Raw genomic sequence first — 55,265 nt, forward strand, 5'->3', positions numbered from 1 at the left:
ATATAAAAATTATTGATGAGCACGTTGCCTCAGAAGACGTTCCGGATGGAAGAATACTGCTTGGGTATGAATCATATAGCAGTATTTATGCAGTATATTGTGATGTCCTGGAAAAAGCTGACGAAGCTGGCGTAATAAAGCTTCGTATAAGCAAAACATTTTCTGTAATAAACAGAAGATTTTCAACAAGGTATCCGGCATTTTTTAAGGTAGATATTGCTGCCGGAGAGCCTTTGGAAACTTTTGACGGAGTAATTAGAAATATGAGCCTTAGAGGTTTTATGGTCAATACTCATGTGGATTTAAGTGTTAACCATATGGTGGAGATGGGCATAAAACTTGACAGTCGTAACGTTTCTGTTAAAGCAAGGGTAGCGAGGAAGAGTGGTCAAGGCGGCAGTTTTAATTATGGTTTGTATATCGTTGATTTAGGATATGATGAAAAGATTTTGATGAGATCAATGGTGACAGAGCTTAAGGAAAAGAATAGAAAAATCTCTGAAAAGTTGATCAGGGGATATATTGGTGAAGGTTTGTAAAGTTTAACCAATAAAGTTTCTCAAATAATAACAAACGCCACTATGGAATAGTAAACCATAGGGCGTTTTGCTGTGTTGGTAAAGTATGACTTATCTTGTGAATAATAATAATGTATGATATTATTTTTTATATTAATTCAATAACAACGCAATCAGGAGGGACAGATTTTGGAGGAAAGATTCCTAACAAACCCAAGAATAGCATACATCGAGAAAAATGGAGTTGAATACATTCAGTTTAACAATTTAAATAAATATTCAGATGTGCTTATTCATGGCTTTACAACCAGGCGGGGCGGGGTTAGTGAAGGTGAATACAAATCCCTTAACATGGCGTTTAATAAAAACGATAAGAGGGAAAATGTCGAAGAAAACTATAGAAGAATAGCCGGAGTATTAGGTATAGATACAGAGAATATGGTTCTTTCAAATCAGGTCCATGATAATAAAATTAGAGTTGTTACAGAAAATGACAGAGGCAAAGGGATTTATAAAAAAAGTGATATAATTGGTTTTGACGGTTTAATGACCAATGTTGCTGATGTAGCGCTTGTAACATTTTATGCAGATTGTGTTCCGGTATTTTTGTTTGATCCGGTAAAAAAGGTAATATCTCTTGTTCACTCGGGTTGGCGCAGTACAGTGAAGGAAATATCCAAAGAAGCTGTTATAAAAATGAAAGAGGTTTATGGCTGTGATCCATATGATATTGAAGTGGCTATTGGCCCGTCAATAGGACAGTGCTGTTTTGAGGTTGGAGAAGAGGTATATCTCGAATTTATTAATACTTTTGCATGGTGTGGTGAATTTTGTAAAAAGATAAATGAAAAATGGTTCATTGATCTTCCGCCGATAATTGTGAGGTCTTTAGAATCAGAGGGAATACAAAGGAGTAAAATAACACTTAGCAGCATATGTACAAAGTGTAACAATGATGTCTTCTTCTCACATAGAGGCGATAATGGAAAGACAGGCACACTTTCAGCGATTATGCAGCTTAAACGGTAAATAAAATATACATCCTTAAAGGGAGCGAAAAGAGTTGGAAAAGAAATCATTATTAATAATAATAACTATTATTATGAGTATTTGCATTACTTCCTGTTCAGCTTTAAGCAGTGGAAAAGAAAATGCTGAAGAGGAAAATAAATACAATTTTATAGACAGCCAGGATGATGTGATTGATACAGGGCCTGTAAAAGGTGGGGTATTGAAGCTTTATTCTACAACCCCTGATACCTTGAATCCGATATTGACTAACAATTTATACGTTAGGGATTATTCAAGCTTTATATATGAAAGCCTTGTTGTCCTTGATAAGAGCCAAAAGGCTACACCTGTACTGGCTGAAAGGTGGGAAACTTCGAACGACGGATTAACCTGGACATTTCATCTGAGGGAAAATATATCTTGGCACGATAATATGCCATTTTCAGCTGGAGATGTTGAATTTACAATGAATGCGATAATCAGCAGCCCAAACAGTTCGTACAAGAAAAATGTAGACAATATAACTACATTTGCTGCTGTTGATTCAAAAACTTTTAGAATTGTGTTGAAAAATCCCAACTCTTTTACAGCAGAATTAATGACTTTCCCCATAATTCCAAAGCATTGTTTTGTTGGGCAGGACCTTGCAACTTCTGCAAAGAATAACAGCCCAGTTGGTACAGGTCCATATAAATTTGCGGAATATAAGCAAGGGGGTTACATTAAGCTTATAAACAATGAAAAATGGTGGAAGCTTGAAAAGAAAGATGAAAGCGCATTGAGTATACCGTACATTGAAGAGATAGATATCCGTGTGCACGATAAGACCAAAAGTAGCACAAGTGCTTTTCAGGGAGGAGACGTTGACCTTTTGACTATAGACAGGAGCTGGTGGTCAAAATACAACGGAAGATCGGATGTAACTCTTAAAAGATATATAAGCAACGAGTTTGAGTATATTGCATTTAACCTGTCAAATAAAATTTTAAAATTGAAGGAAGTGCGACAGGCTATTGCATATTCCGTTGATAAAACGAAAATTATTAATGATTTATTGCCTGGTGAGGCTGTTGCTTCCGATTTGCCGGTTATGCCGGATACTTGGCTCAATGACACAAAGGTTGTTTACTATAGCGCTGATAAGGAAAAGGCAAAGAAATTGTTGGCGGATAGCGGCTGGAAGGATAATAACGGTGTACTCTACAAGAAAATTAACGGGGTGAACACTTCGCTTAAATTAGAGATGCTTGTTAACGAGGATAATAAATTGAGACTTAAGGTCGCAGAAGAGATAAAAAATCAGTTAAAGGAAATAGGTATAGAGCTTACAATTAAGGAATTGTCCTGGGAAGACGAGTTCAAAAAGATTGATAAAAAGAAATTTGATATGGTGTTTATTGGCTGTACAATACCATCTACTACGGATTTGTCTTTTATGTATTCATCTGAAGGAGCAGCGCTGAATATTTCCGGCTATAAGAATGAACAAGTTGATAATTATTTAAAAATGATACTTAAAGAGTCCAACGAGTACAGTAAAAAAGCTTATTTCTTCAACATGAAGGAATTAATCAACCAGGATGTACCATGTCTGGGGTTATACTTTTATAATGATGCCATGATATATAGCAAGAGAATACATGGGGAGTTTTCGCCGTATTTATGGAATCGATATTTCGATGTGACGAGATGGTATATTCCAGTAAACAAATAGATATGAAAATTTCAAAGAACATAAGCACTGAAATTTTCTAAAATAGATTATATGAAAACTAAAAGTATTTATATATACTTTACAATCATTTGGAAAGTATATATAATCGTAAATATTGTGGAGAGAATTAATGGAAAGGTAATGATAATTATGATTTGGGCAGCTATAATTATTGCAATAATCGGCTTTGATCAATTTACCAAGTATATGGTTATTAACAGTATAGGTTTTGGTGAAAGGATACCTATAATCGATGGATTTTTCTATTTAGCCCATTGGCAAAATACAGGCGCTGCATGGGGGATTATGCAAAATGGAAAAGTTTTTTTAATTCCTGTTACAGTAATTGTGTCAATTGCACTGGTATATTTCATGTCTAAGTCAAAAAATAAGATGTTTAAGGCATCAATTTCAATGATATTAGGCGGAGCATTGGGGAATTTAATAGACAGGGCTTTTAGAAAAGGCGGAGTTGTAGATTTTTTGGATTTCCATTTTGGAACATACAATTTTCCAACTTTTAATGTTGCAGATTCATTTATAGTTATAGGCACAATACTTTTATCTATTTATATTTTATTTGTTATGAAGGATGAAAAGGTTTTATCTAAGGAATAAGATTTGTGAGGAATAAATTAGGAAGATGGGTATAGATATGGAAGAAATAAAGCTGGTATCTGAAGAAAGTGGAGTGAGAATAGATGCCTGGATTTCAAGCAGGCTTAAGGAGTATTCTCGTTCATACATACAAAAACTTTTAAATGATGGGCATGTTTTGGTAAATGGTTCTTTAGTTAAATCCAATTACAAGATCAAATCAAGTGATGAAATAACAGTTCAAATTCCAGAACCTGAAGTACTTGATATAGTACCTGAGAATATTGAAATTCCTGTTCTTTATGAGGATGAACATGTGTTGGTGGTTAATAAGCCTAAGGGTATGGTAGTTCACCCGGCTGCAGGCAACTACTCAGGTACTTTGGTGAATGCATTGATGGATTACTGCGGAGACAGTTTATCAAGTATAAACGGCGTAATAAGGCCAGGTATAGTTCACAGGATTGATAAGGATACTTCAGGGGTGTTGGTGGTTGCAAAGAGCAATGAAGCACACGAAAAACTGTCTTTAAAACTTAAAGACCATGATATAAACCGGGTTTATGTTGCACTGGTACATGGCATTATAAGGGAAGAGTCAGGAAAGATAGACGCTCCTATAGGAAGACATCCGGTTGATAGAAAGAAGATGGCCGTAAATACAAATAACGGTAGAAGAGCAGTAACGTATTTTAAGGTACTTGAAAGATTCAAGGATGCTACCTTGGTTGAGGTAAAGTTAGAAACAGGCAGAACACATCAGATAAGGGTTCATATGTCCTATATAGGCTATCCTATTATTGGGGACACAGTTTACGGAAAGAAAAAGGATAAGTATGATATAGGCGGACAAGCGCTCCATGCCAAAACTTTAGGTTTTGTTCATCCTGTGAAAAATGAATACATGGAGTTTGAAGCGGAGCTCCCTGAATACTTTAAAAAATTATTGGAAGAGTTAAGATGGGATAAATAGCAAGTTAAAATCAAATACCTACTTATAAAATACCTATAAAAATACCTATTTGGCAAGATTTATCTTTCCAAGATAGATTTTATGTGCTATAATATGGGCTGTAAATTTAACAATGGGGGGAAAAACGATGAAACATGTTAAGACTATAAATGGTTCAACATTAAAAGACAGTCTTAAAAAAGGCGGTTGCGGCGAATGCCAGACTTCATGCCAGTCAGCTTGCAAAACTTCATGTACTGTTGCTAATCAGAGTTGCGAAAAGAAATAATACAATAGTTAGGCTGTTAATTAATAGTAATAACAAAGAGTGAAAGGAAGGTTAAGCCTTTCACTTTTTAGTTATTGTAGTGTTAAGGAGATTGATTTATGATCCACAAGTTTTCGTTATTTGGAACAAATATTGTTGTTGATGTGAATAGCGGTTCAGTTCATATCTTTGACGATGTTGCCTATGAGGTCCTGGATTATTATGAAAATAACTCATCTGAGAGAATCATTGAGCTGCTTTCATCAAAATATAAAAGTGAAGATATCGGTGAAGCGATTAAGGATATAGATAGTCTTAAGGCAGAAGGAATGCTCTATTCTGAAGATATCTATAAAGATACTGTTTCCTTATGGGATAAAAAGCCGGTTGTAAAAGCACTTTGCCTTCATATAAGCCACGATTGTAATCTCAGATGTAAATACTGCTTTGCCTCAACCGGTGATTTTGGTGGACAAAGGTCTATGATGTCTTCGGAAGTGGGAAAGAAGGCTATTGATTTTATAATAAAGGAATCGGGCAGCAGAAAGAACCTTGAGGTTGACCTTTTTGGCGGAGAACCCTTAATGAACTTTGAAGTTGTTAAGGAGATTGTAGCCTATGCAAAATCCAAGGAGAAAGAGGCAGGCAAGAATTTCAGGTTTACATTAACTACAAATGCAATACTTTTGAATGAAGACATCAAAAATTATGTAAATGAAAATATGCAAAATGTAGTTTTAAGCATTGACGGTCGTAAGGAAGTAAATGATAAAATGAGGTACAGGGTAGACGGTACAGGATGTTACAGTGATATAATGCCTAAAATAAAGGACATGGCGGATTCAAGGGGACAGGATAGGTACTATGTAAGAGGGACATTCACAAGAGAAAACCTTGATTTTTCCAAAGACGTACTTCATTTGGCTGACGAGGGCTTTAAGCAAATATCAGTTGAGCCTGTAGTTGCAGGAAAGGATTCAGGCTATGATTTGAGGGAAGAAGATCTTCCTAAGCTCTCTGATGAATATGAGAAGTTAGCTTTAGAGTTCGTTAAGCGCAAGAAAGAAGGAAACGGATTTAACTTCTTTCACTTCATGATAGATCTGTCTCAGGGGCCATGTATTGCTAAAAGGCTCAGAGGGTGCGGTTCAGGACATGAATATGTTGCAATAACGCCTGAAGGTGATATATACCCATGCCATCAGTTTGTCGGCAACAGTGAATTTAAAATGGGCAATGTTACAGAAGGCAAACTCAATACTGAGATTCAGGAACATTTTAAGGGATGTAATGTTTATACCAAGGAAGAGTGCAGCAAATGCTGGGCAAAATTTTACTGCAGCGGAGGCTGTGCAGCAAATGCACATCAGTTCAATAACGACATAAATATTCCTTATAAGGTTGGATGTGAGCTTGAAAGGAAGAGAGTAGAGTGTGCTCTTTGGATAAAATCTCAAGGGATGTAGGAAACAGTATAACCTTTTGACAATACTATTTATGGGAAGGATGGTTATATGGGCATTATCACTTTGGAGGATTTGAAAAACAACGAGGAAGTTAAGACTCTATTTGAAATAGCGGACAAGCAGCTTGCCGAATTAGGCTATACAGAACATTCTTTCAGGCATGTAGGACTGGTGTCGAAGGTCGCAGGTGACATAATGGAGACATTGGGGTTTGGAGAGCGTGAAATAGAGCTTACACGAATGGCCGGATATCTCCATGACATAGGTAATTCGGTAAATAGAGTTGACCATGCCCACTCAGGTGCAATTTTAGCTTATCAGATACTTACGAAGATTGGAATGGGAAGTAAGGAAGCAGCAGAAATTATGCTTGCAATAGGTCATCATGATGAAGGCAGCGGAGGTGCAGTAAGTGCAATTTCAGCAGCATTGATACTTGCAGATAAATCTGATGTTCACCGTACGAGGGTAAGAAATACTGATATAGCTACATTTGATATTCATGACAGGGTGAATTACGCTGTTGACAGCTCAAAGATTTATGTGGACAAGGATAAGAAGATTGCAGTCCTCGAACTCCATATAGATACCGATATCTGCCCTGTAATGGACTACTTTGAGATATTTCTGATAAGAATGACAATGAATAGAAGAGCTGCAGAGTTTTTGGGTCTTAAGTTTCAACTTATTATAAATGGTACTCATTTACTATAAGAACCTAAAAATAACATACTAGAGTAGTTGATTTTTATTGACGTGCAAATTTTATAGATATATAATATTTTCATGTGGACAAGATGAAAAGGGGGAATTATACAGATGAAAGGCAACTACGGAATAAAGTCCATTGTGCTAATTATCATTATAGGTTTATTGACCTATATTGCAATTGCAGGGCTCACAATTCCAGGGACAGGAGTTAATATTGAGAATGTAGAAGAAAGCATCAGGTATGGTATAGATATCAGAGGAGGCGTCCGGGCAGTATTAACAGCTCCGGAAGGTGTAAATCCTACTGATGATCAGATGGAATCTGCAAGGCAGATAATCGAAAACAGGTTGAATTATAAGAAAATCTACGATAAAACACTTTTATTGGAAAAGGCGAATAAGAGAATTATACTTGAAATTCCTTATCAGGCAGGACAATCGATAGATCAGGATCCAAGAAAAGCAATAAATGAAATAGGTATGACAGCGTTGCTTACATTCAGGGAAGTAGACAAGACACAGATTAATAAAGAAACTGGCGATTACCTTCCTTTAGATGGTGATAAGATCATACTTAAGGGAGCGGATATAAAAAAAGCGACACCTGAGGCTAATGCCAATACTGGTGAGGTATATGTAGCCCTGACTTTAAGCGATGAAGGTGCAAAGAAGTTTGAAGCGGCTACAGCAAGACTCGTTGGTCAGCCATTAGCTATATTTATGGATGAACAAATGATCCAAGCTCCGACTGTTGACGAGAAGATATCTGGAAACAGTGCAATAATTAGAATGGGTAAAGCAGGTGGTAAGGATTCAGATGCACTTACAAAGGAAGCAACTGATCTTGCCAATACAATAAATGCCGGTGCACTTCCGTTCAAGCTTGTATCAGAAGATTTAAATTCTATAAGTCCTACACTTGGTAAGAGTGCGCTTAATGTAATTTTGCTTGCAGGTTTGGTTTCAATGATTCTGGTTGGTCTGTTCATGCTTATACGCTATAGACTCCCTGGAATTGTAGCAGTTTTAGCTCTTTTATTCTCGATTGTAGCACAGATAATGATTATATCATATTCGCATATGTCACTGACATTACCAGGTATTGCAGGTATTATCCTGACGATAGGTATGAGTCTTGACGGAAATGTTATAATATATGAAAGAATCAAAGAGGAAATAAGAGCTGGTAAGACCATACAGGCTGCTATTGAAGTAGGATTTAAGAGAGCATTTACAGCTATATTTGATGGTAATATTACTATATTGATTGCGGCCGTTGTACTTTATACTTTGGGTTCTGGAGCAATACAATCATTCGCCTTTACTTTGGCTCTTGGAGTATTGTTAAACTTTGTAACCTGCGTATCCATGTCAAGGACTATGCTTCAAGCTGTGGCAGGTTTCAAATTTGCTAAGAGTAAATGGTTATATGGAGTGAAGGGAGGCAAATCAAATGTTTGATTTTATTGCCAATAAAAAATATTTCTTTTGTTTTTCAGGATTAATCTTCCTAGTAGGTATAATAGCTTTAATAATTCATGGTGGTTTTAATCTTGATATTCAGTTTCAGGGCGGTACAATACTTGAAATTCAAATGGCTGACTCAAATTTTGATATAGCAAAAGCTGCTGATGTTGCAAAAACTGCTACAGGCAAGGTTGTATCAGCTCAGCACTCCTATACATTAGATGCAAGCAACAAAAATACAAGAATTGACCTTCTTGTTCTGAGTGTTTCATCTAAGGATAAGCTTTCTGATGGAGAGCGTGATGAGCTTGTTAATGCCATTAGCAAGGAGTTTAAAGTTAAGGAAGGCGCTCGGATAGAAGAAAGATCCGTTGGAGCTTCAATGAGTAAAGAACTTGCTGGCAAAAGTATGTGGGCTGTTATACTTGCATGTATTTTGATGCTGATTTATGTATGGATTAGATTCAATGCAATGAATGGTCTTCTTGCCGGATTTGCTTCTATAGTTGCTTTAGTTCATGACGTTGGAGTTATGCTTACTCTATATGCCGTATTGGATATTCCGTGTAACGAATCATTTATAGCAGCAATTTTGACTATACTCGGTTATTCTTTGAATGATACTATTGTTATTTTCGATAGAATAAGAGAAAACAGTTCTCTCCTCAGGAAGGAAAGTCTTGCTTCTCTTACAAACAAGAGTATCTGGCAGACAATGAGCCGTACTTTATGTACTGCCGCAACTACTGGTATGTGTGTTATAATAATATTTATTTTTGCTTGGTACAATAAGATAGATTCTATAATGGAATTTATATTACCTCTTTTAGTTGGTATGATAAGCGGTGTATACTCAACTATATTTATTGCAAGTCCTGTATGGGTAATGTGTAAGGAATGGCAAGCAAAGAGAAAACTTGCTGCAAAACCTGCAAAAGCTTAAAAGAATTGTTAATGAGAAACTCGGGGGCATTTAGTCCTCGAGTTTTTTTGATGTTAAGAAAGTGTATTTCTTTCTTGCATCAAAAAGTCTACCGAAGGGCCGTTTGCGGCAGAGGAATACCCCTGGCTATAATATTTATAATTATACTGGTTGATTTTTTCTTTTTTTTGTGGTACTATTTTTTCATAATCTGGCAGTATCATTTATGAACTGCACAGAAGTGGAAACTACTAATTTAATTGCTATTAACACTGCTTTGATCCTAATTGGACAGGGACAGGATTGATTAATTTAAGGGCTTTCAATATTTATATTGATTGATTAAAGTCAGTTCTTGTCGAACTGGCTTTTATTGTTATATTGGGATCTGAAGTATTGTAAAATAATAGAGGATATGCAAGTTTAGACAGATTATGATGGGGGAGTGATGATGTGATGAAGGATAAGTTTACTGTTTCAAACTTTCAGGATTGCAAAAGAAATGGGAAAAAGATTACGATGCTTACAGCATATGATTACCCGACAGCAAAAATAATGGACGAATCTGGTATTGATGCAATTCTTGTTGGGGACTCGCTCGGTATGGTTGTTTTGGGATATGAAGATACTACAAGAGTTACTATGGATGACATGGTTCACCATACAAAGGCTGTTGTTAGAGGAACTAAAAAAGCTATGGTTGTTACAGACTTGCCTTTTTTATCTTATCATAAGGGCATTTATGAAAGTGTAAGCAATGCAGGAAGGCTTGTTTGTGAAGGTGGATGTAAAGCAGTTAAGCTTGAGGGCGGCGAAGATGTTATAGAAGATGTGAAAGCAATAACTCGCGCAGGAATACCCGTTATGGGACACCTCGGCTATACTCCACAGTCAGTAAATATTTTTGGTGGGCATAAGGCGCAGGGCAAAACTATAGAAACTGCGAAGAAGATATATAAGGATGCTCTAATGCTTCAAGATGCCGGAGCATTTGCCGTTGTACTTGAATGCGTTCCGCATAAGGTAGCAAAATACATTTCTAGTAAGCTGGATATACCGGCAATAGGGATAGGGTCGGGTGCAATGTGTGATGGACAGGTGCTTGTAGTACATGATATTATTGGAATGTTCAGGGAGTTTACTCCTAAGCATACAAAGAAATATGTTGATATGGGTAATGCCCTGGAAAACTCCGTTAGAAGCTATGTAAGTGATGTTGTGGAAGGTAGTTTCCCAACAGAAAAGAATTCATTTACTGTTGAAGATGAAGTAATTGACGCTTTAGACAAGCTTGGATTATAGTTGATAAATGTTTGGAACTATACAATATTAAAGTATGGGGACATTAGAGAGGGAGTAATAATATATGAGAGTAATTGAGACAATCAACGACTTGAAAGCAGTTAATAGGTCAAATAAAAGTTTGGGAAAAACAGTTGGTTTTGTTCCAACTATGGGGTATTTGCATGAAGGTCATTTGTCGCTTGTAAGGAGGTCAGTACATGATAATGACTTTACTGTGATGAGTATTTTCGTTAATCCGACTCAGTTTGGACCAAATGAGGATTTTGAGAAGTATCCAAGGGATATGGAAAGGGATTTACGGTTGGCAGAGTCAGCAGGTGTCGATGTTGTATTTGCACCAAGCGTAGAAGAAATGTATCCGGCTAAATACAAGACATATGTTGATGTAGAAGATATAACCAATGTACTTTGTGGACTGTCGAGACCGGGACATTTTAAAGGCGTTACTACGGTTGTGAGTAAACTATTCAATATTGTGGAACCTAATAAGGCGTATTTTGGTCAAAAGGATGCCCAACAGGTTATTGTGATTAAGAAGATGGTAAGAGACCTAAATATGAACCTTGAAATCATTGCATGTCCTATAGTTCGTGAATCAGATGGTCTGGCGATGAGTTCTAGAAATGTTTATTTAAGCAATGAAGAAAGAGCAGCAGCACTTATTCTTTCCAAATCATTGTCTGAGACTGAAGTGCTGATAAAGCAGGGCGAAAAAAATAGAGAAAAGATTGTTGAATATATAAAAGACAGAATAAAATCGGAAAAGCTTGCAGACATTGACTATATTGAGGTTGTGAGCACTGATGGGTTGGGTCAAGTAGAAAAACTAGAAGGAACCATATTAATAGCTTTAGCCGTTAGATTCGGGAAAACAAGGCTTATAGATAATATCATAGTGGAGGTCTGATTATGTTTGTAAATATAATGAAATCTAAAATCCATAGAGCAAGAGTAACAGAGGCTAATCTTAATTATGTTGGGAGTATAACCATTGATGAGGATTTGATGGACATTGCCGATCTAATGAAGAATGAAAAGGTTCAAATTGTAAACAATAACAATGGAAATAGATTTGAAACTTATGTAATTCCAGGAGAGAGAGGCAGCGGGATGATCTGCTTAAATGGTGCAGCAGCAAGACTTGTGCATCCTGGAGATGTAATAATTATTATTTCCTATGGATTGTTTGAGAAGAATGAAGCAAAGGAATATAATCCTAAAATAGTTTTTGTAGATGAAAATAATAAGGTGGTTGAAATAAAAGATAAAGAACAGCATGGAGAAATTTATAGCTAGGAATTATTTATAAATAATTCCTAGCTATCTTTTAGTAAAATAATCGATTACAAGTCCTCCGATAATAAACTCTGCCAGAACAACAATGCTATTTTTTACAATAGAAGTTCCAATAAACTTTATATAACTGTCAAAGTCAAGTACAGTCTGATTAAGTATTAGTAGTATTGTACCTATTCCAAGCAATACTAGAGCAGCCAGAGTACCATATTTGATAAGTGATTTGGAAAAACTGTTAACCTTTGTGAATTCTTCAAAAATCTTTTCTATTCTTTCAGAATGCAGCTTTCTTGAATTATTAGTTTGCATAGTTCTGTACCCCCTTCTATAAAATTTTGACCTCGTGAAACTGATTTGTAACTAATTTTGATACTTCTAAGTATAAAGCCGATTCCCTATAAGACTGTTTTTAGTTTAGTCATAAGAGAAAAAGAGGCGTTACTTTTTCAAGCACGCTACTATAGAAGGTTAACATAAATTTGTTTTGATTTCAATACAAAAAGATTACCAGTGTTATTTGGGAGTATAAAGAAGTAGTTATTACGCAAAAAATTAATGTACTTGTACAAAAAATATGGTATAATTTTATATAAAGCTGTCATATTAACTGATAAATAGGGTGAAAATAGTGAAAAAATTATTTATCAATCCTTTCGAGTTAGTTCCAGGTATGAAAATCGCAGAAACAATACTAAATGATTATGGTGCAATTGTTATTTCTGAAGGCACCATTCTTGATGATCACTTAATAAATAAACTTGGGAATTTAGGTTTATACAGGCTGCAAATTTTTGTTGGGGATGATGTTAAAGTTGAAAATCCTGATTCATTTACGGAAAGTTATAATGAAAGCGTAAGTGATTATAAAAAGATAATCAGCGATATTGCCAATGGAGTAGACTTAAATCCTACAAAAATAGATAACGTAGTTAATTCAGTACTGCAAAGAGTTGAAGAAAAAAGAGATATAGTTAGTTGTCTCAATCAAATCAAAAGTGCTGATGAGTATACTTATACGCACAGTGTAAATGTATCTCTTATTTCAATGCTTATTGGTAAATGGATGAAATTTGAACCTGAAAGAATCAAGTTGCTGGTTCAAGCTGGTTTATTGCATGATATTGGAAAAACCTTGGTGCCTTTAGAGATTTTAAATAAGCCAGGTAAGCTAACCCAATTAGAGTTTGCGGAAATGAAAAAGCATACTGTTTACGGTTATAGGATTTTAGAGAAGGTTCCCTCTATAAGTAAGGATGTTTTGGCAGCGGTTTTAATGCATCACGAGAAAGAAGATGGAACTGGTTATCCTACAGGGCTAGGTGGAGATAAAATAAATATGCTTGCAAAGATAGTATCTGTTGCTGATATTTATGATGCAATGACTTCAAACAGAGTATACAAGGATAAGGAAAGCCCATTTGAAGTATTTCAATTAATTGAGGAAAATTCAATTGGAACACTAAACCCAATAGTAGTCAATGCTTTCTTGAGCAATATAGCAGCTTATTATATTGGAGACAAAGTCAAACTTGCCAGTGGAGAAATTGGAGAAATTGTATATATCAATCCGAGATGTGTATCAAAGCCTATAGTGAAAGTAGATGATAAGTATATAGATATGCTTACGGAAAAAGATGTTAAAATAAAGGAAATTATTTAGCAAAAGGGTGGAAGTCGCTTCCACCCTTTTTAAATGTCTATTTTGCATCAAATAAGCTTTAAGAAAAAGTAGTAGTGGAAGTTGTATTTTTTTCACTGTTAATTTCTGATCCTGAAAATTTAAATACAAAAGAAAAAGAAATTGAGACAATTGATATCATTATGTGACATATAATTTGGTGTATGCTGTAGAATTTATCAATATAAGAATGAAAATAGTCATATATTATCAAAATACAGTATTTGCTATCGAAAACTTAATATGTAAATTGTTTTGGCAATAATATATAATATTTAGGTAGTTACATTTTTTAAGTTTGGAGAGGAGGACAAGTATGTTAAGCAAGTATTTAGAGAGTAGAGTTGAATTGGATTTGGCTGAAGGAACGTCAACTAATAGCAAGATTCAACTTGAATACTATCTGATTGAAAGTGAACATAGTCAGAATTACGATTGTTGCGGAGACAAAGTATATGGGATTGAGATCATCAAGAAAGAAAGCGACAACCATGCAGAAAGCGAAATAGTTAGAAACCTTTCCAACAGCAAAGAAAACACCAAGGGGATATTGAGCATATTAGCTAAGAATACAGTAACACCAATTGGACTTTCATTTGTATTGGACGATCTTATGGCGCTATAAAGAATATACAAATTGTCAAGTTCTTAAAGAGCAAAAGGCTCTTTTTTTTTATGTTTTTAAGTTGGGTCAAAAAAGGCTAGATCGTGAAATTCTAGCTGAAGTTATATTTTCAGCTATTCCTTAGCCATTAATTATTAGTTTTAGACGAATACAAAAAATGATATAATAAGTATTATATTTCTTTTGCATATAAAGGATGTGAGGATATTGCTTATCCGTGAAGAACTTGAAGAACTTGAAAAAAAGACGCTTTCTCCATTTGCTCAGCTGAGTTGTCAATCTAGAGGAAGGCAGGGAGAAGAAATAGAATGTGACATTCGAACTAAATTTCAAAGGGATAAGGATAGAATAGTTTATTCGAAGTCTTTCAGAAGATTGAAGCATAAGACACAGGTGTTTATATCTCCGGAAGGTGATCATTATAGGACAAGACTTACACATACACTGGAAGTATCTCAAATAGCAAGAACAATAGCAAGAAGCCTTAGATTGAATGAAGATCTTACTGAGGCTATTGCTTTAGGGCATGATCTAGGACATACGCCTTTTGGACATACTGGCGAAATTGTGCTTAATTCCATATGTCCTCACGGATTTCGACACAATGAACAGAGTTTAAGGGTGGTAGATGTAATTGAGAGGGAGAACGGGTTAAACCTTACATGGGAAGTGAGAGACGGTATTAAAAACCACACTGGTGACGAAATTCCTGCCACTTTGGAAGGACAGATTGTAAGATTTGCTGACAGGATAGCTTATATAAACCATGATATTGACGATGCCATACGAGGGGGAATAATATCAAATGAAGATCTTCCTAAGGAGTGCTCGAAAGTTCTTGGGTATAGATCAAGTGAAAGAATAAACAACATGATAGTAAACATCGTTGAACAAAGCAAGCATGTAAATGAGATAAGAATGAGTCCGCAAATTCAGCAAGCAATGAATGAACTTAGAGAATATATGTTTAAAAACGTATATATTGGTTCAAAGGCTAAAAAGGAAGAAATAAAAGCGCAAAATATAGTCAAGGAGCTATATATGTATATAAAAGCTGCTCCAGAGTTGTTGCCAACGGACGCAAAAGGATTACTTCATAAAGATGGTCTGGACAGAGTTGTATGTGACTATATAGCAGGAATGACCGATAGGTATGCAGTTAAGAAATTCCGTGAGATTTTTATTCCTGAGTCATGGAATTAATATTATTGATAACAAGTAAGGAATAGCTGAAAGTATTACTTCGGGGCTGAAGCTATTTTTTCAGCATTCATGAGCGTCTCTTTTTCTTTTTGCCTATGATAAAAATATGGGTAAGGAGAATTTGGAGACGTTTGTTTTTTTTACAAAGAAAAAAGACCAAATAGTAATTAAATTTTGCGTTTGAAGTGCTTATACGTATAATTTGGCAGTAATATTGAAAAAATATCTAAAAATATTTATTTTTTAAAAGAAGGATAATTTATTTTTGTGTAGAATAATAATTGAGTTTGTTAGGGAGTGGGAAATAATTTGCCTTTTTTTCCTTGGTGGCAATTAAAAAAGCTTAGAAGCCATGGAAAAACAAATAGAAAGGGTGGCAACTGTTGGAAGTTGTTGAAGAAGGATTTTTATTATTGATGGTATAATAAAATACCACAATACTAAATAATTTAAAATTGACAATAAAAAGAAGGATTATTAATAATAATGTCGAAGAATTATTAAGAGAAACATTGATTTGCTATAGAGCCAGTGCAGTTTTGCTTAAAAAAGGAGATGTAGCTGAAAGAAGAGATTAGAATGTTTGTGAAATATCCGGAAGAATTAATAGAAGAAATTAGAATGAATAACGATATATTGGATGTTGTCGGAGAATATGTAAAGCTCGAAAAGAAGGGAAAGAACTATTTTGGGCTTTGCCCGTTTCACCGGGAGAAAACACCATCGTTTAGTGTAGATAATACAAAGCAGATGTATCACTGTTTTGGATGTGGCAAGGGAGGGAGCGTAATCCAGTTTGTTATGGATGCGGAGAACCTCGATTACATAGAAGCTATAAAACTACTGGCTGAAAAAGCCAGAATTACATTACCTGAGGGCGAGAGTGAGGAAGAAAAAAAGAGAGCTCTTAAGACTCAGGAGATTATAAAAATAAATACTGATGCTGCAAGATTTTATTACGAGCAGTTAAATGATAAAAAGAATTTAGATGCAAGGGATTATCTTCAAAAAAGAAAAGTTAGCGAAGGTGTTATTAAAAAGTTTGGATTGGGTTATTCTTCAAATGAATGGAATTTATTATACAGTTTTTTGAAAAGTAAGAACTATAGTGATGAGGACCTGATAAGCAGTGGCTTAATACTTGCAAAAAAAAGCGGTGATGGTTATTTTGACAGGTTCAGGGGAAGAGTTATGTTTCCCATATTTGACTTAAGGGGAAACGTTATAGGATTTGGAGGCAGGGTTTTAGATGATTCTCTTCCAAAGTATATGAATTCACCTGAGACTCTTGTCTACAATAAAAGAAGGAATTTATATGCACTGAATTTTGCCAAAAATTCGGGTGAAAAAAGAATAATTGTTGTTGAAGGTTATATGGATGTAATATCCCTTTACCAGTTTGGCATAATAAATACTGTAGCTTCTCTTGGAACAGCATTAACTGAAAGCCAGGGAAGAATACTAAAAAAGTATGCCGAAGAGATAATTATTTCATATGATGCTGATACTGCAGGCCAGGCAGCTACTATGAGAGGGCTGAACCTACTTGATGATATAGGTTGCAATGTAAAAGTATTGTTGATTCCGAAGGGTAAGGACCCCGACGAATTTATTAAAGCTAATGGAGCAGATGCCTTTAAAAAATTAGTGGATAATGCGTTGTCATTAGTTGAGTATAAGATTAAGGTATTAAAGTCACAGATTGATACAACTGCTATTGACGGCAAAATTAGCTTTTTGAACAAAGCCGCAGATATTCTTTCTAAGATAGACAACAGTGTGGAGCAGGAGATGTATATAAAAAAGATATCGCAAGAATATGATATAAGTCAGGAATCTATGTTTGCGGAAGTAATAAAGCGAGTTAAGCCTAAAGGTAATTATAAACCTGCTATAAAAATTGATAGCACTAAGATTAAACCGGTTGGAAATAAAACAAAAAGTGATGAAAATAATCTGGTTCACTATGAAAGAATTATTTTGTCGCTTTTAAGTATAGATAACTCATTATATAGAAAAATTGAGGACAGGATTAATCTGGAGTTTTTTACTCTAGAGGAAAATAGGAAAGCTGCAGAAATTATTTTTACAAAAATAAAAGATAAAAAAGGCATAGTGCCAGCCGAACTTCTAAACCTTGTGAGTAATGAATCGGCGAATAATTTTGCAAGTATGATACAGGGGGAATGTAATTTTGAGGATAACTTAAGAGCTATTTTGGATATAATTAAGAAAATAGAGGTAATTAAGCTTGACAAAAGACAAAAAGAGATACTTAACATGATATCTTCTTCGGGTAACAAAGAAGACGTTGACAGACTTAAAGAAGAGTTAAAAAGCATTTTGATTCAGAAGAAGAGTATGTAGAGATACATTTTAATGAATGATCGGAGGGGCAGTAGTGAAACCCAACAATGATACTAGAAAAGCAATTTTATTGGAATTGATTGATAAAGGCAAGCAAAAAGGCATGCTTACCTATAAGGAAATAATGGATGCCTTTGAGGAGATTGAGATTGAGCCTGAACACATAGAAAAAGTTTATGAAACCCTGGAGAACATGGGGATAGATATTGTAGGTGATATCGAGGCAGAGATGGAGGAAATCCAGCTCACAGAGGAAGACCTTGATATTTCTATTCCTGAAGGGATCAGTATTGATGACCCTGTCAGGATGTATCTTAAAGAAATCGGAAAGGTGCCTTTGCTCAGCGCAGATGAGGAAATCCAGCTTGCGCAGAAGATGGAAAAGGGCGATTCCGAATCAAAGAGAAGACTGGCTGAAGCGAACTTAAGGCTTGTTGTAAGTATAGCTAAAAGGTATGTAGGAAGAGGAATGTTGTTCCTTGATTTAATACAGGAAGGTAATCTTGGTTTGATCAAGGCTGTTGAAAAATTTGACTACCGTAAGGGGTATAAGTTTAGTACCTATGCTACATGGTGGATTAGACAGGCTATTACCCGGGCAATAGCTGATCAGGCCAGAACTATAAGAATTCCTGTTCATATGGTTGAGACAATAAACAAGCTTATAAGGGTATCAAGACAATTGCTTCAGGAGCTTGGTAAGGAACCGCAGCCTGAAGAAATAGCAAAAGAAATGAATATGCCTGTTGAAAAGGTCAGAGAAATAATGAAGATTTCGCAGGAGCCTGTTTCCCTTGAAACACCTATAGGTGAAGAGGAAGACAGCCATCTTGGAGATTTCATACCTGACGACGACGCTCCAGCTCCATCTGAAGCGGCTGCGTTTACTTTACTTAAAGAGCAGCTGATTGACGTTTTAGATACTTTGACACCTAGGGAAGAAAAGGTTTTAAGGCTCAGATTTGGCCTTGATGATGGAAGAGCAAGGACTTTAGAAGAGGTTGGCAAGGAATTTAATGTTACTAGGGAGAGAATCAGGCAGATAGAAGCTAAAGCATTGAGAAAGCTGAGACACCCTAGCAGAAGCAAGAAATTAAAGGATTACCTTGATTAAAGTTTTAGAGAATAATTAGTGGGTCGAATAAGTCTAGACCGTAAAATTATATTTTAAGCATTCATAAGCAAAAAAAGTGCGATTCATAAGTAATTTATGAACCGCACTTTTTTTGTTTTGATTACGGGAGAATCTGTCATAAAAAAATACCCGCACAATTAGTATCAACATACCGTAGACCTTTTTTGTTACGGGATTTAGGGGAGTATAACTGATTCATTTAGTATAATAATAGAAAAGCTTCCAAAAATCAATAGTATTTACGTTCTATTTACTGAACACCACAAAATTTGTGTTTAACATGGTTTAACATTTTGTTAATTGAATTTGAATAAATACTTAAAATATGCAGCAAAATAATGCAAGGAAGAACTAGCTAAAGACTGGTAAAGAGGAATATTTAATTAACTTAAAGGAGATGCTTTTATGGATCAAACAAACAGAAATGAAGTTGAATTTACAACATATGATAGACTACTAATTGCATGGGAAAATTCAATGGAAATGGTTAGGGATTTTGAAATGTATTCAAAAAGAATTGAAGATCAGAAGGTAAAAGAAGTTTTTAAACAGTTTGCAGAAGATGAAGGGATGCATGCAAGTAGGTTGAGGGAATTGTTATTGGACTATAGGGACCAAAAACACTAGAGAAGAGCGTTTCAAAAAACTAATTATAAGTTTTTTGAAGCGCTGGTTAAGGCGTTTGGAAAGAAAATGTCCTGAAATCGGGGAGTATTAAAGGTTTTCAAGACTTTATCTGGTTTATGTAATCTAAAAAAGTTAAATAAAAAAGTAGCATAATAGTGAATTGGCTAGATATACGGTGAATTTGAGAGAAAAGTGATAAAAAATTTATAAAAAGGAGAAAATTCTTCTTGACCTGATGGTAAAGCATCAGTATAATATTATTTGTGCTTGGTGATCAGTAATTGCAAGGCACAATAAACATTCCTCAATAGCTCAGTCGGTAGAGCATGCGGCTGTTAACCGCAGGGTCGTAGGTTCGAGTCCTACTTGAGGAGCCAAACGGGCCTTTAGCTCAGTTGGTTAGAGCAACCGGCTCATAACCGGTTGGTCCGGGGTTCGAGTCCCTGAAGGCCCACCAAAACCGTTAGGTTAATAGAAAAGAACCACTCTGAAAAGAGTGGTTCTTTTGCGTTTATACCTTAGTTAGTACAAAATGATTTTTTGAGAACTCTAAAATGCCTTCATCGCGTAATTTGCATAGTTCATTTGACATGGCACTTCTATCAACGGAAAGGTAATCTGCAAGTTCCTGACGATTAAACGGAATACTGAAGGAGTTTCCACCGGCTTGTTTGGCCTGTTCAGATAAATAGGAAAGCAGCTTCTCCCTTGTTGTCCTCTTTACTATATGCTCCAATTTTTGTGTCAGCATAATGTTTTTCTGTGCCAGTAATTTAAGTATGTTTTGAATAAGTTGGGTGTGGAAATCGCAGGCCGATGGACAAGTTGTAGTGATTTTCTTAAAATCAACAAAAAGTATTTCAACTTTTTCAGCAGCAACCACACTTACCGGTAATTTTCGTACCAATGCAAAGGAGAAGGCTTCTGCGAATATTTCTCCTGATTTCATTTTAGCGAGTATGGCACGATTGCCCCAAAAGTCTTCTTTAATTACATTGACACTTCCAGAGAGCACTATTCCGACATCTGTGACAGGGCTTTCTGCAGACAAAATATATGCGTCCTTTGCGTAAACAGCTTTTCTGATGGAAAGGCAGTTTAGCATTGGAGATAGATTGTTTTCGGCAATACCCGAAAATAGTGGCGATTTTTTTAAAATATCTAAAGTTTTTTCCATAATTACCTCATTTCTGTTGTAAATACAACCGAATTACTGATTTGATTATAGTACAATAACATTGTAAGTTCAAGACAAACAATTGAATTATGGAGGGAAAATAGATGATTAGAAAAATTATTAAAATTGATGAAGAAAAATGTATTGGATGCGGTCTTTGTGCAGAAGCATGCCATGAGGGCGCAATTGGAATGATAGATGGTAAGGCAAAACTCTTAAGGGATGACTACTGTGACGGACTTGGAGATTGTTTGCCGGCTTGCCCTACAGAAGCTATTACTTTTGAAAATCGTGAGGCAGCTGCTTACAATGAAGAAGCTGTTAAACAGAATCAAATGAAAAAACATGCCGGAAATTTGCCTTGCGGATGCCCTGGTACACAGTCCAGGCAAATTATCAGAGAGGCACAACAAACATGTTCTAATGAATTACCTGCAGCAGAGAGTCAGCTTTTACAGTGGCCTGTACAAATAAAATTGGTTCCGGTTATGGCACCGTATTTTGAAAATGCAAACCTGCTTATTGCAGCTGATTGTACTGCTTTTGCCTATGGTGATTTTCACAACAAATTCATTAAGAACAGAATTACACTGATTGGATGTCCCAAGCTGGATGACGGCGATTATTCAGAAAAGCTTACAGCTATTATTAAGAACAATAATATCAAAAGCGTAACTGTTGTCCGTATGCAGGTTCCTTGCTGTGGTGGAATTGAAAATGCTGCTAAAACGGCACTTCAGAATAGTGGAAAGTTTATTCCATGGCAGGTAATCACTATTTCTACCGATGGAAAAATTATAGATTAAATGAGGATAAATAAGGGTAAAGATTCTACATTAAAATATAAATAGCTAGGAGAGATTATGTTATGAATAAAATGTTTTGTTTTCAATGTGAACAAACTGCAGGTTGTGCAGGATGCACCGGAAATGCCGGCGTTTGTGGTAAGAAGGCCGATACTGCAAATTTACAGGACGAATTGACAGGTGCACTGATTGGCCTTGCCAGATCAGCTGCCGCAAATAATAGCAAGCTGGGAAAAACTACTCACAGAGTGATGATCGAAGGTTTATTTACTACCATCACCAATGTGAACTTTAACAATGAGACAATTAATGAGCAAATTGCCGCAGTAAAGCGTGAAAAGGATGCGCTTGCCGGGCAGTGTGCATGCTGTAGTTCAACTTGCGCGAAAACAGATGATTATGATATGAAAGACCTTTGGAACGACAATGAAGATATTAGGTCGTTAAAATCTCTCATTTTATTTGGTTTGCGTGGTGTTGCCGCTTATGCCTATCATGCAATGGTGCTAGGGTATACAGATGAAGAGGTAAATGACTTTTTCTATAAAGGTTTGCTTGCTGTAGGAGAAGACCTGGATATGAATCAGCTGTTGCCTATCGTCTTAAAGGTTGGAGAGATCAACCTAAAGTGCATGGAATTGCTTGATCGTGCAAATACAGAAACATATGGCACACCTGTTCCGGCAAAGGTGCCTTTAACAGTTGAAAAAGGTCCGTTTATTGTCATAAGCGGTCATGATTTGTACGACCTGTACCTTCTTTTGGAGCAGACAAAGGATAAGGGTATCAATATCTATACCCATGGTGAAATGCTCCCGGCGCATGGCTATCCTAAGTTGAACGCATATCCGCATTTGAAAGGCAATTTCGGTACGGCATGGCAAAACCAGCAAAAAGAGTTTGCCAATATTCCTGCACCGGTTTTGTTTACAACAAATTGCCTTATGCCTGTTAAAGAAAGTTATGCAGACAGAGTTTTCACAACAGAGGTAGTGTCTTATCCTGAAATGGTACACATAGGTGAAGATAAGGACTTTACGCCGGTGATAGAAAAAGCGCTGGCCCTTGGTGGATATGCAGAGGATACAGAGTTTACAGGCATTAATGGAGGAACACAGGTAATTACCGGTTTTGGACACGGTACTATTCTTTCAGCCGCTGATGTGGTAATAGAGGCTGTAAAAGCAGGAGCAATCAAACACTTTTTCTTAGTTGGCGGCTGTGATGGTGCCAAAACAGGGAGAAATTATTATACTGAGTTTGTAAGACAAACTCCAGAAGATTCAGTTATCCTTACCCTTGCATGCGGAAAATACCGCTTTAATGATTTGGATTTGGGTCAAATTGGAGGTTTGCCTCGTATAATGGATGTTGGGCAGTGTAATGATGCCTATAGTGCAATTAAGGTTGCAGTGGCTTTAGCAGACGCCTTTGGTTGTGGAGTAAATGAGTTGCCGCTCTCTATGGTGTTGTCATGGTATGAACAAAAAGCAGTATGTATTTTGCTTACACTTTTGCACTTAGGTATCAAGAATATTTTCCTTGGACCAACACTTCCAGCGTTTGTTTCTCCAAATGTTCTGAACTTTTTGGTGGAGAATTACAATATCTCTCCAATTAGTACACCGGAAGCTGATCTTGAAAAGATACTAAAGGCAAAATAGTAATTGATTGGACGATAGTGAAAATGGATTTTAATTAATATGTTTGTTGGAGGATTCTTAATGGAAAAATAAGGAGTATATATACTCCTTATTTTATTTTTTCTATAAATGTATCGAAGTTTTCGGTATTATCCTGGGACCTGGTGTTTATATTCGGTTTAATAGCGTTTTTACTGGCAATGCAATTGTTAAGACTTTCGGCAAGCAGTATTGTCTCGGAAGCACTTTCAATGTCTTTTACCTGATTAGAAAGCCTAAAATTTAGATTCATAATAACAACTCCCACAAATAAATTTAGTAATGTATTTATTATGCTCTATTTTTCTTGTATAATTTATGAGAAAATTAGTTATTCTCAATTATATATATATGCAATAGTAGTTAAATAAATATGGAAAAAATGTTTTATACATACATATTATAACAGGTGATGGAATGATATTAAAGGGAAGAATCAAATTTATTACCGATATGATACCTGAATGCACAATTCTTAGTGATATTGGTACAGATCATGCGTATATTCCTATATACATGGTTATGAATAAAAGATGTCAAAGAGCTATTGGTTCTGATATTGGTAAAGGTCCTGTTGCAGTTGCAAATAGAAACGTACAGCAGCATGGCGTGGAAGATAGAGTCGAAACAAGGCTTGGAAGCGGTCTAAAACCAATTTCCGAGGATGAGATGGATGCATGTGTTATTGCAGGCATGGGTGGAATGCTTATCCGGGAAATTCTGAATGATGACCTTGAAAAGGCGAAGAAGGCAAAGGCTTTAATTATACAGCCCATGAATTACATTGAACTTGTAAGAGAATGGCTGTATGGCAACGGATTTTATATATATGACGAAGGGTTGATAAAAGAGGGATTCAGGATATATAATGTTATTGCAGCAAGGTGGACCGGAGAAGTATTATCAAAGGATGCGGTCTATTATTACATAGGTGAAAAGCTGATTCAAAAGAAGGATCCTTTATTAAAAAAGTATATGGCTAACAGGATTGATATCATAGATAGAATTATTAAAGAGATGTCAGCTATGAAGGATAAGGATTCTATGCTTTTGAGAGATTATATAAATATCAGGAACGAACTTTATGCACTTTTACAGAGAATAGACTAAGGAGTGGTTTGATGGCTGTTAAATGCGGTGATATAATCAGGTTTATGGAAGAATTTGCGCCACCAAGGCTGGCGGAAGATTGGGATAATGTAGGACTTATGGTGGGAAGTCGTGAAGATGAAGTTAAGAAGGTAATGGTATGTCTTGATGTTACTCCGAAGGTTATTGAAGCTGCATCGGAAGAAAATGTAGATCTTATAATATCTCATCACCCTCTTATTTTCAAGGGACTAAAGAGGATCAACAGGGAAGACTTCAAGGGAAAGATTGTAATGGACTTAATCCAAAAGGGTATAAACGTATACAGCGCTCATACCAATCTTGATGTAACGGATGGAGGAATAAATCAATATTTATCTCAAGTTCTTGGATTAAAGAATATCAAGAACCTGAAAGAGTATAAAATCGAGCGTTTACTAAAGCTGGTGGTGTTTGTTCCGAAGGAAAGTCTTGATACAGTAAGGGATGCTATGAGCAAAGCAGGAGCCGGTTGGATTGGAAATTACAGCGATTGTTCTTTTACTACAGAAGGAATTGGAACGTTCAGGCCGCAAGAAGGAACAAACCCATATATAGGCACGCAAGGAAATCTTGAAAAATTAGAGGAATATAGGGTTGAAACTGTAGCCAGTGAGAGGATCATTGATAGAGTCGTAAGTGCTATGATAAGCGCTCATCCATATGAAGAGGTGGCTTATGACATATATCCGCTTGAAATTCCGGGCAAAGAGTATGGAATGGGCTGTGTGGGAGAAATGGGCAGCGCAATGCAGCTAGATAGCTTTGCCGAGGTTGTCAAAAACAAGTTGAATGCCGGGAACGTGCGTGTAATTGGAAATCTTGACAGAGAAATTAAAAAGGCTGCTGTTTTTTGCGGAAGTTTTGATAATGATATTATGGGGCTGGCAAAGTCTAAAGCTGATGTTTTGGTTACAGGGGATGTGAAGTACCATGATGCTTTAGATATGCTGCAGATGGGTATGTGTGTTATTGATGCCGGACACTTTAGTACTGAAAGGATTATAGTACCAAGACTTGTTGAGATTTTAAAGAAGAAATTTAGTGGTGTTGAGGTTATGAGTAACAATGTGGAAGAAGATCCATTTAAATATATTTGACTTAGTGAAAATTTGAGGTTATAATCTTATTTACATTGAAAATTTGAGTAAGCCAGATAGTCGCGTGTATAATACCGAAAGGTTGTACACGAGGAAAGTCCGGGCTCCAGAGGGCAGGGTGCCGGGTAACTCCCGGTGAAGGCGACTTCAAGGAAAGTGCAACAGAGATATACCGCGGTCTTAAGCCTAGTGCTTTAGAACGCAAGGGTGGAAAGGTGAGGTAAGAGCTCACCAGCGGCATGGTGACTTGTCGGCTATGTAAACCCCACCTGGAGCAACACCGCAAAGAGGGACGTTATGGTGGCCCGCCAGTCCCGGGTAGGTGGCTTGAACTTTGCAGAAATGTAAGGTCTAGATAGATGACTATCAAATACAGAACCCGGCTTACAGACTTACTCAATACAATTATCAGGAACACCTGCTTTTAAGGCAGGTGTTTTTGCGTGTGTACGCTTTTATTTTCAGTCCACAAGTCAGGTTTATCATTAACATGTACTATCTAATGGTTTAATGGTTGTTCAATTATTTCCTACGCATTTAGATAATTAATAGTATTATACTGGCAAATCCTCGTCAATAAAAAACGATAGGTGTTTATGTAGGTTTATTTCTATATCATCAACAATTCGACAGTTATTATGGAAAAGTTAGGTTTCCTAGATTATAATAAAAGTAAATGTATAATAAAACTAGGGAAATCTCCTATGTTAGTATATAGATGGGAAGTGGTAGAGTGCTTAGTGAGGGCAAAAGGTCTTTATTGCACGCATTGTTAAAAATAAAGCAGGAGAAGAAATTAGCAGGAGAAGGGTTTGATAACATGGTTTTCCTAGATTCTGCGGATAATGAGCATATACTGTCTCAAAATAATGTTAATTACTTTATAGGAGTTGATGTTCATCTTGAGAGGTTTACTGTCGCTTGTATGGATAAAAATTTGGACTTAATATTTATAAAGGACTCCACTCTTGACGAACTGATTGAGAAGTTAAATGGTATTTCAGTTGAGATAATTGCTGTTGATGCTCCATATGGATTAAACAAAGGATTAATGAATGATGAAAACTATAGAAACAGACTTGGAGTTAATTCAGGTATACACTACAATAAAAAAGTGAGTGAGTATGAACTGACACGAAGAGGTATTTTCTTATATTTTACTCCTAGTAAGGTGGAAGAAATATCTGGCTGGAAGAGTTGGATGGGTACAGGATTTAAATTGTATGAAGAATTAAAAGCATTAGGTTATCAGGCGATAAGTTCAGGTAACTCTAAAAGTAAAGGTTTTGTTGAAGTATTTCCACATGCATCTTTTACAGTACTTGCAGAAAGACTCCTTGAAACTAAGAGTACCGATGCAGGAGTAGAGGAAAGGATTAAGGTTCTGGAGAATTTAGGGTTTAAGAATCTTAGACAAGCGGTATTGGGAAATAAACATGAAACTGCTGATAAATTGGATGCAATTGTTGCAGCATATACCGCTTTGACAGTTTGGAAGGAAGATGCTAATTTTATTGGAGACCCAGATGAGGGGCAAATTGCAATTCCAATTAAGGAAATTAAGGAAAAATATTATAAAACTTCAGGAAGTAAAGTGAATAGTGATGAGATTGAAATTCTAGAAGATACTGAAATAGACTTAAAATCGTTGATTTATTCATATAAAAATGTTGATGCAGTGTTATGGCTGAAATATTTTACTCCACTGAATAATGCACCTGAAATATTTAAAATTATAGACTTTAACAAACACCCTAATTTAGAGGTCACAGCAAAAATTATATCTGATGAGGGAAATATGGTAGAAGTTAAATTTATGGCTATGAAAAATAGGGTTGATGGAATGAAGGTAACAATAGAAGATAAAAGTATACTTAAGGATTTTTGGGGCTCCCATGGGGACAAAAAAGATTATAAGATTATTATAACTGGTTTATGTAATATGTAAAAATTGTGAGGGCATATGGATACTATTAAAGATATTATTTTTGGAGCGGGCAAAATATTAAAAGAGCGGTACTTTGACTCATTTTCCTATAATGATAAAGGAAGATTTGACTTGGTATCAGAAGTAGATTTAGAAATAGAAGAAATGCTGATAAATGGTTTAAAATCAATCAATCCAGATATTTTTTTTACTCAGAGGAGTGCGGTGATATATCAGGCAGTCAGAATGAAATGAGATGGATTATTGACCCAGTTGATGGAACAGCAAACTTTATCTTTGGAATTCCATACGTTAATATATCTTTAAGTTTAGAATGTAAAAATCGTATAATAGAGGCTTATGTTTATAATCCATTAACAGATGAATTATACTTTTCAAGCGAAAAGAACGGGAAGGCATTTCTTAATGGAAAACAAATAACGGTTTCAGACTCATGTGAAATAAACCGCTCCTTGGTTACCTTTGGGTTTAGTGCCAATATTGCCAATATAAACAAATATTATAGTGAGTGGTCGGTGCTGTTTAAAGAGTGTAGGAAGGGATTAGGAGTTTTATCTCCTGCATTAAATATCTGTAATGTAGCAAGAGGAAGGACCGATTGTTTTATTGATTTTGGAAGCAATATGGAAGGTCAGGCAGGAGCCGCATTTATACTAAAGAATGCTGGGGGTATTGCAGTTAATTATGATTTTTCAGAATGGGATTATAGCACCAAAGGAATTATAGCGGTTAACAGTAAATTGTTGGCTCGTTTAAAAGAAAACAAAGTGGTAAACAAAGAAGTTTAATTTAGGAGAATTGGAATGGTTGTGTTAGGTGAACTAAACCCAAATATAAGGTCTAAACTTATAGAACTTTTTGAAAGAAATCAAAAGGTTGATTTATCAATCGACAGTATTATTGCAGAAGGGCAAACAGGAAGAAATATTAGTATAATAGTTGATAACCTACTAAATCCTAAGGTTGTGCAACTTTCGCAAGGAACTTTTACAATGTTTGCAGGTGATACAAAAAATGAGGTTGCATTTGAATTGGTCAGGAACTTATCTCATCTATATTGGATTATGCCATGTTCGGAGGAGTGGTTGAATCTTATAAAAGATGTTCATGGAGATAAATTAGTCCAAAGTGAGAGGTATTCTTTTTCTGGGGAAAGTATAGAAAAAAGCCACCTTATAGACCTTATTGAAAATAATCCATTTAAAGAAATGCTGTGTAAAATTGATATGGAAATGGCTAACAAAATGGCTGAAGATGAATTGAATAAGTATCATTTTATGAATTACAATTCACCTGAACATTTCATAAATACTGGTTTTGGGTATTGTGTTAAAATAGATAATAAGATAGTGTCAGCGTGCAGTTCTGGGCTTATATGCAAAGTTGGAGCAGAGATATGCATTATTACACATCCTGATTATAGAGAAAAGGATTTAGCAACACTTACAGCAGCAAAGTTTATTCTGAATTGTTTGGATAATGGCCTTGTACCACATTGGGATGCTGCAAACCCAAAATCTATTGGATTAGCAAAAAAACTTGGATATACTTATGTTGGTTCGTACAATGTTTACCATATCTAACAATAGAGATTTAAATATTTATACATAGAAATGAAATTTGGTGAAAGTATGGCGATGGGAGAATATCATGTTTTGATACAATTGATTCTATTATAGAAAAAGTAGCATTTGAAAACTTGTATGGCGGCTATATTAGATTGTAGATTTGTCTGAAATTATTTATGATCCAAATTAAGAAGAAGGGAGTCTTATAAGCAAAATTCTAGCGATAGGATGCTGTTTGTAAGGGGGCAATATGAAAATAAAAGTGTACCGTAATCTTTCGAAAGCAGAGACATTTTCCTGCAAACCCAAAGACTTTAAAGAGAATAGATTTATTGAAATTGATTCATTAGAGGTACTATTTGGCTTGAGCCATAAATTTTGTTTTGATTCAAAAGACAGGTACTGCTATTCAAATGTACCTGATATACAAGGGAATGTTATTATTAAAGCGAATGTTATTGGAAGTAGTAGAAAGAGCAGGATGGGCGATGAGTTCAAAACCTATTTAACTGATTGTTCAATTTATCTATATCCGATAAAAGTAACTGAGTATCCTGAAAGTGCATTTATTGAGCTTAGAGAAGTTATCTTACCGTTTATTTACACATGGATTTGCAAACAGATTAATAAGTCTGATAATGAAAGATTGATAGACAGTAAATTAATCATTGAGTGGTTTGACAATAAACACAGAGTTCATGATTTAAGGCCTAAATGATTGTGTTTTTTTATACTTCATATGATAATCAAAAATGAAAGAAGAAAAAGATATGAAAGAACTGAGTGAACTTAAAAATAATTCTGACCCAGGATGGCGAGTTGTTGAAGAATGGTTGTTAGAAGCAAATAAGCCAATAAGAGTACTTGAATCATATAAGAAAAAGAGTGAAGAGATATTATACAGTTTACAAATATCTACTCGGTCGATACTTGGAGCAGTTGCCTATCAAACGGGTGGTATAATAGTTGATAATGGGTGGCTTCGTTTCTTGGGCTCAGGTAATGCCTCTTTTAGAAGGAACCTGGTTTCTTGGAATGGAATTGATATGAATCAGGGCGGTAAGTGTACAAGGTTGCCAGGCTCTATTTTGGTGGCAGATGATGTTCTTGGGGGCTTCTTTGCTATGAATGGAGGAGCCTTTGAAGGTAAGGTCGGAGATATATTTTATTTTGCTCCTGATTCTTTGGAATGGGAATCACTAAATAAAACTTACCCAGAGTTTTTGCACTGGTCGATTACAGGCAATGTGCAATTATTTTATGAAATGTTCCGATGGTATGGATGGGATAATGAAATAAAAAATATAGGGTATGACCAGGGAGTCTTATTTTACCCGCCGCTTTGGTCTGGAGACGAACCTGTTTCTAATCGAAGCAGAAATAATGTATCTATAGCAGAAATATGGGACTTTACAGTGGATAGTAATGCAGGTAGATGTTAATGAGACCAACTTATTGTTTCAAAGGTATATAAAAGGTTTGTCAAGGAGGCCAAATGATGGATTTTCAAAATGTGAAAGATGAGATAAAGAGTTTTTGGAACAAAAGGGATGAATTTTCGAATTCAGATAATCCAGTTTTTTGCGGAGGCGGAGACACTGAGTTTAAAAGGATACAAAATTTATTTAATACTGTAATGCCAATAGAATTAGAAAATTACATCAAGGAAATGGCTCCGAATAAAGAATTTTATTTTAGAACAGTGGGCAATGCTATATGCATTTATAACTACGGAATGCTTTCCAATCGGATTGATGGCTACAGTTATAACCCAGTTATAAAGGAAAATATCGATGATTGGAACCAAGACTGGTTTCTTATAGGAGATGAAGGTGGCGACCCGATAATTGTTGATTTAGGACAAGAGGAAAGTAATAGTGATAAATGCCCAGTATTACAGGCAATGCATGGAGCAGGAGAATGGAATTTTTATGAGATATCAAGTTCAATACCACAATTTTTACTTTGTACAGCATATCTTCATCATGCGTTAAGTGGATTTGATATTGATGAGCCGATAATTGATGAAGATGATAAATTATTTCTTGCTGATGGGGCCGCTAAGTGGTTTTTTGCTAAGATTAAAGAATGTGACCCGCTTCATTATGATGACTGGGCGAGTATATTTGAAAATAGTTAAAGGGAATTTAATTTTGTGTTATCATAAAGGATGTATAGTAGCATTATATAATAGTTTTGTCTAATGCAGGAAAGGGAATATTGTTTTGGAGTCAAAGGAGAACATATTATGAAAAACTCAGTTTCAGTTAATGTCAAATTAGATGTACAAGATTTACGAAAGCATTTAATAGAAGAACGTTATGATAACATACCAAACAAAATTGGTTTTTACGGATGGTGGATAATTATAGGAGTTTTAGGTATGCTTTTTTTAATTTCTTGTCTTTGGGCTTTGATTGCATTTGATAATATAATTTTTATAGATGGCCTTTTATTTTTGGGCTTTGCATTATTCTTGTACTTTGGAAGTTCTAATCCAATAAAGTTGGCTATATATGCTAATAAAACAATGAAAAGTGATAAATTAATGCAAAAAGAAATTTGTATCATATTAGATGACAGTGGTATGTCTACAAGTTTTGATACATCAAATATTAATATTGAGTGGAAGGATATTTTTTGTGCGAAAGAATTTAAAAGCGGTTTTGCAATTTATTTAAATAAAACCTCTGGGCAGGTTATTCCAAAAAGGTTTTTAACAGCCGATGATATTTACTTAATACGAGAAATACTGACAAAAAATATTGAAAGCAGAAAACTTACTCTTAAAAAAACAAATAAATGAGAGTATAACGGAGGAAATTAAGAGTATTTATGGGATACATTAAAGACTTGCGAAAACTTATCGGAAACAGGCCAATTATTGCCATTGGAGCAACTATTATTGTATATAATCAAGACGGAGAGATACTCCTCCAGCACCGAACGGATACTAACACATGGGGATTGCCAGGTGGGAGTATGGAAGCAGGAGAAAATATTGAAGAAACCGCAAGAAGGGAATTGTTTGAAGAGACAGGACTTGAAGTGACAAAACTAAAGTTGTTAAATGTTCTGTCAGGACCAGAGTACTTCTTTACATATCCTAATGGAGACCAAATACATACTGTTATTGTTCTTTATGAAGCAATTGAAGTAAAAGGAGAATTGCATATAAATGATAATGAAAGCAAGGAACTGAAATACTTTAATGTTAATCACCTGCCAGAGTTGGAGAGCAGGGCAGAGAATGTGATTAGGTGGCTACGGACATAAATTGTTCTATAAAAGGAAGAAGAAGGTGTGATTAACTGTATAGTAGCAGATTATCTTTGAGCAGAATTTCAATATATGGTCAGCCCTGTAAATTCTATAGAAAGCCCTTAAGGACACCGAGAGCAAAGTTGTGTGCTGCATGTGGGGCTAAAGTAATGAAGGGAAGGTAGTAAAAATGGATAAAAAGGCTGAATTATTAAAAGAAATAAAGGGAACGCTTATCGGCTTAAAAGTATGTTATCTGGGGGAAAAATATGGTGGATACCTAAAGATAGGATTGGGAGAAAAAGTATATTATGATGAAACTGGACGTAAAGGAAAATTTCACTGTCAATGCGATATATCATCTCGGCAAAGCACATGGCGGATAATACAAAACAATAAAATTCTTTGTGGATATGGAAATGAAGTTGAATTTAATAAAGGTATATTTAGTTCTCTTGAATTAGGAAGTTTAGTAGACATTATACAGAAAACAGATTTTGATATTACGTTCATGTTCGACTGCGGTATAAGTGTCGACTTTATTTGCAATATATTAGAAGAGCCTCAATTGACCATAACCTCTTATCCTACAGTCGCATATGAGTTGTGTATGGATGGATGGAGGAAAATAGACCCAAATGAATTATTTAGAAAAGTGAGCGAAATAGATTCTGTATTAAGTGACCTTTCAGAAGATTGTTGCAACAGATGGAATTCAATAGTTCCTAAAAGCAATAATAATAATAATAAGGTTTGTGATAATTGCTTTTATTTTCGTACAATTAATGGATACTTCCATTTTTGGGAGTTTGGGATTTGTAGTAATAGAGAATCACCATTTGATGGTAAATTAGTTGGGGTTTCATCTGGATGTAATAAATTAAAAGCATTGAAGGACTTAATAAAGTGAATAGTCAGAGGACGATGCTTTAGTGCCAATATAAGTGGATGTTAAAAGCATTAAAATATTTTTTAATTTGGTGGTGATTATAGAATGTCTGGCAAAATGATAATGTTCGATAGTGATAGTGGAAGGTTCCAATTAAGGGCTGTTGGTGTTGCAGTTAAAGATAATAAGATTCTTATACATAGAGCAGAGAAAGATGACTTCTGGTCTTTACTTGGCGGTCGGGTTGAAATGCTCGAATCGTCTGAAGATACACTTATAAGGGAAATGAAAGAGGAATTGGGTATAGATATTGAGGTAGAACGGTTATTATGGGTTTCTGAAAACTTCTTTGAATACGAAAATAAAGTGTTTCATGAATTAGGGTTTTATTATCAGATGAAATTACCTGAAAATTGCCCTTTGTTTGAGCAGAAGGGAGAGTTTCAAGGAGATGAACAGGGAATAAAGTTAATTTTTAAATGGCAGCCTATTGATAGGCTTGATGACTTGGTACTATATCCGACATTCTTGAAAAGAACCCTTACAACTAAATCAGAAGGAATTGAGCATATCATAGAAACAGAGCCTTGATTTTTGATATAATTGAGTATGAAAGAAACATAAGAATTGTTCCTTTTTCAAAATAGGGAAATTGATTAGGAGAAAAATTATGAAGAAAAAATATGATATGAGCAATCCTATGGCTCCGTTGTGGCTAATGTATCCACATATAAGCAGCGGAAGCATTGGATGGAGAATGGGGTCTGGAGAAGAATATAAATTTGAATTTATTGATTGGTATGATGCTATTTCTGTAGATGAACAAAAACAATTCCAGCAGATGTTTCCTGCACCAAAAGGTTGGCTCGATTGGTTTAAAGAGGAATGTCATGAAGGTGATTTTTATGATGATGACGGCTATCTTCAATGGAGTGAAGGTGGTAATATGAAGTATTCAATGGACACTTTACAAAATGATTTCCGTGCAGGTAAGAAGATTAAGTATTTGTTTTTCTGGGGCCATCAGCCGTCAGTCGATGGCAGTATTACAAAAACCTGCTTTAGCCAGTGGTGGAAGTCTGATTTTACTATTGATATAGAAGACTACTGCTGTATGGAACAGTATATGATGGCTGAAAAAGCAAGGCTGTTTGAAGATAAAGAAATTCTGGAAGAGATAATGAAGAGTAAGCATCCGAAACAGATAAAGGAATTGGGCAGGAAGGTTAGAAATTTTGATGAAGAGGTATGGAAGAAAAAACGTTATTCCATCATTCTAAACGGTAACTATGCTAAGTTTTTACAGAATGAAGAGTTGAGGCAATTTTTAATACAGACTCAAAATCGGGTACTTGTTGAAGCCAGTCCTTATGATAAGATTTGGGGAATAGGAATGTCGGCTGATGATGAGCATATAGAAAACCCTTTGGAGTGGCAGGGGTTAAATCTTTTGGGATTTGCCTTGATGGAAGTACGGGATGAACTTATCCGTGTGTGTCAGAATGTTGATAAACTTGATTTAAAGTTATTACATGAGGAATTTGATTAATATTTTAAAGGGTAGTTTAAAGAAAGAAGATATAAGTAGTAAGTTTGATTTACTCGGATTTGTTTTATAAATCTGACTTATTGTCTATTCTGTACGCTCATATAATGGAAGAGTCTATATAAACCCATCTACATTAACTATTTGATGGTATGGAGAAATCTTGATACTATTGTTGATGATAGTAAGTTTTTGGGAGTTAATGAGGTAATCATTTTGAAAAATAAATTGCGTAGAATAACAATTAATAACGAAACATACTATTATAGATTTACCTATAAATATCAACGAGAGTCTGAGTACGATTTAGCATGTATCTCATGCTTTAAAGCATATATAGAGAAGAATAAAAATACTCCTCTTGTAATTACGATAAAAACAGAAGCAGATTACATCATTGGAAATACTTTGAATATAGGTACAAAAGGTATAAACCTTAATTTGCCTCAATGGGCACGTAAACTAATACTTTTGGGGCTTGATAGAGGATGGAATGGATATATGAAGATGGAGTTACAATGCGATTATGAACTATTAGAGCAGATTAAAGGTTCTTGAAAAAGGATACGTAAAATAAGAGAAAGGAGAACTGTGTATGTATCTCTTAGAGAACTGTGTTGTAGATGTTCCCATGTTACCAGAAATCCAGGCAGAACTAATAGAATGCTTTAGAAACAATAATCAGTTGATTTTATTCACTTGGATTGAGCCTAGTGAGGGAGATATTAAAAAGTTGGAAGAAAAGAGTAAAAAGTATGGAATTATAGTTGAATATAAGGAATTTGCTTTAACTGGTAAAGAGCCTTTGTTTATTACCGAGGGAGAGTGTGGTCCATCTAATAGAAAAGAATTAAGAAGAATCCATTGGTACAGCCCTGATATATGGGAAGAGTTAATAGCAATTATTAAGGACGAAGGTATAACATATCATTGCTATATAGTTCCTAAAGACAGGCATCCTAAAGACTTTCTGTTTGATATTCATTTATATGAACACCATGAGATAGGTGATAATGAATATAGAAGTTTATTTTATAGCGGTGAGGGCGTTGCAAGTTTTAAAGAGCATGTTCTTTCAAAGTTAGAGGCTGTTGTTAAAAAATACAGTAATGGTTATAAATTTTAAAACTGATTTTGGAGGAGTCTACATGTATTACGCTATCAATAAACTTCAAGAATTGAGAGACTGTGCAATTAAGGAATTAAAACAAGGTAAGAATGAATTCCTGAAAACAAAATTAGAGTTGGATAGGGCAATATCATGCTTAGAATTTTGCATGGAGCATGATTTGTTTAGTGATAATAAAGAAAAGTACAGTGTGTTAGAGTTGCCTTTGCCAGAGGGTACGGGCTATTTTTCTGATTATAGAATAGTTGATGATTGCGAAACAGAGGACAAGGAGTTTTGGAGAGAGTTGAAATTCGAGGGTAAAAAAGTATTTTTATCATCAGGGGATATTATTATAAAGAGGGAGTAAAGGTACTTCTATTGATAGATTCAAATTACAGCAGAGAATATAGGCGGTGAAAGGTATTTGTAATATGAATAAAAATATAAATTGGTTGGAGCCATGGGATTCTTTATGTACTGAGCCAAATCATTTTGAACAGGAACTCTATTTTGAAATAGGAGAGCGACATGTTTTATATGGGAAAAAAGTTACGGCAATCGGCAGAAGATATGATTGTGATGACTTTTTATTTAAGGTTCATTACTCGGAGTTCAATTATGCAGTAGTACATCTAACCTATTCAAGAACGAAGGAGCAGGATGCAAGTTTTCCGATAACGAAATTATTTAAAGATTTGAACGATTGGGTTAATAACTGTATGATTCCAGACCACTCAGAATATATGCTTAGTGAAGAAGAAGGAAATTAGGAGGAAGTAGATTATTCAGGTTAAGGAGATGCTGTTTAGTGACTCAAAAGATTGAAAAACCATTAAGTAAATTAATCGGCTTAATAATTAAAAAATTAGAATCTGGAGTTGATATTTATGATTCTGAGGAATTAAGAGATGCCCTTAGTCTTTTAGAAACTTTTATTTCGGTGGAACTCAGGAAAAAAATAGCGAATGGGAATATGAAAGTTTAGATGGATTATATGAAGGCCGAATTACAATGACAGGCAAGAACCAAATCAGTATTGTTGGCATGTGTGTGTTGATATCAGACCAAAGTTTTATACCTGTTTATATTCAAACTAGAATTTCAGATTCAATGGATGAAATTGAATGGATGGACTGTAAATTAGCCGAATACGGAGAAAACGGAATAATAAAGATACCTTGCAATTCTAACCGATGGAATAAGCAGATGTATGCTTTAGATGTAAATAAAATTAATTGGCATTATTCAATAAGTTACGGTAAAGAAATTTGAATTAAGTAATAGGTAAGGTGGTTTATGGAACAATATAGAAATACATGGTTTATATATAATTGGTTTTACGAAGATGGTGAAGATTTAATCCATCCTGATAACTTGGAACGATTTAAGGAAAGGTTTCGATGTCATGGAAACTGCCTATTTTTCTGCGTCGGTGAAGATAAAGATTATATTACTTTCAAATATAAAGAAGAGTTATTCAGAGTTAAACCAAATTTATATAAAAGGGTTAAACTGCCTATATATTCATATGGAGAGCGTTTAAAATTAAAGAAATATCCAGATGCTATATGCGAAGTTGATGATATAAGGTGGCATTCAGTCAGGTCAGAACCATTTTACACCCTTATTGTAAATGGTAAAAAGAAATCTAAACGTTATTATGAAGATGAATTTATATTAGAATAGAAAGTTAATTAAAACATACCTGCAACACATATCAGGTATGAATAGCCAAAATGAAGCAGAAAAGATGATTAGGCAAAAGATTACTTGTTTATACATAATGCCTTCGGATGAGGTGCTTGGAGAAGATTATATGGATACATTATCAATTAGAGGTGAAATTGAAAAGTTAATAAAGAGTTTACCTCTATCATATGAAGACCTACATGAAATTGGAAAAACACAATGGGCAAGCATTAAGAAAAATATTGAGAATAGATTTTTAAAAATAAATTATTATACAGATGATTTACGCTGGGGATGGGAGGTGTTTAAAGAACCGCAATTTTCTGTAACATTTACCGACCCTGCTTTTTCATACTTTTCTAATTTAATAGAAGATGATGTTATTTGGTTTGTAGTTGAGGATTACAAGAATAAAATGTGGCTATATGAAGGAACTAAAGACGCAATCATAAGAAAAGTTATTCCTGAATGCTTGAATTTAAAAGAATATTATCTTGTTTCAAAAAAGTATGAATGGATATTATGTGAAAATCATCATAATGTTGCCTGTGGCTCTGGTAAAAGGATTGTTGAAAAGATGAATAAATTCATAGGAGAAAACCCTGAAGAGATTATTACTGTTTACTAAGATTAGGAGTAGCGGATTTCCATTACAAAAAATTATTTGATTTTAATTATTAATTTTTCAGCCACAATAGTACACTTTGGCATAATTTTATCATATTTGTCCCACAACATTACTAAATAATGCCTTACTTTTTGTAAGTGCTTCAAAACATACCGTAGTGTAATTAACAACTACTTCTGTTATGCTTTCTGATATAAAACTCATGAAGTCAGGAGGCATTTTAAAATGGCACAAAGAAAATCCGAGACAATATGGAAGCAGACAATTTTAGATTGTAAAGCCAGTGGCTTATCTGCTAGGCAATGGTGTGAAAAAAATAATATAAAATTGTCAACCTACAAATATTGGCTTACAAGACTCAATAAGCAAAAGAACTCAGCAACAGATATATGCTGGGCAGAAATGAAAATTCCAGAAGAAGTGATAAGGCATCCGGGTTCTGCTTCCATCACAATACGGTATGACAATTTTGTATTGGATATACACGAAAAGACTGATCTTCAGTTGCTAGCAACAGTGTTAAAAACACTGCGTTCAATATGTTAGGCGGATTTACCCAGGGAGCTGAACATATCTACATAGCCTGTAATTCCACAGATTTTCGGAAGCAGATTGATGGATTGGTGGCGATTGTGAATCTACAGTTTAAACTCGATCCATTTTCAGACAGCTGCGCTTTCATCTTCTGCAATAAAAGAAAAACAGCTATTAAAGTTTTGAGATATGATAAAAATGGGTTTATCCTTGCCAGCAAGAAGCTTTTGGAAGGAATGAAGTTTCAATGGCCCAAGAGCCCGTCGGAAGTAAAAGAGATTACATTACAGCAGATGGAATGGCTCTTTCAGGGACTTAATATAGAACAGAAAAAGGCACATTATTCTGTTGAAATGAGTGCCGAAAAAACCTGTTATTAGGGTTGGTGAATATGCCGAAAAAACGGCTAAAAACCCGCATAAAATCAGCATTTTTTTGCCCATTAATATCTCCTAAAATATAGAAAAAGGCATTAAAAAGTGGTATACTTAAACCAGATAAAAAAGGACGTGTATACCATTGACAGAACATGAAGAACTGGAAATGCTTCGGGCTTTAGTTGAAAAACAAAAGCAGGAACTTGAAGCAAAAGATAAGATCATTCAAAAACAAAATATCCAGCTTGAGAACATGATTCAGGCTCTCCTGCACGCTCGCAAGAAACTATTTGGTAGCCCTTCTGAGATTACCAGACAGACAGGCGAACAAATAAATCTGTTTGAAACAACGCAGGAACTGGCAGCGGAATTATTTAAGGAACAGAAAAAAATAACCGTTCCAAGCCACCAAAGAACTGCCAGACAGCCTGGTGTCAGAGTTGAAATGCTTGTAAATATTCCGAAAGAGGTGGAGGAATATATCATTCCTCCGGAAGAAAACTGTTCCGAGTGCGGAGCAGAACTGAAAGTCATTGGTAAAAAGCTTGTACGCACAGAAGTGGAATTTATTCCGTCAAAACTGAAAGTAGTACAGGTTCTCCAGGAAGTTGCTAAGTGTACCAACTGTGGAAATGAAGGTAGCGAAAATCCCAAAGACCATTTCCAGAAAGCTGCGGTTCCAACTTCAGTTCTGCCACACTTCATAGCAACTGCATCCCTTGTGGCACAAGTCATGTATCAGAAGTTTGCAATGGGGATTCCTTTCAACCGTCAAGAGAACGATTGGTACCGTATAGGTCTGGTGCTACCAAGATCTAATATGGCAAACTGGACGATTCGGTGTAGTGAAGAATGGCTGGCTCCGATTTACAACCGGATTCATGAGGAGCTTTTAAAATGCGAAGTCCTTCACATGGATGAAACAAGAATCCAGTGTAATAAGGAAGAAGGCAAACAAGCTAGCAGTGATTCTTTCATGTGGGTCATGCGAAGTGCAGCTTGTGAAGAGATCAAGGCAGCTTTCTTCCACTATTCCAGAAGCCGAAGCGGTGATGTTGCAAAGCAACTATTACAAGGGTTTCATGGATATCTAACCACGGATGCGTATAGTGCTTATGAGAAAGCGGAGAACATTAAAAGAAATCTTTGTTGGGCTCATTGTCGACGCTATTTCATAGAAAGTATTCCGCTGGACAATAAAGGAAAAGAGATCTCGGGTTCCAAAGGAGCTGAAGGAAGGGAATTCATCAATCTTCTCTTCAAAGTGGAAGATGAGATAAAGGAACTGTCATATGACGAAAAGAAAGAGAAGCGTCAGGAGGCGTCACGCGCCATTCTTGATGCCTTTTGGTCATGGGTTGAAGAGACCTCTGCAATTTCTACTACAAATGAGAACCTGACAAAAGCTCTAAATTATGCTAAGAATCAGAAAAAGTATCTCGAAACATTTCTAGAAGACGGAAGACTTCCCATCTCAAACAATCTTTGTGAGGCAAATATCAAACCATATGCCGTGGCAAGAAGAGCCTGGCTTTTTGCTGACACTCCAAGGGGAGCAACTGCTAATGCGATCCTTTATACATTGGTGGAATCTGCCAAAGCAAATATTTTGGACGTGTATGAGTATCTAAAATATATCCTTGAAGCAATGCCTAATACAGATTTTAAAAACCACCCAGAACTTCTGGACAAGTACCTGCCTTGGTCAAAGGATTTACCGGAAGAATGCAGGCTGAATCATAAACATAAAAAGTGCTTCAAAAAATGACACCATTAGCTTATCGCAATGATCGTGATATAGCTAGACGTCATCTTTTGAAGCACTTACTTACTTTTTTTCCTAGAATAAGAAATTGCAACAGAATACCCATATGAAATGTCAATTTTAGTAATACTATTAAAATCAAGGTTTTCCATTTGTAAGAGAGTAAAACCGTTAAAAATCAAATCAATCTGGGGTTTATCTTTCGCTGATTCAAAACAAAACTGAATAGAATCATCTTCAGATACTAATGATTTTAGGCTGCTATTTTTTAACATCTTATTTAAATTGCTTAAAAAATCAGAATACTCTTTTTTAAGTTCAACATTTATGGCTATGTATTCACATAATTCTGAGGCAGACATATTACTTGTCTGAAATTTTTCGATAATAAACTGTTTATAATCAAAAAGTATTTCTTTCTCAAACATTGTCGTTTCCTCATTAAACGGTTATGGCGTATTCTATAATAAACCATTTTATATAATCGTTTTGACATTGTTGAATATAATTCATACTTACCACTGTTATTGGATTACAGCATACTTTGCCCAGAACAACAAAAGAACCTTTCTTCCCAAGTATTTGTTACTTGTGATGTCTACACTTAACCTGAAGTTTTCAGGGAAATAGAGAGTAAAACCGTTTTCGCCAGGAGTAACCCCAATTATATATTTGCCATGTAAATTATTTAAAATCTCAGCATAGTTCTGACCTTGCTCTTTAACACGCTTCCTGTATTTTTTTGAATCAAAAATGTCATTTTCATCAATAAGATTAATTTTTTGAATATCATCTTCGGAAATTTCATTACAATTAATAGACAAATCTACAATTTCTTTATTCATAGTGGCTATGAGATGCTTATTTTCGAATTTCAATATAAATCCTGAACTACCAACTTATTGTAGATTTGATATTTTCATTAATTATATTAGAAATTGTTTCACGAACAAATATACCATATGGAGAATTTATAAATTCTCCATTTAACCATTTCTTGACCTTTAGATTTATTTCTTCAAATTCTTTTTGTCTTTTCAACTCTTTTCCAGTTTTATCCATTTAATCACTTCTTTCAGGAGGATATAAGTCTTTTCAGAACCTAATTAAGTTCAGGATTAAAGGTGTTAATCATCATCTGAATCGTAATCCGCTGCCTTTTTTCTAAGCCAATCACTTATCTCTTCAGGAGATGAATCAATCTTTAATTCGCCATTATATAATGCTTCCCAATACATGTTTGGTCTAAAACTTTTAAAGTTTGACGGGAATGGTAAATTACTATTAATAAAATCAGTAGCCAGCATATCCCATGATTTTTTCAAATACTCATCGTGAGGTTCAGGATACCACCCAGTCTTATTATTATTCTGCCATTCATCCATTTTAAGACCAAGGAATTTCTCCAATTCATCAAATAGAATATCATAATTTTCATATTGAAAACAAAATGAAACTTCACCCTCGTCACTCGTTATAGTGTGTTTATTATGAAATTCGATTCGAACTGATGCATCTCCAGTAATAACAATATCTCTTATTATACCTGGATATTTTTCCAATAATCGTCTATCAACCGAAATAGAACCGCTACCAACGTTTATGTATCTGAAAATCTCTTCTTTCGTCAATACGGTATTTTCTCCTGAGTCCTTGCTAGTAAGGTAGACAGGAGGATTGTCTTCTAAATACTTTACTGCTTTTACGAAATCCCATTCTACTTCTTTAAGTGCCCTATAACAAAACATCATTCCATGACCAGTAATTTTTCTTAATCCTACTACTTTTGAATTTGGGCTGTTATCACTGAAAAATTTATTTAACAATAATTCGGCATAGTTCCACATTTCTTTTTGCTCATTGATAATTTCATCGTCATCTGTTTCTTTAAATAATTTGCAATGCTGACAGAATGCCAGAACATTGTTTTTTAAACAGGTTTGACACATACAGTATTTAAGACATTGAATTATATCATCAAAAGTGAGATAGTCATAAACTGAAAAAAAATTATCTAATGACATATCCCCGAAATACAGAGTAGATACAATATTGGCACAAGTTAATCTGGTTCCATCTATCCTTGGGGAACCACCACAAATATCTTTTGTGCTTACAATTTTTTTTGCCAAAGGGGCTCACCTTACTTTCAACAATACTATGTTTATCGGATAATTCAAATTATCATACTGGTTTATTAATAAAACTGACAACTTCAGGTTCACCTTTTACTACACTATCAATGATATCATAGAAATATACATTTTTGTTTATAAAGTCAACAACTGTAATACACGGATTATGCTCACGATATAATGTGCCGACGTTAATAATTGTTTTACCCTGTATTTGTTTTACCATTCTCCTATGAGAATGGCCGTTAATCATGATGGTGGGGTATGGACCAGTAATAAAGGTTTGTAAATCGGTATTTGATTCGATTGCGTATCCATAATCATCAGGATTTATTTTAGCCATCTCATTGTCCAAAATTCCGTGACAGAGCAGAACTTCACCTGCATAAGTCATGATTCTATATGTTTTCGGTAACCTTTTTAAATAATCAATTGTTTTCTGTGATAACTGGCTTAAAAGGTTAGCAGTGGGGTTGTCCCGCATAATTCCTTCCAAGCACCAAACGTCATGATTTCCTTGAACTGATATGATTCCTTCATCCTGAACAATTGAAATAATCTTATCAACATTTCCATATCCATCGCAGAAATCTCCAAAGCAGTAAATATCCTTGATGCCATGATGTTTAAAAAAGTTAATTGAAGATTCAAATAGAGCATCCTCCGCATGAACATCACCAATAAACCCAGCAATATTAACCTTTTGATTGTACATTGCAGATACCTCACAAGTTGTATTTATTTGGTGCACCTATTTAACCCATTTAATATTATCTAATAGGGATATATTTTTTTCGCAGGACTTTGGGATATTTATTCCTTTCGCAAGCCTATAATCATTGTAATTACATTCCATACACCACTAAATGGTCTTCCTGCTTCCATCTGAAATTCCAATTCTTTAGCATCTTTTGTTATAATACCTAACCTGAATATATCACACTTTGGATTCATGTATTTAATTTGTGTTCTTGTCTCAATAATGTTTTCCAGTTTAACAAATAAAGTATTATTGTTGGGATTGTTCCACCATAACTTATGTGTTGTAAGCAGTAAGCAATAATAACCCTTTCTATATGAAGCAATTAGCGGTTTTTCTTCAGTTGATACCCCTAATAGGGTTAATATTTCAGTCTGAATGTGAGGAGGGAAATTATCAAAAAGCATTGTAAAATTTCCTTTTCCACCACGAGAATCAAAATGCTTATTTATTCTCGATATAAATGATTTATTTATCTGCCACATATTTTACCTTCCAAATATCATTTTTTGATTAAATGTGCTATTCCCCAAACAATATTTCATCAATTGATATCTTCTCCGAGCATACTTGCAAAAATGAGTTGCCGATTAATCTGCAATCATCATATCCCAAGTTACCTGAACTTGCAGCAAGTATTGGATATTCACCGCTCTGGGGGGGATGCCTCATATCAAATAAATAGTGGTTTCCGTTACCATCCATAGCAAATGAAACAGCAAATTCCATGTACTTAGGGATATGATAGGCTATATTTATGTCTCGTATCTCAAAAATATTAAAAAACTGGAAGTACTTATCGCCATTTTCAAATTCCCCACCATTTGAGTATTGAAGAAAACTAATATAACTTTCTGGAAAGTTTCTCTTGGGGAATCTCCAATTACAAGCGTTGCTTTGAAGTCTTTCGTCAATCTCTGCAAGTTCTTTATCCGTTATATCATCATTCCAAGTATTCAAAAATACCTGGAATTCTTGCTGAGTTGTAGCAGGATTTTTACTATATTCTTTTTCAAATGCTTTATCCCAAATCATATTTCCTCCAAAGGTTATTAACCTAAAATCACTGTTTCACCTGGGCGGCTATATATTATAAGTCCATTAATATCCCCAAAATGCCAGCATTCACTATGGCAATTAATATCCTCACGGCAATCTACATTGATTTCAATACCGTTTTCAAATTTCAGATGCAGGCTACCTGATTTATCAGTAGTTGCATCTATTACTATTTTACCAAAGATATCATAAAGTTTTTTCCATGCTTCTCTGGAAGAGATATTCAAATCAGTCTGATAAGAGTATTGAGCCCAAATAAAATCATTATTTATCCTTATGTAGAAGCCGCCTATACCCAAGGTAATTGAGTATTCGTATGTTATAGAAGAAACAGGTTGATTTATGATGGGTAACTCATAGTACCGACCTCTTAATTTAATTGATTGATTCATTCATTGTTACCTCCAGTTAATAGCAGTCAATTAGTCTTTAAAACTCATATATTACCTAATGTTTTACTAAATTATGCTATTCATATTAATATATTATCATGTGAGAGTAAGATAATTCAAATATATATGTATTGTTATATTTATAGGAATAAGGATGTAATTAAACATCTATAAGACAATATAAAACATATATATATCTTGTTGTCTATTATCTGGTGTGCCAGTATATGTAAATTATAAGCGTTTACTATTTTTTACTCCTAAAAAGATTTGAACCTTATTTAAATCTTTCTTTATACTTTGTACTGAAAAACTTAGAACTTATGAGAAACAAGGAGGCACTTTGTATGAGTGAGTTAAAGGAAGAGGTATACAGAATGTTTAATGGTGAAAATGTGACAATATTAATTCAGAAGAGTATAAAGAAATTGGTTGTGAAGGAAATGAGAAAATATATTGAAGCATTAGAGTTAGAATATGAGTTTTTCGGCGGCAGCATTGAAGTGGCCGAAGATATCAGAGTTGCAAGAAATTTGTTTAGCCTAATCTTAACAAATGACAATGAGAATATCAAAATGACTGTACCTCAATTTTTGGTTTTTGAGAGTATGTTATACTGTAGTAGTACATTAATGGAGAGTTTTAGAGAATTGAATTATGAATATAGTGAGTTGTACAAGAGCATTGAGGAAATATTTAAAATGCTTGATAAAAGTCATTCTGAAGAGTATATAATGTGAGAGAAAAGGATTAAGTAGGAGATATAAGAAGGCTCTAATTGACTAGGATATACTTTTAAACTCTGCATTTTTGCAACATGATATGCAGAGTTTTTATCTGTCTAAAAACTTGAATTGCGGCTTTATCTATTACTAAGATTACCTTCAAACTTGGTAATATAAACTAAAATTCAAGGAGGCATATTATAATGGGTAAAACTAAGAAGAAAATTTCTATTAAAGGGCAGTATATAACAGTCCGTTTTAATTCCAGAATCAAATTGTTAATAATGAAAGAAATAGAGACTTTTGTTGAGGTGCTGAAATTTGTGTATGAGGTTACATCTGATAATGATGTCTTTGGAGATGCAGTTACTGCTGAAGATTTATTTTACAGATTACTGGTAACTACCAGTGAAAAGGTTGAAATGCCTCTGCGGGAGTTTTATATTCTACTGGGGACGGTGAAAAACAATTCATTTTGCTTTAGTGACATGAATTTATATAACGAAAAAGATTTGATAGCATTTGAGAAGTTTAAAAAGAGGCTTGAGAATGTATTTAAAATGATTAAATAAGTCTAAGGAGCAATTTGTAAGTGGAGCACAGTAAATATTAGATACAATTTTAGGATGTGTTATACTAATGAAGAATAGGAGTATTAGAAGGGAAAAGGAATAAGTATAATATTTTATGATAAAAAGTGGTGATAGTTTTGAAAGAATATAAGATTACTATTTGTGACGAGGACAAAAAAGCAATTGAGGGTTTTAATATAAATGTTGATACAATAATAGAAACAGTACAGAGGGCAATATGGCGTATAAAAAGCATCACATGTGAAGGCGTAGATTTCATAGAGCGATTTGATGAGAAAGGAAAACCGTATACTCTCCATGGAAACATCAAGCACTATAGGAAGCAAGGTTATATATTAGAATTCCAAGGAATTGGCGAAATAAAGGCTTTTTATGACCGACATAAAGATGATATACAGTACTTTGGCGAGCAAGAGATAGGTGATATAAGTGGTACGGAATAAGTTGAAAGTTTAAAGTATACTTCTAAGGGCTATGAAAATAGTCCTTTTTCTATTTTTTTATTAAATTTATTAAAAAAGTTGTAGTTAATGTAGCGGATTTGTAAACATTTATTTCAAGGTGTGTTTTTGGTAAATATGGCCTGATAAAATATACCTAAAGGTATCTATTAGGGAGGTTTTATAAATGCAATTCCTGCTTTTTGCACCAAATTGAAGCAAAGAATATCAAATAGTTCAGAATGTTGCAATGTGGTTCAATTTGTAAACATCTTGGGGAAGTACCAGTATTAAAGTAGTAAGTGGTATTTCCAAATTAACTTAGTAAATAACCAAATTTTGCTGTATAATTAATGAAGAGAGGTCAAGGTCTAGAATATAAATAATTGGGGTTGTTTCTGTAAAAGGACTATTGGGAGTTTTTTAAATAAGAAAAAACATAAGTATGAGAACTTGGATTTAAGAGCAACTCTTCATCAACGAGATTTTACATGCGAAACATGGAGGAAATATGATAATAGAATCTGAAGATAAGAAATCATATATAAGTATAGATTTTGTTGAAGATGAATTGGAGCGTATTCCAAGTATTTGTGTATCAGTCTCTGTTAAGAATAATGATTTTTGCGGTCGAAATGATATGGTGTGGGTTGAATTAAATGTGTTAAAGGGCTTTATATGCGAACTTGAAAGACTTGATATGAATAGAAAAGGAATTGCTACTTTAGGAAGTATGAGTCCAGAAGATTTGATTTTGACAATAGAAGCATATGATTTGGCAGGACATCTTATGCTTAAATATAAACTCTCAAAAACTATGTATTGTCCAGACCTATTATATTCATCAATAAAAGGTGGATTTGAACTAGATACATCAAGTTTTAGTAACTTGGTAAAGGAATTTAACGTATTTTTACAAAAGTATTTATAAATTATAAATAGGATGAGGTCTAAACATGTAGAAAAGAGTAGGTGAGGCAGAGGTGAATATTAATAAGTATCATTTAGGTGGATATTATATTGTTAAACCCACGCAGAGGGCAGAATATATGAATAGTCAAATAATGCCTGAGACTATTCTATCAGTAAGTAACTGCATATGTGATGTTTATCCTGATATATCTTCTGTTTGGAGCACTTCAGAAAAAGAAAAAGATAAATATAGGCAGAACTTAAACATTCCAAGCAGTACTTTTAATAATCTAATAGAATGGATAGATGATAAGAATAACTCTGAGAATTTTGGCTTTCCTCATGTTTTTAATAATTTAGAATCGGCAAGAGATTTCTATTTTAATTTTCTTTATAACGTACAAGGATTGAACCTTGTGGGAATAGGTTTGCCAGAGGAATACAATAATGAATTTGTAGAGGACACAGGAATAACAAAAGAAACATATTACGGTGTAGAGAAAAAGATATTCAATAGATGCCAAATGGAGAGTAATGGTTCAGTTTTAGGTTTTGAAATCTTAGGTTATGATATGGGAACATTTCATTCTTACATATGCAATAGACTTGAAGATGATTATGATAAGGAATATGGTTTCAGGTTAAATAGAAGTGGGTTTATATCGACGATAGATGAAGCGAAAAAATTGGCTGAATACACAAATCGGGACGATGTAGGTGCTGAACCAGTCCTTTGGCTTCCATGGGTTATTGTTAAGTATAGTTTTTAAACAGATTAAAAGTGCGAAATTGTTATCGGTCTTAGATTCAGGAGGAATAAGTAAGAAATGAATACTCTTAGTACTGAAATAAAAAAGGAATTGAATTTGTTCTGGAAGTGGGCAGATATAAGTGAAAGTGAGTACTCTGAACATTCCTATTTAAACAAAAATGAAGAATGGGAATATCCCAACTGGGATATGTTAATAAGTCTATTGTTTACGGCTATTAATACTTTAGCATCTGGAGAACGTTCAGAGGTGCTGGTTAACTATCTACTTACAGTTATGGCATTGGATAATGAGGATGAAACAATACTTGATGAGTGTGAATCTAAGTTATCTGACAAAGATTTAGAATTCTTGTTTGAAAAAGGCATAAAGCACATGCAATCAGAAGCACGATGGCAGATTGCAGAATTGATAGGGAGAAAAAATAACATTAGTTTTAAAAAATATTTACTGAACCTGTTAGATGATTCTAATAAGTATGTTCAAAGAAGAGCATTGATTTCATTAGATAGAATAGATACAGAAAAGGCACAGGAAATTGCTTTTAAGAGATTACAGGATGAGGATGACTATATAAGGTTAGTATCACTTAGAATTTTAAAGCAGCATAATTCACAAAAGTTAAAGGAAGCGGTATTAATACTGACCAATGATAAATTTAAATATATTCAAGATGAACTTAGTGAGATATCCATTTAGGATTTAGGAGGTAAAAGTATGGAAGATTACATGTTAAAACAAATTATGGAAGATAAAGTAGATTATCATACGCCAGGTTTTTATTTTAAAAGTCATGGTAGAGGAGCAACAATTTATTTTGTTGAAAACACTTCTATTGTGCCAATTTATGCAGAGATGCCAGGGGTTGACTGTCTTGATATTCTTGTATTTGGTGAAACAAAGCACATTGATAAAAGGTACTATATCAAAGAACAAAAAGTTGAAGTTATACAACATGAAGATAGATTAAGAATTCAAGGGTTATTAGTTAAGTGGTTGACTGAAAAAGGATGGCGGTATGATATCAATGGTTATTAGTTAAGGGGTTTCAAAATGGGCAAATCCAGACTTAGAAAATTGGGATGATTTATCTCCTGCATTAGAAGGGGCTGTTATTGAAAGTGTTGAACTGCTTGATAATAAATTAGGCATTGTCTTTAATAAAGATAACACAACACATAAGATGGAGATTTTAAGAAATGACGATAGATTACCGCCACATGGAAGCGGTGAAAATAGAAAAGATGCTTTTGAAAAAGGTGTCATTGGAGATTATATTGTGTTTCAAATTGAAGGAGCGGTATTACATGTGTAAATAAGATTGAAACTGTAATAACGTGCTTTTACTTTAAATGAAATGTGAGGAATTAAAGATGTCTACAAAAGTTAAAGCAAACTTTGTTTTTGCTGGAGTTGAAGATGATATAATTTTGATAGGATTTGCAGATGATGAGTTTGATACAAAAGAGCATATACTACTTCAGAAATCGTTAGTGTATGATGAACAAGATAGAGAGTTAGGACATTATAAGGTGCATATTACATATATTGATGAAATTTACTCTGCCTACGGAGGAATTCAGAAGGTAATTTTAAAAAGTAATTCAGTTGAGATTCAGGTGGATGCTGATACAGCAAAGGAATTAAAGACTGAAGAGCGGATTGAAGTATTTCTTTCTAATGATTGCGACATTGATAATTTAAAATATCACTTCAATTTGATGTTTAAAGATGAGTGTAATATATTTTTGAGCGAGATATAGATAGTGAGTGAAATGGATGTGATTAAATGGAAGAATTCGGTAGTAAGGAGAGGAAAGATAGAATTCAACAGTTGATAGAGATTAACAGATTAAAAAAAGTTAAACCTTATAGTTTACTTTTTGAAGAATGCTTGGAAGTATTAAAGCAAGATGTTGTTATCCTATCTGATTCTGAGTCCAGTGAAATATATAGACGTCTTCAATCAGATTTCCCTTTTGAATCATGGGGAAGAATTGCATGGAGCAAGGTAAAGAATAAAGTTCAATTTAATGAAATATCCGATATTTTATCTTTCTTCAAGTCCAAAATCGGGATAACTGATTCAAAAGTTTATATATTGTGGGGATATGGTGATGACCCTGTTATTCAAACAAATTTGAAAGATGCTATCAACTCAATTAGCCATATAAATGCTGTTGGAGGAGACCAGTGGGTGTATTCTCCTGAAAATAAATATGTAATTGAATTCTATCATGAAGGAGAAATAGTAGCAGCAATATTAGAATAGGTAGATTGGGTGTTATTATTAACGATGTACAGAGTATGGAAAGATATTGTGTATGGAGGTTGAGTGTGGATAATAGACATTTGAAAATGCTAAAGGACCTATTATATAGTGAAAATGAGGAGTACATAGTTAGCCAGATAAGAGGAATGGAAAATTCACTATTTTTACATATTATTGCAGCCAATTATAACTGGGACAATGGTTTTAAAGTTCCTTACCAAATAATTAATAATAGTAATTGTGATTTAGGTACAGCATTGATGCTATTTTATAATGCTGACGGATTTAGGTTTTTACAATCTTATTCTGATTTTACTTCATCATCTCAAGATAATTGGAAAGAGTTCTTGGTATATTTATATAGAAAAATAGAAAATAATGAATATGCATTACAGAAGATAGGATATACTCCTGAGATTGGTAAATTGCAAATTTATAAAATAAGAAAAACTAACCCCTATATTCCTGGAACCATATTGGAAGGTTCACCAGGGAACAAAGTTGAAATTCCATTGTTTTGAGTTTATCCAGTAGAAAATAAATGCAAACCCTTAATAAATAGGGATGTTTGGAAAGAAGCAATGAATTATAAAGAAAATATTTAACTGTGTGGAACGCTTACCCAACAATAATAAAAAGGTGAATAAATAATGCACGATAAAAATAGCAAGAAGTTATTCTTTAAAGCCAACATTTGCTGGCGGTGCAACGGAGATAGGCAGTTTACAACAACCTGTAATTGCTCAACAATAGTTTATCATGATGAAAAATACCAACCAATCAAATTTGGTGACGAGAAAAATACGGATTATAAAGACTTAGAGAGATGCTGTGATTGTAATGTGGTAAAAGGTGGGTTTCATCATAGTGGATGCGAAGTAGAAGAATGTCCAAAATGTAATAATCCGATTTTAATATGTAGATGTCCAGGGAATTAATTTTAGTCAACTAAGAAAATATTTGAAAGGTCTTTTACAATCAGATAAGATGTTTGGTGTAATTGTTATTTCTGTTAATTATTGTTGTTGTATTGCAAATCTAACATTAGAAAGGAGGTCTATGGATTAAATTGAACAGTATTAAAGTTGCAGTAGAAAAAAGGCCTGATACACGAAGTTACTATGATAATGGACAGTTTAACGAATTAGAGAATAAATTTATGTATTTTGCAGATATCATTATTGATGGGAAATCGCTGTTTCAGGAATTTAAAGAATATGATTATATATCAACACTGGGATGGGGTTCTGAAGAATTTCAAAATGAGGTGATAATGAGGTTGTTACTTTCTGCACCACCTGTTATCGATAGCAAACGATATGAGATTTATGTTTGTCCACTATGTGCTGATTTAGGTTGTGGTTCTATCACTGTAGATATAACAAAAGATAATGACACAGTAATATGGAAAGATTTTGGACTTGAGTATAGTTATAAGGATGAAATTAAAAGTATTGATATAGGTCCATTTATTTTTGAATGGAATGAATATAAGAATGTCATAATGAGTTCTTTTGGGTTAGCAGGGTTTGAGTACCCTTGGGATTAAATAGAACACAAGAAGAATTCTTTAAAATTCATCCCCTGCTAGAGTTGGAAAGCAGGTGAATGATGTCATCTGATGGCAACGGGCATAAGAAGGAGATTATTATTTAGGCTCTGTATGATGATTTGAAACTATTTTCAAAAGAAGGACTTGTCAAAATAAGTATTTATTCTGAACTAATTTAATTGAGGTTGCAGTTATGGTACTGATTTATGAATTTGGATTATTCCAGGTGGAACTCTACAATGATGAAATTTATTCAAGGGATTCCGCTGACAATAAATATAAATATGATTTTTATTATTTTAATAGTTTGGATGAAGATTCTCTTTCTTCAAAGTGTGCTGTCAGAGTACTCAAGGATGAGAAAGTTTACAGGAGTGCAATCTTGATAGCAGGTGGCGGTGGTAAAACTTCTGTACATCAAAATGCTGCTCTTATCGATGGGCAAAATCTCATTGATATCCTTGGAGATAGCATATTTAGTTTAAATCTGCCAGACCTTGGACTTAACTGGTGCTTAAAATGTGAGGATTCAGTCTGTTTGGGCTTATATCAAATACCTAATGGGTATTTGATACATGGTGAGCAGTCTATAACCAAGGTAAATCAAAAAGGAAAAATTGATTGGCAGCTTTATGGAAGAGATATTTTTGTGACACCAGAAGGATTAGATAACTTTGTTATTAAAGGCGACAGAATTGAAGTAAAGGATTGGGATTATAACATTTATTACATAGACTTTTCAGGTAAGGAAATAAAGTAATTATTGAGGCGGTGTTTTATGCTTGTAAAAAGTGCTAACTACCCTGCAAATATTATTTGTGATTTGAAAGAATATCTTTGTGACTATCAAGTAGTAAGCATATCAATAGGTCCTGATAATGGATATTATATCTTGGCAGTTAACAATATTCCTCCAAGAATAAATGGCAGGTTTCCGCAGATTCAAACATCTACAATACATAATTATAAAGTAATAATTGTTCAATGGGAAAATGTATACACAGTTAATATAGATAATCAAAAATGGAACTATCATTTAGTACAGCCTATAGGCAATGACAGGGTGATACTTGCATGTGCAAGAGCAAGATATTATGGGCGGAATAAGTATGACTTAAATGGTAAGATATTTGATTTGAACGGTACTTTTATTAAAGAATTCCTGCTAGGTGATGGCATAGAGGACTTGAAGGTAACTGAAAATGATGTAATATGGACCAGTTACTTTGACGAAGGAGTAATTGGAAATTATGGATGGGATGACCCTATTGGCTCATGTGGGCTGCGAGCCTGGAATCAGGATGGTGAGACAGTATACACTTACAATAATTCAGATAGTAACTTCATTTGTGATTGTTATGCTCTCAATGTAGTAAGTGATAATGAAGTTTGGTTCTATTATTATACTGATTTTCTTCTGGGCAAAATCAAAGGTGAAAAAATCCATTACTATAACCCTAAATTATCTGGTGCAGATGGGTTTTCAATTTATGATAGATATGTTCTATTTAGAGGTGGATATGATAATCGGGATGAATACCGCTTGTTAGAGTTTGTGAAAGGCGATAATTTGAAAGAAACGAGAATCATTACTTTTACAGATGAGAATGATAAAGTAATTATAGCAGATAAATTTGACTGTAGAGGTTCACGGCTTATTCTCATGGTAGACAGCAAATTGTATAGCATAGATTTAATAGATATTATTTGGAAAGATTAGTATTACTACATCAGGGAGGACGATAGCATGGTGAAAGATATAAGCGAAATACATTTATGGGATGAATTCTTGAAAACACTAAAATGCTATTCAGAATTATTCAAAGACCTCAATAGTGGTTGTACAGACGACGATATAAAAAGATTAGAAAAAAATATAGGAGTGAAACTTCCTGATACCTTAACTTCAATATATTTGAAGAATAATGGTCAAAAAGGCATAAGCGAAGGGATTTTTAAGGCGGTTTCGGGATATAACAAATACTCTCGACTTAAATTTCTAAATGTAGATTCAGTAGCAAATACATGGTATCAACTTTCTCAAAATAAGGCAATAGACGTTTTTAAGGAAACATACATACCCTTTGCTGTAGATAACGAAAGAAATATGGATGATGTATTTTGCGTTGATGCAATAACTGGAGAAGTGCTTTTATTATGGGTGTTAGTCTATGACCCGTTGAACCCAGTTGAATGGCAAACAAGTATATTCAAAAGAGGAAAAAGTTTAGGTGTATTTTTACAACAGCAAATTGAGATGTATTGATAAATACATCCTGCTTTAAAGGAGTCAAGTTTATGAGTAGATTCAAAGATTTAATAAGCATTCTTGGGGAAAAAGGCTTAATTTCGAGTTTTGAAAAAATAAGCACAGAAGATATTGAAAGAGAAATAAAAGAGAATCCTGGTGTACCCATAGATTATATTGATTTCCTACAAGAAATCGGCTTTGGAGACATAGGTAATGATGCGTATTTTATGTTCTATAGCGGGTTGATTCCTGCTAAAGATATATATGGTGAAGAGAATATTGATGAATTGCGTAATATCCTACTTTTGGGGGATGATTTTAGTGGGTACTGTG

74 protein-coding genes, 2 tRNA genes and 1 other RNA gene (2 of these 77 running past the window's edge) are annotated in these 55,265 nt (G+C 34.4%); 66 read left to right on the forward strand and 11 right to left on the reverse strand.

Annotation, left to right across the window (positions count from 1 at the left end; all coding sequences use genetic code 11):
• From ACECE_RS0200480 to panD, 13 genes are all read left to right on the forward strand, one after another.
• Positions 1-539, forward strand: partial view of a PilZ domain-containing protein gene (locus ACECE_RS0200480; RefSeq protein WP_010243176.1) — the 3' portion only. Its footprint begins 97 nt before the window's first position; the window shows 539 of its 636 coding nt (coding positions 98-636); the start codon falls outside the window, past its left edge; the stop codon is at positions 537-539.
• 168 nt (positions 540-707) lie between these two features.
• Positions 708-1,547 carry a peptidoglycan editing factor PgeF gene (gene pgeF, locus ACECE_RS0200485; RefSeq protein WP_010243178.1) on the forward strand — a complete coding sequence of 280 codons (840 nt, stop codon included), beginning with the start codon at positions 708-710 and terminating at the stop codon, positions 1,545-1,547.
• Positions 1,548-1,581: 34 nt separating this feature from the next.
• Positions 1,582-3,243, forward strand: coding sequence for a peptide ABC transporter substrate-binding protein (locus tag ACECE_RS0200490; protein WP_010243180.1), 1,662 nt, complete (start codon positions 1,582-1,584; stop codon positions 3,241-3,243).
• Positions 3,244-3,393: 150 nt separating this feature from the next.
• Complete coding sequence (gene lspA / locus ACECE_RS0200495; protein ID WP_026073635.1) at positions 3,394-3,861, forward strand: signal peptidase II; 468 nt, start codon at positions 3,394-3,396, stop codon at positions 3,859-3,861.
• 37 nt (positions 3,862-3,898) lie between these two features.
• Positions 3,899-4,813: an RluA family pseudouridine synthase gene (locus ACECE_RS0200500; RefSeq protein ID WP_010243185.1), complete on the forward strand. Its 915-nt coding sequence runs from the start codon at positions 3,899-3,901 to the stop codon at positions 4,811-4,813.
• Positions 4,814-4,940: 127 nt separating this feature from the next.
• On the forward strand, positions 4,941-5,081 hold the full coding sequence (gene scfA, locus ACECE_RS29915; RefSeq protein WP_010243187.1) for a six-cysteine ranthipeptide SCIFF: 141 nt from the start codon (positions 4,941-4,943) through the stop codon (positions 5,079-5,081).
• Between the two features lie 98 nt (positions 5,082-5,179).
• Entirely contained in the window at positions 5,180-6,526 is a 1,347-nt protein-coding gene (scfB, locus tag ACECE_RS0200510) for a thioether cross-link-forming SCIFF peptide maturase (RefSeq protein WP_010243189.1), read from the forward strand.
• Positions 6,527-6,574: 48 nt separating this feature from the next.
• Positions 6,575-7,240 (forward strand): HD domain-containing protein, encoded by a 666-nt coding sequence (locus ACECE_RS0200515; protein ID WP_010243191.1) that lies wholly within the window; start codon positions 6,575-6,577, stop codon positions 7,238-7,240.
• A gap of 105 nt (positions 7,241-7,345) precedes the next feature.
• The gene (gene secD, locus ACECE_RS0200520; protein WP_010243193.1) at positions 7,346-8,698 is read left to right on the forward strand and encodes a protein translocase subunit SecD; all 1,353 of its coding nucleotides are present in this window, start codon (positions 7,346-7,348) and stop codon (positions 8,696-8,698) included.
• Entirely contained in the window at positions 8,691-9,647 is a 957-nt protein-coding gene (secF, locus tag ACECE_RS0200525; protein ID WP_010243195.1) for a protein translocase subunit SecF, read from the forward strand. Before secD ends, secF begins: the two co-directional genes overlap by 8 nt.
• Before the next feature lie 435 nt (positions 9,648-10,082).
• The gene (gene panB, locus ACECE_RS0200530; protein WP_010243197.1) at positions 10,083-10,928 is read left to right on the forward strand and encodes a 3-methyl-2-oxobutanoate hydroxymethyltransferase; all 846 of its coding nucleotides are present in this window, start codon (positions 10,083-10,085) and stop codon (positions 10,926-10,928) included.
• A 64-nt stretch (positions 10,929-10,992) separates the two neighbouring features.
• On the forward strand, positions 10,993-11,838 hold the full coding sequence (panC, locus tag ACECE_RS0200535) for a pantoate--beta-alanine ligase (RefSeq protein WP_010243199.1): 846 nt from the start codon (positions 10,993-10,995) through the stop codon (positions 11,836-11,838).
• Positions 11,839-11,840: 2 nt separating this feature from the next.
• Positions 11,841-12,227 (forward strand): aspartate 1-decarboxylase, encoded by a 387-nt coding sequence (gene panD, locus ACECE_RS0200540; RefSeq protein WP_010243200.1) that lies wholly within the window; start codon positions 11,841-11,843, stop codon positions 12,225-12,227.
• A 24-nt stretch (positions 12,228-12,251) separates the two neighbouring features.
• Here panD and ACECE_RS0200545 read toward each other — a convergent pair whose 3' ends face one another.
• Entirely contained in the window at positions 12,252-12,536 is a 285-nt protein-coding gene (locus ACECE_RS0200545; RefSeq protein ID WP_010243202.1) for a hypothetical protein, read from the reverse strand.
• A 319-nt stretch (positions 12,537-12,855) separates the two neighbouring features.
• Between ACECE_RS0200545 and ACECE_RS0200550 the strand changes: the two genes are divergently transcribed.
• The 8 genes from ACECE_RS0200550 to ACECE_RS0200585 all read left to right on the forward strand — a co-directional run bounded on the left by ACECE_RS0200550 (position 12,856) and on the right by ACECE_RS0200585 (position 20,319).
• Positions 12,856-13,887 (forward strand): HD-GYP domain-containing protein, encoded by a 1,032-nt coding sequence (locus tag ACECE_RS0200550; RefSeq protein WP_010243204.1) that lies wholly within the window; start codon positions 12,856-12,858, stop codon positions 13,885-13,887.
• Between the two features lie 334 nt (positions 13,888-14,221).
• Entirely contained in the window at positions 14,222-14,530 is a 309-nt protein-coding gene (locus ACECE_RS0200555; protein ID WP_010243206.1) for a DUF6514 family protein, read from the forward strand.
• A 207-nt stretch (positions 14,531-14,737) separates the two neighbouring features.
• Entirely contained in the window at positions 14,738-15,733 is a 996-nt protein-coding gene (locus tag ACECE_RS0200560; protein ID WP_010243208.1) for a deoxyguanosinetriphosphate triphosphohydrolase, read from the forward strand.
• A 579-nt stretch (positions 15,734-16,312) separates the two neighbouring features.
• Positions 16,313-18,100, forward strand: a complete 1,788-nt coding sequence (gene dnaG, locus ACECE_RS0200565; protein WP_010243210.1) for a DNA primase — start codon at positions 16,313-16,315, stop codon at positions 18,098-18,100.
• A gap of 16 nt (positions 18,101-18,116) precedes the next feature.
• Positions 18,117-19,214: an RNA polymerase sigma factor RpoD gene (gene rpoD / locus ACECE_RS0200570; protein WP_407636638.1), complete on the forward strand. Its 1,098-nt coding sequence runs from the start codon at positions 18,117-18,119 to the stop codon at positions 19,212-19,214.
• A 426-nt stretch (positions 19,215-19,640) separates the two neighbouring features.
• Positions 19,641-19,862: a ferritin family protein gene (locus ACECE_RS0200575; RefSeq protein WP_010243214.1), complete on the forward strand. Its 222-nt coding sequence runs from the start codon at positions 19,641-19,643 to the stop codon at positions 19,860-19,862.
• 301 nt (positions 19,863-20,163) lie between these two features.
• Positions 20,164-20,239, forward strand: a tRNA-Asn gene (locus ACECE_RS0200580).
• A gap of 3 nt (positions 20,240-20,242) precedes the next feature.
• Positions 20,243-20,319, forward strand: a tRNA-Ile gene (locus ACECE_RS0200585).
• Between the two features lie 54 nt (positions 20,320-20,373).
• Here ACECE_RS0200585 and ACECE_RS0200590 read toward each other — a convergent pair.
• Positions 20,374-21,039, reverse strand: coding sequence for a Crp/Fnr family transcriptional regulator (locus tag ACECE_RS0200590; protein WP_010243215.1), 666 nt, complete (start codon positions 21,037-21,039; stop codon positions 20,374-20,376).
• Positions 21,040-21,143: 104 nt separating this feature from the next.
• Between ACECE_RS0200590 and ACECE_RS0200595 the strand changes: the two genes are divergently transcribed.
• Positions 21,144-21,845 carry an ATP-binding protein gene (locus ACECE_RS0200595; protein WP_010243217.1) on the forward strand — a complete coding sequence of 234 codons (702 nt, stop codon included), beginning with the start codon at positions 21,144-21,146 and terminating at the stop codon, positions 21,843-21,845.
• Between the two features lie 62 nt (positions 21,846-21,907).
• Positions 21,908-23,509, forward strand: a complete 1,602-nt coding sequence (hcp, locus tag ACECE_RS0200600; RefSeq protein WP_010243220.1) for a hydroxylamine reductase — start codon at positions 21,908-21,910, stop codon at positions 23,507-23,509.
• An 88-nt stretch (positions 23,510-23,597) separates the two neighbouring features.
• Here hcp and ACECE_RS0200605 read toward each other — a convergent pair whose 3' ends face one another.
• A complete protein-coding gene (locus ACECE_RS0200605; RefSeq protein ID WP_010243221.1) occupies positions 23,598-23,780 on the reverse strand; it encodes a hypothetical protein in 183 nt (60 codons plus the stop codon).
• A 164-nt stretch (positions 23,781-23,944) separates the two neighbouring features.
• Here ACECE_RS0200605 and ACECE_RS0200610 point away from each other — a divergent pair, with 164 nt between their 5' ends.
• The 26 genes from ACECE_RS0200610 to tnpC all read left to right on the forward strand — a co-directional run bounded on the left by ACECE_RS0200610 (position 23,945) and on the right by tnpC (position 41,074).
• Positions 23,945-24,637: a tRNA (adenine(22)-N(1))-methyltransferase gene (locus ACECE_RS0200610; protein WP_010243223.1), complete on the forward strand. Its 693-nt coding sequence runs from the start codon at positions 23,945-23,947 to the stop codon at positions 24,635-24,637.
• A gap of 11 nt (positions 24,638-24,648) precedes the next feature.
• The gene (locus ACECE_RS0200615) at positions 24,649-25,755 is read left to right on the forward strand and encodes a Nif3-like dinuclear metal center hexameric protein (protein ID WP_010243225.1); all 1,107 of its coding nucleotides are present in this window, start codon (positions 24,649-24,651) and stop codon (positions 25,753-25,755) included.
• A gap of 44 nt (positions 25,756-25,799) precedes the next feature.
• Positions 25,800-26,158, forward strand: an RNA gene (gene rnpB / locus ACECE_RS28930) — RNase P RNA component class A.
• A gap of 315 nt (positions 26,159-26,473) precedes the next feature.
• Positions 26,474-27,703: a DUF429 domain-containing protein gene (locus ACECE_RS26165; RefSeq protein ID WP_083878367.1), complete on the forward strand. Its 1,230-nt coding sequence runs from the start codon at positions 26,474-26,476 to the stop codon at positions 27,701-27,703.
• A 15-nt stretch (positions 27,704-27,718) separates the two neighbouring features.
• Complete coding sequence (locus ACECE_RS0200625) at positions 27,719-27,937, forward strand: FIG domain-containing protein (protein ID WP_010243229.1); 219 nt, start codon at positions 27,719-27,721, stop codon at positions 27,935-27,937.
• A complete protein-coding gene (locus ACECE_RS0200630; protein ID WP_010243231.1) occupies positions 27,934-28,491 on the forward strand; it encodes an inositol monophosphatase family protein in 558 nt (185 codons plus the stop codon). The genes ACECE_RS0200625 and ACECE_RS0200630 overlap by 4 nt, the downstream gene beginning before the upstream one ends.
• A gap of 15 nt (positions 28,492-28,506) precedes the next feature.
• Positions 28,507-29,286, forward strand: coding sequence for a GNAT family N-acetyltransferase (locus tag ACECE_RS0200635; RefSeq protein WP_010243233.1), 780 nt, complete (start codon positions 28,507-28,509; stop codon positions 29,284-29,286).
• A 235-nt stretch (positions 29,287-29,521) separates the two neighbouring features.
• Positions 29,522-29,989 carry a hypothetical protein gene (locus tag ACECE_RS0200640; RefSeq protein ID WP_010243235.1) on the forward strand — a complete coding sequence of 156 codons (468 nt, stop codon included), beginning with the start codon at positions 29,522-29,524 and terminating at the stop codon, positions 29,987-29,989.
• A gap of 34 nt (positions 29,990-30,023) precedes the next feature.
• The gene (locus tag ACECE_RS0200645) at positions 30,024-30,713 is read left to right on the forward strand and encodes a DUF2625 family protein (protein ID WP_010243237.1); all 690 of its coding nucleotides are present in this window, start codon (positions 30,024-30,026) and stop codon (positions 30,711-30,713) included.
• 53 nt (positions 30,714-30,766) lie between these two features.
• Positions 30,767-31,411, forward strand: coding sequence for a hypothetical protein (locus tag ACECE_RS0200650; protein ID WP_162862441.1), 645 nt, complete (start codon positions 30,767-30,769; stop codon positions 31,409-31,411).
• 108 nt (positions 31,412-31,519) lie between these two features.
• On the forward strand, positions 31,520-32,077 hold the full coding sequence (locus ACECE_RS0200655; protein WP_010243241.1) for a YcxB family protein: 558 nt from the start codon (positions 31,520-31,522) through the stop codon (positions 32,075-32,077).
• A gap of 29 nt (positions 32,078-32,106) precedes the next feature.
• Positions 32,107-32,547, forward strand: coding sequence for an NUDIX hydrolase (locus ACECE_RS0200660; protein WP_010243243.1), 441 nt, complete (start codon positions 32,107-32,109; stop codon positions 32,545-32,547).
• A 175-nt stretch (positions 32,548-32,722) separates the two neighbouring features.
• The gene (locus tag ACECE_RS0200665; RefSeq protein WP_010243245.1) at positions 32,723-33,442 is read left to right on the forward strand and encodes a DUF3027 domain-containing protein; all 720 of its coding nucleotides are present in this window, start codon (positions 32,723-32,725) and stop codon (positions 33,440-33,442) included.
• Positions 33,443-33,526: 84 nt separating this feature from the next.
• Positions 33,527-34,012: an NUDIX hydrolase gene (locus tag ACECE_RS0200670; RefSeq protein WP_010243248.1), complete on the forward strand. Its 486-nt coding sequence runs from the start codon at positions 33,527-33,529 to the stop codon at positions 34,010-34,012.
• Between the two features lie 79 nt (positions 34,013-34,091).
• A complete protein-coding gene (locus tag ACECE_RS0200675; protein ID WP_010243250.1) occupies positions 34,092-34,970 on the forward strand; it encodes an NADAR family protein in 879 nt (292 codons plus the stop codon).
• A gap of 144 nt (positions 34,971-35,114) precedes the next feature.
• The gene (locus ACECE_RS0200680) at positions 35,115-35,525 is read left to right on the forward strand and encodes a hypothetical protein (RefSeq protein WP_026073637.1); all 411 of its coding nucleotides are present in this window, start codon (positions 35,115-35,117) and stop codon (positions 35,523-35,525) included.
• 37 nt (positions 35,526-35,562) lie between these two features.
• Entirely contained in the window at positions 35,563-36,093 is a 531-nt protein-coding gene (locus ACECE_RS0200685; RefSeq protein WP_010243252.1) for a hypothetical protein, read from the forward strand.
• On the forward strand, positions 36,059-36,445 hold the full coding sequence (locus ACECE_RS31420; RefSeq protein WP_205410156.1) for a hypothetical protein: 387 nt from the start codon (positions 36,059-36,061) through the stop codon (positions 36,443-36,445). Before ACECE_RS0200685 ends, ACECE_RS31420 begins: the two co-directional genes overlap by 35 nt.
• Before the next feature lie 64 nt (positions 36,446-36,509).
• A complete protein-coding gene (locus ACECE_RS0200695; protein ID WP_010243255.1) occupies positions 36,510-36,848 on the forward strand; it encodes a hypothetical protein in 339 nt (112 codons plus the stop codon).
• Between the two features lie 38 nt (positions 36,849-36,886).
• Positions 36,887-37,063 carry a hypothetical protein gene (locus ACECE_RS30825; RefSeq protein ID WP_162862442.1) on the forward strand — a complete coding sequence of 59 codons (177 nt, stop codon included), beginning with the start codon at positions 36,887-36,889 and terminating at the stop codon, positions 37,061-37,063.
• A gap of 26 nt (positions 37,064-37,089) precedes the next feature.
• Entirely contained in the window at positions 37,090-37,350 is a 261-nt protein-coding gene (locus ACECE_RS0200705) for a hypothetical protein (RefSeq protein ID WP_010243257.1), read from the forward strand.
• 24 nt (positions 37,351-37,374) lie between these two features.
• Positions 37,375-37,764 (forward strand): DUF6960 family protein, encoded by a 390-nt coding sequence (locus tag ACECE_RS0200710; RefSeq protein ID WP_010243259.1) that lies wholly within the window; start codon positions 37,375-37,377, stop codon positions 37,762-37,764.
• A gap of 37 nt (positions 37,765-37,801) precedes the next feature.
• Positions 37,802-38,395, forward strand: a complete 594-nt coding sequence (locus ACECE_RS0200715; protein WP_162862443.1) for a DUF6756 family protein — start codon at positions 37,802-37,804, stop codon at positions 38,393-38,395.
• Positions 38,396-38,620: 225 nt separating this feature from the next.
• Positions 38,621-38,941 (forward strand): IS66 family insertion sequence element accessory protein TnpA, encoded by a 321-nt coding sequence (gene tnpA / locus ACECE_RS26170; RefSeq protein ID WP_010243263.1) that lies wholly within the window; start codon positions 38,621-38,623, stop codon positions 38,939-38,941.
• Positions 38,935-39,309, forward strand: a complete 375-nt coding sequence (gene tnpB / locus ACECE_RS0200725; RefSeq protein WP_010243264.1) for an IS66 family insertion sequence element accessory protein TnpB — start codon at positions 38,935-38,937, stop codon at positions 39,307-39,309. The genes tnpA and tnpB overlap by 7 nt, the downstream gene beginning before the upstream one ends.
• Before the next feature lie 139 nt (positions 39,310-39,448).
• A complete protein-coding gene (gene tnpC, locus ACECE_RS0200730) occupies positions 39,449-41,074 on the forward strand; it encodes an IS66 family transposase (RefSeq protein ID WP_010243266.1) in 1,626 nt (541 codons plus the stop codon).
• Positions 41,075-41,130: 56 nt separating this feature from the next.
• Here the strand turns inward: tnpC and ACECE_RS0200735 are convergent, their stop codons facing one another.
• The 8 genes from ACECE_RS0200735 to ACECE_RS0200770 all read right to left on the reverse strand — a co-directional run bounded on the left by ACECE_RS0200735 (position 41,131) and on the right by ACECE_RS0200770 (position 45,417).
• A complete protein-coding gene (locus ACECE_RS0200735) occupies positions 41,131-41,499 on the reverse strand; it encodes a hypothetical protein (RefSeq protein ID WP_010243268.1) in 369 nt (122 codons plus the stop codon).
• 96 nt (positions 41,500-41,595) lie between these two features.
• Positions 41,596-41,916 (reverse strand): hypothetical protein, encoded by a 321-nt coding sequence (locus ACECE_RS0200740; protein ID WP_010243269.1) that lies wholly within the window; start codon positions 41,914-41,916, stop codon positions 41,596-41,598.
• Positions 41,917-41,962: 46 nt separating this feature from the next.
• A complete protein-coding gene (locus tag ACECE_RS30830; protein WP_162862444.1) occupies positions 41,963-42,133 on the reverse strand; it encodes a hypothetical protein in 171 nt (56 codons plus the stop codon).
• 65 nt (positions 42,134-42,198) lie between these two features.
• Complete coding sequence (locus tag ACECE_RS29920; RefSeq protein ID WP_010243270.1) at positions 42,199-43,203, reverse strand: DUF433 domain-containing protein; 1,005 nt, start codon at positions 43,201-43,203, stop codon at positions 42,199-42,201.
• A gap of 52 nt (positions 43,204-43,255) precedes the next feature.
• Positions 43,256-43,921, reverse strand: coding sequence for a metallophosphoesterase family protein (locus ACECE_RS0200755; RefSeq protein ID WP_010243271.1), 666 nt, complete (start codon positions 43,919-43,921; stop codon positions 43,256-43,258).
• Positions 43,922-44,019: 98 nt separating this feature from the next.
• A complete protein-coding gene (locus ACECE_RS0200760; protein ID WP_010243272.1) occupies positions 44,020-44,451 on the reverse strand; it encodes a hypothetical protein in 432 nt (143 codons plus the stop codon).
• A 37-nt stretch (positions 44,452-44,488) separates the two neighbouring features.
• The gene (locus tag ACECE_RS0200765) at positions 44,489-45,001 is read right to left on the reverse strand and encodes an SMI1/KNR4 family protein (RefSeq protein ID WP_010243273.1); all 513 of its coding nucleotides are present in this window, start codon (positions 44,999-45,001) and stop codon (positions 44,489-44,491) included.
• A 17-nt stretch (positions 45,002-45,018) separates the two neighbouring features.
• The gene (locus ACECE_RS0200770; RefSeq protein ID WP_010243274.1) at positions 45,019-45,417 is read right to left on the reverse strand and encodes a DUF6188 family protein; all 399 of its coding nucleotides are present in this window, start codon (positions 45,415-45,417) and stop codon (positions 45,019-45,021) included.
• A gap of 347 nt (positions 45,418-45,764) precedes the next feature.
• On the opposite strand from ACECE_RS0200770, the gene ACECE_RS0200775 reads away from it, so the two are divergent.
• From ACECE_RS0200775 to ACECE_RS26185, 17 genes are all read left to right on the forward strand, one after another.
• Entirely contained in the window at positions 45,765-46,157 is a 393-nt protein-coding gene (locus ACECE_RS0200775) for a hypothetical protein (protein WP_010243276.1), read from the forward strand.
• 188 nt (positions 46,158-46,345) lie between these two features.
• Complete coding sequence (locus ACECE_RS0200780) at positions 46,346-46,714, forward strand: hypothetical protein (protein WP_010243278.1); 369 nt, start codon at positions 46,346-46,348, stop codon at positions 46,712-46,714.
• 137 nt (positions 46,715-46,851) lie between these two features.
• On the forward strand, positions 46,852-47,178 hold the full coding sequence (locus ACECE_RS0200785; protein WP_010243280.1) for a hypothetical protein: 327 nt from the start codon (positions 46,852-46,854) through the stop codon (positions 47,176-47,178).
• Positions 47,179-47,686: 508 nt separating this feature from the next.
• Entirely contained in the window at positions 47,687-48,106 is a 420-nt protein-coding gene (locus ACECE_RS0200790; RefSeq protein ID WP_010243282.1) for a hypothetical protein, read from the forward strand.
• Between the two features lie 118 nt (positions 48,107-48,224).
• Positions 48,225-48,857, forward strand: a complete 633-nt coding sequence (locus ACECE_RS0200795) for a hypothetical protein (protein ID WP_010243284.1) — start codon at positions 48,225-48,227, stop codon at positions 48,855-48,857.
• A 57-nt stretch (positions 48,858-48,914) separates the two neighbouring features.
• Positions 48,915-49,556, forward strand: a complete 642-nt coding sequence (locus ACECE_RS0200800; RefSeq protein WP_010243286.1) for a HEAT repeat domain-containing protein — start codon at positions 48,915-48,917, stop codon at positions 49,554-49,556.
• Positions 49,557-49,574: 18 nt separating this feature from the next.
• Entirely contained in the window at positions 49,575-49,895 is a 321-nt protein-coding gene (locus ACECE_RS0200805) for a hypothetical protein (protein ID WP_010243287.1), read from the forward strand.
• A gap of 145 nt (positions 49,896-50,040) precedes the next feature.
• Entirely contained in the window at positions 50,041-50,172 is a 132-nt protein-coding gene (locus tag ACECE_RS32030) for a hypothetical protein (protein WP_268870994.1), read from the forward strand.
• Positions 50,173-50,230: 58 nt separating this feature from the next.
• On the forward strand, positions 50,231-50,620 hold the full coding sequence (locus ACECE_RS0200815; protein WP_010243288.1) for an Imm10 family immunity protein: 390 nt from the start codon (positions 50,231-50,233) through the stop codon (positions 50,618-50,620).
• Positions 50,621-50,646: 26 nt separating this feature from the next.
• Positions 50,647-51,129: a CDI toxin immunity protein gene (locus tag ACECE_RS0200820; protein ID WP_010243289.1), complete on the forward strand. Its 483-nt coding sequence runs from the start codon at positions 50,647-50,649 to the stop codon at positions 51,127-51,129.
• Positions 51,130-51,164: 35 nt separating this feature from the next.
• Positions 51,165-51,650, forward strand: coding sequence for a DUF4274 domain-containing protein (locus ACECE_RS0200825; RefSeq protein ID WP_162862445.1), 486 nt, complete (start codon positions 51,165-51,167; stop codon positions 51,648-51,650).
• A gap of 129 nt (positions 51,651-51,779) precedes the next feature.
• Positions 51,780-52,067 (forward strand): hypothetical protein, encoded by a 288-nt coding sequence (locus tag ACECE_RS30835; protein ID WP_162862446.1) that lies wholly within the window; start codon positions 51,780-51,782, stop codon positions 52,065-52,067.
• Between the two features lie 131 nt (positions 52,068-52,198).
• The gene (locus ACECE_RS0200830) at positions 52,199-52,678 is read left to right on the forward strand and encodes a hypothetical protein (protein WP_010243291.1); all 480 of its coding nucleotides are present in this window, start codon (positions 52,199-52,201) and stop codon (positions 52,676-52,678) included.
• 196 nt (positions 52,679-52,874) lie between these two features.
• A complete protein-coding gene (locus ACECE_RS26180) occupies positions 52,875-53,441 on the forward strand; it encodes a hypothetical protein (protein ID WP_010243292.1) in 567 nt (188 codons plus the stop codon).
• An 18-nt stretch (positions 53,442-53,459) separates the two neighbouring features.
• Positions 53,460-54,401 (forward strand): hypothetical protein, encoded by a 942-nt coding sequence (locus tag ACECE_RS0200840; protein WP_010243293.1) that lies wholly within the window; start codon positions 53,460-53,462, stop codon positions 54,399-54,401.
• Positions 54,402-54,428: 27 nt separating this feature from the next.
• Complete coding sequence (locus ACECE_RS0200845; protein WP_010243294.1) at positions 54,429-54,947, forward strand: SMI1/KNR4 family protein; 519 nt, start codon at positions 54,429-54,431, stop codon at positions 54,945-54,947.
• A gap of 32 nt (positions 54,948-54,979) precedes the next feature.
• Positions 54,980-55,265, forward strand: the 5' portion of a protein-coding gene (locus tag ACECE_RS26185) for a hypothetical protein (RefSeq protein ID WP_010243295.1). 134 nt of this gene lie beyond the right edge of the window; the window shows 286 of its 420 coding nt (coding positions 1-286); its start codon is at positions 54,980-54,982; the stop codon falls past the right edge of the window.

Origin of the sequence: Acetivibrio cellulolyticus CD2, from assembly GCF_000179595.2 — a bacterium.
Taxonomy (GTDB): domain Bacteria; phylum Bacillota; class Clostridia; order Acetivibrionales; family Acetivibrionaceae; genus Acetivibrio; species Acetivibrio cellulolyticus.

What these genes read in the sequence shown, in the direction of transcription:
- lspA (WP_026073635.1), top strand. Translation starts at nt 3,394, where the DNA reads ATGATTTGGGCAGCTATAATTATTGCAATAATCGGCTTTGATCAATTT.
- ACECE_RS0200500 (WP_010243185.1), top strand. Translation starts at nt 3,899, where the DNA reads ATGGAAGAAATAAAGCTGGTATCTGAAGAAAGTGGAGTGAGAATAGAT.
- scfA (WP_010243187.1), top strand. Translation starts at nt 4,941, where the DNA reads ATGAAACATGTTAAGACTATAAATGGTTCAACATTAAAAGACAGTCTT.
- scfB (WP_010243189.1), top strand. Translation starts at nt 5,180, where the DNA reads ATGATCCACAAGTTTTCGTTATTTGGAACAAATATTGTTGTTGATGTG.
- ACECE_RS0200515 (WP_010243191.1), top strand. Translation starts at nt 6,575, where the DNA reads ATGGGCATTATCACTTTGGAGGATTTGAAAAACAACGAGGAAGTTAAG.
- secD (WP_010243193.1), top strand. Translation starts at nt 7,346, where the DNA reads ATGAAAGGCAACTACGGAATAAAGTCCATTGTGCTAATTATCATTATA.
- secF (WP_010243195.1), top strand. Translation starts at nt 8,691, where the DNA reads ATGTTTGATTTTATTGCCAATAAAAAATATTTCTTTTGTTTTTCAGGA.
- panB (WP_010243197.1), top strand. Translation starts at nt 10,083, where the DNA reads ATGAAGGATAAGTTTACTGTTTCAAACTTTCAGGATTGCAAAAGAAAT.
- panC (WP_010243199.1), top strand. Translation starts at nt 10,993, where the DNA reads ATGAGAGTAATTGAGACAATCAACGACTTGAAAGCAGTTAATAGGTCA.
- panD (WP_010243200.1), top strand. Translation starts at nt 11,841, where the DNA reads ATGTTTGTAAATATAATGAAATCTAAAATCCATAGAGCAAGAGTAACA.
- ACECE_RS0200545 (WP_010243202.1), bottom strand. Translation starts at nt 12,536, where the DNA reads ATGCAAACTAATAATTCAAGAAAGCTGCATTCTGAAAGAATAGAAAAG.
- ACECE_RS0200555 (WP_010243206.1), top strand. Translation starts at nt 14,222, where the DNA reads ATGTTAAGCAAGTATTTAGAGAGTAGAGTTGAATTGGATTTGGCTGAA.
- dnaG (WP_010243210.1), top strand. Translation starts at nt 16,313, where the DNA reads ATGTTTGTGAAATATCCGGAAGAATTAATAGAAGAAATTAGAATGAAT.
- rpoD (WP_407636638.1), top strand. Translation starts at nt 18,117, where the DNA reads ATGATCGGAGGGGCAGTAGTGAAACCCAACAATGATACTAGAAAAGCA.
- ACECE_RS0200575 (WP_010243214.1), top strand. Translation starts at nt 19,641, where the DNA reads ATGGATCAAACAAACAGAAATGAAGTTGAATTTACAACATATGATAGA.
- ACECE_RS0200590 (WP_010243215.1), bottom strand. Translation starts at nt 21,039, where the DNA reads ATGGAAAAAACTTTAGATATTTTAAAAAAATCGCCACTATTTTCGGGT.
- ACECE_RS0200595 (WP_010243217.1), top strand. Translation starts at nt 21,144, where the DNA reads ATGATTAGAAAAATTATTAAAATTGATGAAGAAAAATGTATTGGATGC.
- hcp (WP_010243220.1), top strand. Translation starts at nt 21,908, where the DNA reads ATGAATAAAATGTTTTGTTTTCAATGTGAACAAACTGCAGGTTGTGCA.
- ACECE_RS0200605 (WP_010243221.1), bottom strand. Translation starts at nt 23,780, where the DNA reads ATGAATCTAAATTTTAGGCTTTCTAATCAGGTAAAAGACATTGAAAGT.
- ACECE_RS0200610 (WP_010243223.1), top strand. Translation starts at nt 23,945, where the DNA reads ATGATATTAAAGGGAAGAATCAAATTTATTACCGATATGATACCTGAA.
- ACECE_RS0200615 (WP_010243225.1), top strand. Translation starts at nt 24,649, where the DNA reads ATGGCTGTTAAATGCGGTGATATAATCAGGTTTATGGAAGAATTTGCG.
- ACECE_RS26165 (WP_083878367.1), top strand. Translation starts at nt 26,474, where the DNA reads ATGGGAAGTGGTAGAGTGCTTAGTGAGGGCAAAAGGTCTTTATTGCAC.
- ACECE_RS0200625 (WP_010243229.1), top strand. Translation starts at nt 27,719, where the DNA reads ATGGATACTATTAAAGATATTATTTTTGGAGCGGGCAAAATATTAAAA.
- ACECE_RS0200630 (WP_010243231.1), top strand. Translation starts at nt 27,934, where the DNA reads ATGAGATGGATTATTGACCCAGTTGATGGAACAGCAAACTTTATCTTT.
- ACECE_RS0200635 (WP_010243233.1), top strand. Translation starts at nt 28,507, where the DNA reads ATGGTTGTGTTAGGTGAACTAAACCCAAATATAAGGTCTAAACTTATA.
- ACECE_RS0200640 (WP_010243235.1), top strand. Translation starts at nt 29,522, where the DNA reads ATGAAAATAAAAGTGTACCGTAATCTTTCGAAAGCAGAGACATTTTCC.
- ACECE_RS0200645 (WP_010243237.1), top strand. Translation starts at nt 30,024, where the DNA reads ATGAAAGAAGAAAAAGATATGAAAGAACTGAGTGAACTTAAAAATAAT.
- ACECE_RS0200650 (WP_162862441.1), top strand. Translation starts at nt 30,767, where the DNA reads ATGATGGATTTTCAAAATGTGAAAGATGAGATAAAGAGTTTTTGGAAC.
- ACECE_RS0200655 (WP_010243241.1), top strand. Translation starts at nt 31,520, where the DNA reads ATGAAAAACTCAGTTTCAGTTAATGTCAAATTAGATGTACAAGATTTA.
- ACECE_RS0200660 (WP_010243243.1), top strand. Translation starts at nt 32,107, where the DNA reads ATGGGATACATTAAAGACTTGCGAAAACTTATCGGAAACAGGCCAATT.
- ACECE_RS0200665 (WP_010243245.1), top strand. Translation starts at nt 32,723, where the DNA reads ATGGATAAAAAGGCTGAATTATTAAAAGAAATAAAGGGAACGCTTATC.
- ACECE_RS0200670 (WP_010243248.1), top strand. Translation starts at nt 33,527, where the DNA reads ATGTCTGGCAAAATGATAATGTTCGATAGTGATAGTGGAAGGTTCCAA.
- ACECE_RS0200675 (WP_010243250.1), top strand. Translation starts at nt 34,092, where the DNA reads ATGAAGAAAAAATATGATATGAGCAATCCTATGGCTCCGTTGTGGCTA.
- ACECE_RS0200680 (WP_026073637.1), top strand. Translation starts at nt 35,115, where the DNA reads ATGGTATGGAGAAATCTTGATACTATTGTTGATGATAGTAAGTTTTTG.
- ACECE_RS0200685 (WP_010243252.1), top strand. Translation starts at nt 35,563, where the DNA reads ATGTATCTCTTAGAGAACTGTGTTGTAGATGTTCCCATGTTACCAGAA.
- ACECE_RS0200695 (WP_010243255.1), top strand. Translation starts at nt 36,510, where the DNA reads ATGAATAAAAATATAAATTGGTTGGAGCCATGGGATTCTTTATGTACT.
- ACECE_RS0200705 (WP_010243257.1), top strand. Translation starts at nt 37,090, where the DNA reads ATGACAGGCAAGAACCAAATCAGTATTGTTGGCATGTGTGTGTTGATA.
- ACECE_RS0200710 (WP_010243259.1), top strand. Translation starts at nt 37,375, where the DNA reads ATGGAACAATATAGAAATACATGGTTTATATATAATTGGTTTTACGAA.
- ACECE_RS0200715 (WP_162862443.1), top strand. Translation starts at nt 37,802, where the DNA reads ATGAATAGCCAAAATGAAGCAGAAAAGATGATTAGGCAAAAGATTACT.
- tnpA (WP_010243263.1), top strand. Translation starts at nt 38,621, where the DNA reads ATGGCACAAAGAAAATCCGAGACAATATGGAAGCAGACAATTTTAGAT.
- tnpB (WP_010243264.1), top strand. Translation starts at nt 38,935, where the DNA reads ATGTTAGGCGGATTTACCCAGGGAGCTGAACATATCTACATAGCCTGT.
- ACECE_RS0200735 (WP_010243268.1), bottom strand. Translation starts at nt 41,499, where the DNA reads ATGTTTGAGAAAGAAATACTTTTTGATTATAAACAGTTTATTATCGAA.
- ACECE_RS0200740 (WP_010243269.1), bottom strand. Translation starts at nt 41,916, where the DNA reads ATGAATAAAGAAATTGTAGATTTGTCTATTAATTGTAATGAAATTTCC.
- ACECE_RS30830 (WP_162862444.1), bottom strand. Translation starts at nt 42,133, where the DNA reads ATGGATAAAACTGGAAAAGAGTTGAAAAGACAAAAAGAATTTGAAGAA.
- ACECE_RS0200755 (WP_010243271.1), bottom strand. Translation starts at nt 43,921, where the DNA reads ATGTACAATCAAAAGGTTAATATTGCTGGGTTTATTGGTGATGTTCAT.
- ACECE_RS0200760 (WP_010243272.1), bottom strand. Translation starts at nt 44,451, where the DNA reads ATGTGGCAGATAAATAAATCATTTATATCGAGAATAAATAAGCATTTT.
- ACECE_RS0200765 (WP_010243273.1), bottom strand. Translation starts at nt 45,001, where the DNA reads ATGATTTGGGATAAAGCATTTGAAAAAGAATATAGTAAAAATCCTGCT.
- ACECE_RS0200770 (WP_010243274.1), bottom strand. Translation starts at nt 45,417, where the DNA reads ATGAATCAATCAATTAAATTAAGAGGTCGGTACTATGAGTTACCCATC.
- ACECE_RS0200775 (WP_010243276.1), top strand. Translation starts at nt 45,765, where the DNA reads ATGAGTGAGTTAAAGGAAGAGGTATACAGAATGTTTAATGGTGAAAAT.
- ACECE_RS0200780 (WP_010243278.1), top strand. Translation starts at nt 46,346, where the DNA reads ATGGGTAAAACTAAGAAGAAAATTTCTATTAAAGGGCAGTATATAACA.
- ACECE_RS0200790 (WP_010243282.1), top strand. Translation starts at nt 47,687, where the DNA reads ATGATAATAGAATCTGAAGATAAGAAATCATATATAAGTATAGATTTT.
- ACECE_RS0200795 (WP_010243284.1), top strand. Translation starts at nt 48,225, where the DNA reads ATGAATAGTCAAATAATGCCTGAGACTATTCTATCAGTAAGTAACTGC.
- ACECE_RS0200800 (WP_010243286.1), top strand. Translation starts at nt 48,915, where the DNA reads ATGAATACTCTTAGTACTGAAATAAAAAAGGAATTGAATTTGTTCTGG.
- ACECE_RS0200805 (WP_010243287.1), top strand. Translation starts at nt 49,575, where the DNA reads ATGGAAGATTACATGTTAAAACAAATTATGGAAGATAAAGTAGATTAT.
- ACECE_RS32030 (WP_268870994.1), top strand. Translation starts at nt 50,041, where the DNA reads ATGGAGATTTTAAGAAATGACGATAGATTACCGCCACATGGAAGCGGT.
- ACECE_RS0200815 (WP_010243288.1), top strand. Translation starts at nt 50,231, where the DNA reads ATGTCTACAAAAGTTAAAGCAAACTTTGTTTTTGCTGGAGTTGAAGAT.
- ACECE_RS0200820 (WP_010243289.1), top strand. Translation starts at nt 50,647, where the DNA reads ATGGAAGAATTCGGTAGTAAGGAGAGGAAAGATAGAATTCAACAGTTG.
- ACECE_RS0200825 (WP_162862445.1), top strand. Translation starts at nt 51,165, where the DNA reads ATGGAAAGATATTGTGTATGGAGGTTGAGTGTGGATAATAGACATTTG.
- ACECE_RS30835 (WP_162862446.1), top strand. Translation starts at nt 51,780, where the DNA reads ATGCACGATAAAAATAGCAAGAAGTTATTCTTTAAAGCCAACATTTGC.
- ACECE_RS26180 (WP_010243292.1), top strand. Translation starts at nt 52,875, where the DNA reads ATGGTACTGATTTATGAATTTGGATTATTCCAGGTGGAACTCTACAAT.
- ACECE_RS0200840 (WP_010243293.1), top strand. Translation starts at nt 53,460, where the DNA reads ATGCTTGTAAAAAGTGCTAACTACCCTGCAAATATTATTTGTGATTTG.
- ACECE_RS0200845 (WP_010243294.1), top strand. Translation starts at nt 54,429, where the DNA reads ATGGTGAAAGATATAAGCGAAATACATTTATGGGATGAATTCTTGAAA.